The following is a 56,292-nucleotide window of genomic DNA, read 5'->3' on the forward strand; positions in this document are numbered from 1 at the left end:
GCCCGCTCTTACGCATGCCACGCCTCTCACAATCCTGAAATCTTCGGCCCTGCCCCACCGCCCCTCCCCCTCAAAATCAGCGGTCGAATGCGAAAGAAGGGGCGCCTGCGCGCCCCGCTTGAGCGGCACCGCAAGATCTTTCTCTTTTCAAGCGCCGTGGGGCAAGCAGGCAAGAACGACTCCGTCTCCAGCGCCGGAACACATCCAGACTACGCAGTCCGCCGAGGCCGGGCGGGGTGGCGGGCGATTTCTGGCGCCGGGCGCGGCGCAACCGCGCCGCACGGCGACGGCATCGCCCGACGCCCCGACCGGCCTTGGCGGACGTGTTCAAACGGACGTCAAACGGACATCTTCAAGCGAACGTGCCCAAACAGACGTCAACCGGCCGCACCCTAAACCACCACATCCCAACACGCCCCCCACCTCACCGCCTCAAATACCCCACAGCCGCCGCCACCGGTGTAGGCACCACCCCCAGTTCGGACGCGATACCGCGCGAAGCCACGTTATCGGCCTTCAGCGAATCCAGGTTGTCCCGCGTCATCAGCGGCTGGCCCGGCAGGCACTCGAAGAACAGCGCCTGCAGGCGCGCCAGCCCGTCGGGCAGGCCGAGCACCGGGCGCGGACGGCCGCTGGCCCGCGCGGCCAGCGCCACCAGTTCGCGCAGGGTCAGCACGTCCGGGCCCGCCAGTTCGTAGGTGGCGCCGGCGGCCGAGGGCAGCGTCAAGGCGTTCAGGATGGCGCGGGCCACGTCGTCCACATGCACGGGCTGCATGCGCGCGTCGGCCCCGCCCACGGGCAGCACCGGGAACCAGCGCGCCAGGCGGGCAAACAGGTTCAGGAAGTTGTCCTGCGGCCCGAACACCACGCTCGGGCGAAACAGCGTGTAGGTGCCGGGCGCCTCGCCCGCACCGGCCGCCGCCTGGTAGGCGGCCCGGATGGCGGCCTCGCCGTCGGCCTTCGAGCGCAGGTACATGCTGGGGGCGGCCGGATCGGCGCCCAGGGCGCTGACATGCAGCAGCCGCGCCACGCCGTGGCGGCACGCGGCCTGGGCCAGCTTGCGCGGCAGCTGCACATGGGCGCGTTCGAAGTCAGGGCCGTAGGGCTTGCCGGGCCGGCTGTGCAGAATGCCGACCAGGTTGATCACCGCCTGCTGGCGGGCCATGAGACGGTCGATGACGGCCTCGTCATGCACGTCGGCCTGCAGCACGGTGGCGGTGGGATACACCAGCAGGTCGCGGGCGCGCCCGTAGGCGCGGGTAGGGATCGTGACCTTGTGCCCCTGGGCGCATAGCTTGCCCGCCAGATGCTGGCCGATGAAGCCGGTACCGCCGACCACCAGGATATGCATGACTGACCTCCTGCAAGGCTAGAGCACGGCCCCGATTCTGCCTCGCGGCCCGCGCCCCCGCAAGTCGCGCGGCCGGTGCGCAGGCCCCCGGCCCGGCGGCCTAGCGGACCACGGTTTGCGGCTGGCCCGCCGGGCATTCGGCGATCTCGCCGATCAGGCTGACGGTCTCGCCCTGTTCGCGCAAGGTGGCCGCCACGGCGTCGGCCTGGTCGGCCGGCACCACGACGACCATGCCGATGCCGCAGTTAAAGACGCGGTGCATTTCCTCGTCGGCCACCCCGCCCTCCTGCTGCAGCCAGGAGAACAGCTCGGGCATGCGCCAGGCGTCGCGCTGCAGGCGCGCCTGCAAGCCGGGCTGCAGGATGCGCGGCACGTTGTCCAGCAGGCCGCCGCCGGTGATGTGGGCCAGGCCCTTGATGGCCGCGCCGTGGCGGGCCAGCGCCGCCAGCACCTGCTTGACGTAGATGCGGGTGGGCGCCATCACCGTCTCGACCAGCGGCTTGCCGTGGAAATCCTGTTCGGGACGCGCGCCGGCCCGTTCGATGATCTTGCGCAGCAGCGAATAGCCGTTCGAATGCGCGCCGCTGGAGGCCAGGCCCAGCACGGCATCGCCCGGCACGATGGACTTGCCGTCGATGATGCGCGATTTCTCGACCGCGCCCACCGCGAAGCCGGCCAGGTCGTATTCGCCTTCCGGGTACATGCCCGGCATCTCGGCGGTCTCGCCGCCGATCAGCGCGCAGCCGGCCAGCTCGCAGCCGCGGGCGATGCCGCCGACCACGGCCGCGGCCGTGTCGACCGACAGCTTGCCGCAGGCGAAGTAATCCAGGAAGAACAGGGGTTCGGCGCCCTGCACCAGGATATCGTTCACGCTCATGGCCACCAGGTCGATGCCCACCGTGTCGTGGCGGTTCCAGTCGAAGGCCAGCTTGAGCTTGGTGCCCACGCCGTCGGTACCCGAGACCAGCACGGGCTCGCGATAATGCCGGGGCACCTCGAACAGGGCGCCGAAGCCGCCGATGCCCGCCATGACCCCGGGGCGCAGGGTGCGCGCGGCCAGGGGCTTGATGCGATCGACCAGGGCGTCGCCCGCATCGATGTCCACGCCGGCGTCGCGGTAGTTCAGGGGAGCCGAGGAAGGTTTGGTCATGAGAAAAAAGCCGTGAGGTATGTGACAATCGCGGGGTTTTGGACGGACAGCACGCGTATTTTACGATGACCCCACTCATTGCCCAGCCTTACCGGCCGACGCAGCCGCCCAGGCCGGGGCTCGCGGGTCGCCCCGCCACGGTGGGCAAGCGGAGGCCGGCATGAATCGCCAGCTCCTGCTTGACGTGCTGCCCGAACCCGCGCCCTCGCTGGAGAACTTCGTCGCCGGCCCCAACGCCGCCGCCCTCGAAGGGCTGCGCGCCCTGCGCCCGGGGCGGGCGGCCTACTTCTGGGGCCCGGCCGGGTGCGGACGCAGCCACCTGCTGCGCGCCGCGGGCATGCGGGCCGGCGCCCGCTATCTCGATGCCTCTGCGGCCCCGGCCGAATTGGCCGAGGCCGCGCCCGAAACCGGCCCGGCGCCGTCGCTGGTCGCGGTCGACGACGTGCACCGGCTCGATGCCGCGCAGCAGGCCGCCCTGTTCGCCCTGTACAATCGCTGGCGCGAATCGGCGGCCTCGGACCGCGCCTTCGCGCTGGCCGTGGCCGGCGATCGCGCGCCCATGGCGCTGGCCCTGCGCGAAGACCTGCGCACCCGGCTGGGCTGGGACCTGGTGTTTCGCCTGGAACTGCTGTCCGACACGGACAAGCTGGCCGCCCTGACCCTGCAGGCCGGCCAGCGGGGCCTGCAACTGGGGCCCGAAGTCCTGAACTGGATCCTGACCCGCTACGAACGCGACATGCGGCGGCTGGCCAGCCTGCTCGACGCGCTGGACCGCTATTCGCTGGCGACCGGGCGCGCCATCACCATCCCGATGCTGCGCGCCATGCTTGCAGACCAAGAAGCCTCGACCCGACAATGACACTCCCCAACAGGCTCGCCCTTTTCGATCTGGACCACACGCTGCTGCCGCTGGACAGCGACTACCAATGGGCCGACTTCCTGGCCCGCACCGGCCGGGCCGGCGACCCCGTGGAGGCGCGCCGGCGCAACGACGAGCTGATGCTGCGCTACAACGAAGGGCGCCTGACCGCCGAGCAGGCCGCCGAGTTCATGCTGGGCCTGCTGGCCGGCCACGATCCGCAGGTGCTGCAGGCCTGGCACCAGGAATTCATGGCCGAGGTCATCGAGCCGGCCATCACCGCGCAGGCCCGCGAACTGGTCGATCGCCACCTGCAGGCCGGCGAGCTGTGCGCGCTGGTCACCGCCACCAACAGCTTCGTGACCGCGCCGATCGCCCGGGCCTTCGGCCTGCCCACCCTGATCGCCACCGATCCGGAATTCGTCGGCAACCGCTACACCGGGCGCATCGCCGGCACGCCCAGCTTCCAGGCCGGCAAGGTGATCCGCGTGCAGGCCTGGCTGCAGGGCCTGGGCGCCAGCCTGCGGGATTTCGAACAGAGCCGCTTCTATAGCGACTCGATCAACGACCTGCCCCTGCTCGAAGCCGTCAGCCATCCGGTGGCGGCCAACCCCAGCCCGGCGCTGCTCGAGATCGCGCAGGCGCGCGGATGGCCGGTATTGACGCTGTTCAGCGAACTGGAAGACTACAAGTCCTGATGATTACCGACACCATCAAGCGTTTCGTCTCGCGCCTGCTGCGCCCCGCTCCCAGCGGCCCGCAGCGCATCGGGCGCGAGCGCCACGGCATCGACCGGCGCAACGTCTCGCGCCATGCCATCAAGGTTTGCGAAGTGCTGCGCCAGCACGGCTACGACGCCTACATCGTGGGCGGCGCGGTGCGCGACCTGATCGTGGGCCTGGAGCCCAAGGACTTCGACGTGGCCACCAACGCCACGCCGGAACAGACCCGCCCGCTGTTCCGGCGCGCCCGCATCATCGGCCGGCGCTTCCAGCTGGTGCACGTGGTGTTCGGCCAGGAGATCATCGAGACCTCCACCTACCGCGCCCCGGCCGAGGCCACGCAGGAGACCGACGAGCATGGCCGCATCCTGCGCGACAACGTCTTCGGCACCCAGGAGCAGGACGCGCGCCGGCGCGACTTCACCATCAATGCCCTGTACTACGATCCGCTTTCCGAAGAAGTGATCGACTATCACGACGGCGTGCAGGACCTGAAAAACCGCGTGGTGCGCATGATCGGCGACCCGGCCACGCGCTACCGCGAAGACCCGGTGCGCATGCTGCGCGCCGTGCGCTTTGCCGCCAAGCTCAATGGCACGCTGCACCCTGACACGCGCGCGCCCATCCGGGAGCTGGCCGGGCTGATCAACAACGTGCCGGCCTCGCGCCTGTTCGACGAAATGCTCAAGCTGCTGACCTGCGGCCATGCGATGGACAGCCTGCGCCAGCTGCGCGCCGAGGGCCTGCACCAGGGGCTGCTGCCGCTGCTGGACGTGGTCCTGGAGCAGCCCGGCGGCGAACGCTTCGTCGAGCTGGCGCTCGAGCGCACCGATGCGCGCGTGCGCGGCGGCAAGAACGTCAGCCCCAGCTTCCTGTTCGCGGCCCTGCTCTGGCAACAGGTCGAACACCGCTGGAAGCAGCTGTGCGAACAAGGCGAGCACAGCATCCCCGCCTTGATGCAAGCGGCCGACTCGGTGCTCGATGAGCAGACCGTCAAGCTGGCCATCCAGCGCCGCTACGCCTCGGACATGCGCGAGATCTGGTTCATGCAGCCGCGCTTCGAGCGCCGCCAGGGCAAGGCCGCCTGGCGCATGCTCGAGCAGCCGCGTTTCCGGGCGGCCTGCGACTTCCTGCAGCTGCGCGCGGCGGCGGGCGAGTTCGACAGCGTGCTGGCCCAATGGTGGATGGACCTGGCCGACAACGACGACGCCTCGCGCGCGGCCATGATCGAGGCGCTGGCCCACGAACCGCGCGACCCGGACGCGCCGGCCCGGCGCCGCCGCAGGCCGCGCCGCCGGCCAGCGGCCCGCCCGGCCGCGGGCGAATAGGCCGCGCGCAGCCGTCCGGCGCCCCGCCCGCATGGACACCGCCGCCTACATCGGACTGGGCGCCAACCTGGGCGATGCCCGGGCCAGCCTGAAGGCCGCCCTGGCCGAGCTGGCGGCCAGCCCCGGCATCGCCGCCTGCCAGGCTTCGCACCTGTACCGCAGCGCCCCGGTCGATGCCCAGGGGCCGGACTTCATCAATGCGGTGGCGCGGCTGCATACCTGCCTGCCCCCCCTGCCGCTGCTGGACCTGCTGCAGGACATCGAGCGGCGCCACGGCCGCACCCGCCCCTACCGCAACGCGCCGCGCACGCTGGACCTGGACCTGCTGCTGTACGGGGACCGCGACATGGCGCACGAGCGCCTGGTGCTGCCGCATCCGCGCATGCACGAACGGGCTTTCGTATTGATGCCGCTGGCCGAGCTGGCGCCGGCGCTGTCCCTGCACGGACGGCCGCTGGCGCTATGGCTGGCCGAATGCGGCGAACAGCGCATCGAACGGCTGCCGGACTGAGGCGGCGGCAAACAGCTGGCCCGACAACAAAAAAAGGCGGGCCCAAGCCCGCCTTCCGCATCACCGGACATGCCGGATCAGGCCGCTGCCACGGGGATCTTGCCGATCCGGGCCTGCCACTCCCGCGGGCCGGTGCTGTGCACCGAGACGCCCTGCGCATCGACCGCCACCGTGACCGGCATGTCCTTGACCTCGAACTCGTAGATCGCTTCCATGCCCAGGTCCTCGAAGGCCAGCACCTTGGCGGTGCGGATGGCCTTGGACACCAGGTAGGCCGCGCCGCCCACGGCCATCAGGTACGCCGAGCCGTGCTTCTTGATGGCCTCGATGGCCACCGGGCCGCGCTCGGACTTGCCGATCATGGAGATCAGGCCGGTCTGGGCCAGCATCATCTCGGTGAACTTGTCCATGCGCGTGGCCGTGGTGGGGCCGGCCGGGCCGACCACCTCGTCGCGCACCGGATCCACGGGGCCGACGTAGTAGATGACGCGGTTGGTGAAATCCACCGGCAGCGGCTCGCCCTTGGCCAGCATGTCCTGGATGCGCTTGTGGGCCGCGTCGCGGCCGGTCAGCATCTTGCCCGAGAGCAGCAGGGTCTGGCCGGGCTTCCAGCTGGCCACTTCCTCGCGGGTCAGCGTGTCCAGGTTCACCTGCTTGGACTTGTTGTAGTCGGGCGCCCAGTGCACCTCGGGCCATTCGGACAGCGAGGGCGGATCCAGCCGGGCCGGGCCCGAGCCGTCCAGCACGAAATGCGCATGGCGCGTGGCGGCGCAGTTGGGGATCATAGCCACGGGCTTGGAGGCGGCATGGGTGGGGAAGGTATTGATCTTGACGTCCAGCACGGTGGTCAGGCCGCCCAGACCCTGCGCGCCGATGCCCAGCGCGTTGACCTTCTCGTACAGCTCGATGCGCAGTTCTTCGAGCTTGTTCTGCGGGCCGCGCTCGAGCAGTTCGTACATGTCGATGTCTTCCATCAGCGACTGCTTGGCCATGAGCATGGCCTTCTCGGCCGTGCCGCCCACGCCGATGCCCAGCATGCCCGGCGGGCACCAGCCCGCGCCCATGGTGGGCACGGTCTTGAGCACCCAGTCCACCAGCGAATCGCTCGGATTGAGCATGACGAACTTGGACTTGTTTTCCGAGCCGCCGCCCTTGGAAGCGATCTGCACGTCGACCGTGGCGCCGGGCACCAGTTCGACGTGCAGGATACAGGGCGTGTTGTCGCGCGTGTTCTTGCGGGCGAACAGCGGATCGTCCAGGACGGATGCGCGCAGCGGGTTGTCGGGGTTGGTGTAGCCGCGCCGCACGCCTTCGTCGCACAGCTCCTGCAGGCTGCGCCGCGTATCGAAGCGCACGTCCATGCCGATCTTCAGGAACACGTTGACGATGCCGGTGTCCTGGCACAGCGGGCGCTTGCCCTCGGCGCACATGCGCGAGTTGGTCAGGATCTGGGCCATGGCGTCGCGCGCGGCCGGGCTTTGCTCGCGCTCGTAGGCGCGCGCCAGGTGGCGGATGTAGTCCACGGGATGGTAGTAGCTGATGAACTGGACCCCATCGGCGATGGACTGGATGAGATCTTCTTCTTTGATGACGACGGACATGGTGTTGGGCAGGAAGAAAAAGGGAAAGGAAGAAAGTTTAGTTTTATTTGCCTTGCCAGACCGGCTTGCGCTTCTCGGCGAAGGCGGTGGCGCCTTCCTTGGCGTCGGCGGAAGTGAAGATATGGGCGATCAGCGGGCGCTGGCGGTCGAACATGGCGTCCTGCGGCCAGTCACCCGATTGGGAGATGATGCGCTTGGCGGTCTGCACCGCCAGCGGGCCGTTCTCGACGATGACGCGCGCCAGCGCCAGCGCGCCCTCGAGCGCCTGGCCCGGTTCGGCCAGCCGGTTGACCAGGCCCCAGGCGTGGGCGCGCTCGGCATCGAACATCTCGCCGGTCAGCACGATCTCCATGGCCACGTGGTAGGGCACCCGCCGCGGCAGGCGCAGCATGCCGCCCGATCCGGGCACCAGGCCGCGCTTGACTTCGGGCAGCCCGAAGCGGGCGTTGCGCGCGGCCACGATCAGGTCGGCGGCCAGGGCCATCTCGCAGCCGCCGGCCAGGGCGTAGCCCTCGATCGCGGCGATCAGCGGCTTGGCCGGCGGATGCTCTGCCAGGCCGGCGAAGCCGCGCCCCTGGACATAGGGCCGCTCGCCCTTCTGGGCGAAGGCCTTCAGGTCCATGCCCGCGCAGAAGGTGCCGCCCGCGCCGGTCAGGATGCCGATGCGCACGTCCGGGCTCGCGTCCATCTGCTCGAGCGCGGCGGCCAGCTGCTGCGCGGTCTGCAGGTTGATGGCGTTCTTGGCCTCGGGACGGTTGACGGTGATGATCTGGATCCCGTCGACGATATCGACCTTGATGAGTTCGGACATGCACGCTCCTTCGCAGGGCGAGCCGTGGCGGCTCGGTTTTATATAAGACTTGCTGCTGCAAGCAGGCATCATACGACCATTGCGCCGGCCGGGCCGGTTAAAATGCCCGGTTTTCCATGCCCACGCCAGACGCGCGGCCGGCCCCCGGCCTGGCCGATACGCCTAGAGGCCCTATGCTCACCTTTCAGCAAATCATCCTCACGCTCCAGGAATACTGGGACAAACAGGGCTGCGCCCTGCTGCAGCCCTACGACATGGAGGTCGGCGCGGGGACGTCGCACACCGCCACCTTCCTGCGCGCCATCGGGCCCGAGCCCTGGCGCGCGGCCTACGTGCAACCCTCGCGCCGCCCCAAGGACGGGCGCTACGGCGAGAATCCCAACCGCCTGCAGCACTACTACCAGTACCAGGTGGTGCTCAAGCCGGCCCCGCCCGACATCCTGGAGACCTACATCGGTTCGCTCAAGGCCCTGGGGATAGACCCGGCCGAGCACGACATCCGTTTCGTCGAGGACGACTGGGAAAACCCCACGCTGGGCGCCTGGGGGCTGGGCTGGGAGGTCTGGCTCAACGGCATGGAAGTGACGCAGTTCACCTATTTCCAGCAGGTGGGCGGGCTGGACTGCTCGCTGGCCACCGGCGAGATCACCTACGGCCTGGAACGCCTGGCCATGTACCTGCAAGGCGTGGAAAGCGTCTACGACCTGGTCTGGACCGACGGCGGCCCGGGCGGGCGGCGCATCCTCTACCGCGACGTGTTCCACCAGAACGAGGTGGAACAGTCGACCTACAACTTCGAACAGGCCTCGGCCCCCATGCTGTTCAGCCATTTCAACGACTACGAAGCCGAAGCGCAGCGCCTGATCGCCGTGCCGCTGGCGCTGCCGGCCTACGAGGCCACGCTCAAGGCCGCGCACACCTTCAACCTGCTGGATGCGCGCGGGGCGATCAGTGTGACCGAGCGCGCCGCCTACATCGGCCGCATCCGCAACCTGGCCCGCTCGGTGGCCCAGGCCTATTACGAATCGCGCGAGCGCCTGGGCTTTCCCATGGCCGCCGCACAGGAGGTGGCACGATGAGCGCGGTCCGCCCCCTGCTGGTCGAGCTGTTCACCGAAGAGCTGCCGCCCAAGGCGCTGAACCGCCTGGGGCAGGCCTTTGCCCAGGGGCTGCGCGACAGCCTGGCGGCCAGCGGCCTGCTGGCCGAAGGCAACGAGGTGACGCCCTTCGCCACGCCGCGCCGCCTGGCCGCGCTGCTCACGCAGGTGCGCACCCAGGCGCCCGACCAGCAATATGCCGAGAAGCTCATGCCGGTCAAGATCGGCCTGGCCGAGGACGGCAGCGCCACGCCCGCCCTGCAGAAGAAGCTGGCCGCCAAGGGGCTGGCCGGCATCGATCCGGCCTCGCTGGCACGCGAGTCCGACGGCAAGCAGGACTACCTGGTGGCCCGCGGCACCGCGCCCGGCGTGGCGCTGGCCGACGGCCTGCAGCAGGCGCTCGATGGCGCGCTGGCCGGCCTGCCCATCCCCAAGGTGATGCGCTACCAGCTTGCCGACGGCGTGACCTCGGTGCGCTTCGTGCGGCCGGCCCACGGGCTGATCGCGCTGCACGGCGATTCGGTGGTGCCGGTGACCGCCCTGGGCCTGACCGCCGGGCGCCTGCTGCACGGCCACCGCTTCCTGTCGGGCCAGCCCATCGAGCTGCGCCAGGCCCAGGACTACGAGCTGACGCTGGCCGAGCAATGCCACGTGGTGGCCGCCTTCGGCACGCGCCGCGCCACCATCGAGGCGCAGCTGCAGACGCAGGCCGCGCGCCTGGGCGCCACGCTGGGCAGCGATCCGGAGGTCGAGGCGCTGCTGGACGAGGTGACGGCGCTGGTCGAATGGCCCACCGTCTATGCCGGCCAGTTCGAGCCGCGTTTCCTTAACGTGCCGCAGGAATGCCTGATCCTGACCATGCGGCTGAACCAGAAATACTTCCCGCTGTTCGACCCGGACAGCGGCGCGCTGACGCACCGCTTCCTGATCGTCAGCAACATGAGCACGCGCGACCCGCACAACATCATCGAAGGCAACCAGCGCGTGGTGCGTCCGCGCCTGGCCGATGCGCAGTTCTTCTTCGAGACCGACCGCAAGACCCCGCTGGCCGAGCGCGTGCCGCAACTGGGCAGCATCGTCTACCACAACAAGCTGGGCACGCAGCTCGAGCGCGTCGAGCGCGTGCGCGCGGTGGCGCGCGAGGTGGCGCGCACGCTGGGCAGCGCCCAGGCCGACGCCGACCGCGCCGCGCTGCTGGCCAAGGCCGACCTGGGCACCAACATGGTGGGCGAGTTTCCCGAGCTGCAAGGCATCATCGGCGCCTACTACGCGGCGGCCGATGGCGAACCGGCCGAGGTGGTCGACGCGCTGCGCGGCCAGTACCGCATCCGCATCGAGCAGCCGGTCACCGCCGAAAGCATCACGCCGGCGGTGCTGTTCATCGCCGAGCGCGCCGAAACCCTGGTGGGCATCTGGAGCATCGGCCAGGCGCCCACCGGCGAGCGCGACCCCTTCGGCCTGCGCCGCGCCGCGCAAGGCCTGATCAGCGCCTTCGAGCAGCTGGCCGCGGGTGGCTGGCTGCGCGCCAGCGAGAACGGCCCGCTGACCCTCGAAGGCCTGCTGCAGGCCGCGGCCGACAGCTTCGGGGCGGGCCGCATCGCGCCCGCGGTGCTGCAAGAGGTGCGCGAGTTCGTGTTCGAGCGCGTGCGCAACCAGCTGGCCGGCGAATACGAGCGCAGCGCCGTCGATGCCGTGATCGCGCTGCAGCCGCCGCTGCACCAGGCCGCCGCGCGGGTGCGCGCGGTCACCGCCTTCCTGGCGATGCCCGAGGCGGCCAGCCTGGCCGCGGCCAACAAGCGCATCGGCAACCTGCTCAAGAAGGTCGAGGGCGAGCCGGGCCAGGTCGATGCCGCCAGGCTGGCCGAGCCGGCCGAACGCGCCCTGGCCGAGGCGGTGGCCACGCTGCAGCCGCAGGCCGACGCCTGCTTTGCGGCGGGCGACTTCGGCGCGGCGCTGAGCACGCTGGCCCAGGCCCGCGGCGCGGTGGACGCCTTCTTCGCCGACGTGATGGTCATGGCCGAGGATCCGGCCGTGCGCGCCAACCGCCTGGCGCTGCTGGCCGGCCTGCACCGGCTGATGAACCAGGTGGCCGACCTGTCGAGACTGGCGCAGTGAAGCTCGTCATCGTCGACCGCGACGGGGTCATCAACGAGGACCGCAGCGACTTCGTCAAGTCGCCGGACGAGTGGGTGGCCCTGCCCGGCAGCCTGCAGGCCATCGCCCGCCTGTCGCGCGCCGGCTGGAAGGTCGTGGTGGCCAGCAACCAGTCCGGGCTGGCGCGCGGCCTGTTCGACATGGCCGCGCTCAACGCCATGCACCTGAAGCTGCGGCGCGAGCTGGCGGCCGTGGGCGGGCAGCTGGACGCCATTTTCCTGTGCCCGCACGGGCCGGACGACGGCTGCGACTGCCGCAAGCCCAAGCCCGGCATGTTCCACCAGATCGCCAAGCGCTACGACATCGACCTGCGCGGGGTGCCGGCCGTGGGCGATTCGCTGCGCGACCTGCAGGCCTGCGCCCAGGCCGGCTGCCAGCCCTGGCTGGTGCTGACCGGCAACGGCCGCAAGACGCAAGGCCTGGACGGCCTACCGGCCGGCACGCAGGTCCGCCAGGACCTGGCCGCCGTGGCCGACGCCCTGCTGACTCCCGCCCGCTGACCATGCACGCCATCCGCTCCCTGCTCTACGCCGTCTTCCTGGTCGTGACGGTCATCCCCTATGCCTTCGCCTGCCTGCTGTGGGCGCCCGCGCCGCAGGACGTGCGCTATCGCCTGACGGTGGGCTGGCCGCGCCTGGCGATCTGGGGCGCCAAGGTGCTGTGCGGCATCCGCTGGCGCGTCATCGGCCAGGAAAACCTGCCCGACGGCCCGGCCATCCTGCTGTCCAAGCACCAGTCGGCCTGGGAGACGCTGTTCTTTCCCTCCCATATGCCGCGCCAGGTGTGCTTCGTCTACAAGAAGGAGCTGCACCGCGTGCCCTTCTTCGGCTGGGGGCTGGCGCTGCTGCGCATGATCCCCATCGACCGCTCGCGCGGGCGCGATGCCTTCGAGCAGGTCGTGGCCTCGGGCCTGCTGCGCCTGCAGGAAGGGCGCTGGCCCATCCTGTTCCCGGAGGGCACCCGCGTGCCGGTCGGGCAGGCCGGGCGCTACAAGCTGGGCGGGGCGCGGCTGGCCGCGCGCACCGGCGCGCCCATCATCCCCGTGGCCGTCAACGCCGGCAGCTGCTGGGCGCGCAATGCGTTCATCAAGCGGCCCGGGCTGGTCACGGTCTCCATCGGTCCGCTGATCCATCCCGAGGGACTGACGCCCGAGGAAATCAACGCCAGGGTCGAAGGCTGGATCGAAGGCGAGATGCGGCGCCTGAATCCGGAGCACTATCGGCAATGAACCAGGCGGCGCGGCAGCTGGACTTGTTCGACGCGGCCCGGGACGTGCCGCCTGCCGCCCCGCTTGCGCCCAAGCCGGCCGCGCCGCGCATTGTCACGCCCTGCCCGCCTTCGCTGCCGCCGGGCGCGCGCTGGCGCGAGACGGCCACCGAGCAGCAGCCCATCGGCTACGTGCTGCTGCGCTCGCGCCGGCGCAGCATCGGCTTTGTCATCGGCGACGACGGCTTGCGCGTAACCGCCCCGAACTGGGTCACGCTGGGACAGATCGACGAGGCGGTGCGCGAGAAATCGCGCTGGATCCTGTCCAAGCTGCGCGAGTGGCATGCCCGCCGCGAGCGCCTGGCGATGGCCCATACGCGCTGGCAGGCGGGCGGCGAACTGCCCTACCTGGGCCGGCGCATCGTCCTGCAGCCCGGCGCCCACCCCTCGGCGGCCCCGCCGGGCGCGGCCGCGGCGCGCGGCGGCCAGGCCGTCTATGCCGGCCAGGCCGATGCCCCCCGGGACGGCGACGTGCTGTGGCTGGGCCTGCCGCCCGAGGCCGACCATGCCCGCGTGCGCGACAGCGCCCAGGCCTGGCTGCAGCGCCGCGCGGCCGCCTGGTTCGACGCGCGGCTGCGCTTTTTCTGCGCGCGCAGCGGCCTGGCCGTCAAGCGCTGGCGCCTGTCCTCGGCCACCACGCGCTGGGGCTCGTGCAACAGCGACGGCAGCATCATGCTGAACTGGCGCCTGATCCACTTCGCGCCCGAGATCATCGACTATGTGATCGCCCACGAGCTGGCGCATCTGCGCGAGATGAACCACAGCCGCGACTTCTGGGCCGAGGTCGAGCAGATCCTGCCGGGTTTCCAGGACGCGCGCGATATGCTGCGCCGCCACGACCCGTCCGACGTGCCGCTGCTGTAACGCGCGCCCGGTAAAATCCCGGTTTTGCAACAAGCCAAGGAACTGACCATGCGCCTACTTCACACCATGCTGCGCGTCGGCAACCTCGAACGTTCGCTGGAGTTCTACACCCACGTGCTGGGCATGCGGCTGCTGCGCCGCAAGGACTATCCCGAAGGCAAGTTCACGCTGGCCTTTGTCGGCTACCAGGAAGAGTCCGAAGGCGCGGTGATCGAGCTGACCCACAACTGGGATACCGACAAATACGACCTGGGCAACGGCTACGGCCACATCGCCCTGGAAGTGGACGACGCCTACCAGGCCTGTGAGAAGGTCAAGGCCAAGGGCGGCAAGGTCACGCGCGAGGCCGGCCCCATGAAGCACGGCACCACCGTCATCGCCTTCGTGGAAGACCCGGACGGCTACAAGATCGAGTTCATCCAGAAGAAGTCGGGCGACGATTCGGCCGCCTGAGCAGCCGACCGGCCTGACCGGCCGCCGGGCGCCTAGCCTTGCGGCGGCGCCCGGCCGGTGAGGTCCTCGGGCGCGAAATCGTCCACCGCCACCACCGCCGCGACCGCCGCTTCGGCCTCTTGCAGCTTGGCCGCCTGCTCGTCGCTGATGGCCCCGCGCGCATGGGCCTGGCGCCAGTCACGGGTGCCCGCCTCCTTCATCCGGTCGTACAGCGGCTGCAGCGAGGACACCAGCTCGAAGGCATGCTCCAGCTTGATCACGCCGGGATGGCCGCGCTGCTGCCAGATATCGCCGACGATGCGGTCGCGCGTGGGCGAAGGCGCGAGCAGCAGCTCGGCGCAGCGCTGGGTCAGCGCATCGGAAGGCCCGCGGCGCGGGCCCAGGGGCAGCACCAGCAAGCGCAACAGCCAGGCCACGGGCCGCATGGGCAGGTTGGCCAGCACCTCGCCCAGGCTGCGCTCGATATTGGCCGCGCCCTGCGCCATGCACCAGTGCACCAGCGGCAGGTCGGCCTCGTGCCGGCCTTCGTCTTCCCAGCGCTTGAGCGTGGCCGAAAGCAGATAGAGCTCGGACAGCACGTCGCCCAGGCGCGCGGAGATCATTTCCTTGCGCTTGAGCGCACCGCCCAGGATGCCCAGCGCCGCCTCGGCCACCAGGGCGAAGGCCGAGGCGTAACGCGTGATTTGCCGGTAATGGCCGCTGACCCGCCCGGCCGCCGGCGCCGGGCCGACCAGCCCGGCGGTCCAGCTCATGGCCCAGGCGCGCAAGCCGTTGAGCGCGCTGTGCCCGGCGTGCCGCCAGAAGATGGCGTCGAAGTCCTCCAGGCCGCGCTCGGTGTCTCGATCGCCCAGCGCCAGGATTTCCTGCATCAGGAAGGGGTGGCTGCGGATGGCGCCCTGCCCGAAGATGATCAGGCAGCGCGTCAGGATATTGGCGCCCTCGACCGTGATGCTCACGGGAATGGCGCGATACAGCGCCCCCAGGTAGTTGTCTGGCCCATCGATCACCGCCTTGCCGGCATGGATGTCCATGGCGTCGTTGACGGCCGCGCGCATGCGCTCGGTGGCCTGGTATTTCATGATGGCCGAGATCACGGCCGGCTTGTGGCCCTGATCGAGCGCCGCGCAGGTCAGCCGCCGCGCGGCCTCGATCTGGTAGCTGCTGGCGGCCAGGAAGCCCAGGCGGTCCTGGATGCCCTCGAAGCGGCCGATGGGAATGCCGAACTGCTGGCGCACGCGGGCATAGGCGCCGCTGGTGTGCGCCGAGAAGGACACCGCGGCGGCCGACAGCGAAGGCAGGGAAATGCCGCGCCCGGCGGCCAGCGCGCTCATGAGCATCTGCCAGCCGTGCCCGGCGCGCTCGGGCCCGCCGATCAGCGCATCGATGGGCACGAAGACGTCCTTGCCTTCGTTCGGGCCGTTCTGGAACATCTGCATGGCCGGCAGGTGCCGCCTGCCGATGCTCACGCCCGGCGTATCGGTGGGCACCAGCGCCACCGAGATGCCGATCTCGGTGCGCTCGCCCAGCAGGTGATCGGGGTCGCTCAGCTTGAAAGCCAGGCCCAGCACGGTGGCCACCGGACCCAGGGTGATGTAGCGCTTGCGCCAGTTCAGGCGGATGCCCAGCACCTCCTGGCCGTCCACCACCTGCCTGCAGACCACGCCGGTATCGGTCATGGCGGCGGCGTCCGAGCCCGCCTCGGGGCTGGTCAGGCCGAAGCACGGCACCTCTATGCCTTCGGCCAGGCGCGGCAGCCAGTAGCGGCGCTGCTCCTCGGTGCCGAACTGCATGAGCAGCTCGCCCGGTCCCAGCGAGTTGGGCACCATCACGGTGACCGCGGCGGTGGACGAGCGCAGCGACAGGCGGCGCACGACCTCGGAGTGGGCGCTGGCCGAAAAGCCCAGCCCGCCGTATTCCTTGGGAATGATCATGCCGAAGAAGCGGTGCCGCTTGATGAAGGCCCAGGCTTCGGGCGGCAGGTCGCGCAGCTCCCATTGGATCTGCCATTCGTCGAGCATGTCGCCCAGTTGCGCGACCGGCCCGTCGATGAAGGCCTGCTCTTCGTCGGTCAGGCGCGCCGGCGGCATGGCGCGCAGGCTGGCCCAGTCGGGCTTGCCGGTGAACAGGTCGCCGTCCCACCAGACGTCGCCGGCGTCGATGGCCTCGCGCTCGGTATCGGACAAGGTGGGCAGGGACTGGCGCGCCCAACGGAACACCGGCCGCGTCAGCGTGTCGCGGCGAAAGGATTTACGAGCCATGATCCTTCTCCTTTCTGCTCAGTAACGTCGTTGAACGCGCAGGCATCGCGCGCCGCCGCCCGGCGCCGGGCAAGCCAAGGCAAAGGTACCAGAAAAGCCGCGCCTTGCGCCGCGCTGGCAGGGGCGGCGGCCATGTCGTAAAGTGCGCATTGATCTTCTGCGCGCGCATTCGATGCTCAATATCCTCTGGCTGGCCTTTTTCCTGATTGCCGCGGCGGCGGGCCTGATACGCTGGCTGGCGCTGGGCGATGCCGACGTGTTCGCGCAGATCGTGGGCAGCCTGTTCGACATGGCCCGCCTCTCGGTCGAGGTGATGGTGCTGCTGTTCGGCACGCTGACGCTGTGGCTGGGCTTTCTGCGCATCGCCGAGGCCGCCGGCCTGGTCGAGAAGCTGGCCCGGCTGCTGGGTCCGCTGTTCGCCCGCCTGATGCCCGAGGTGCCGCGCGGCCATCCTGCCATCGGCCTGATCACGCTCAATTTCGCCGCCAACGGGCTGGGCCTGGACAACGCCGCCACGCCCATCGGCCTGCGCGCCATGCGCGAGCTGCAAACGCTGAACCCGCGCCCGGACACGGCCACCAACGCGCAGATCCTGTTCCTGGCGCTGAACGCGTCCTCGCTGACCCTGCTGCCGGTGACCATCTTCATGTACCGGGCGCAGCAAGGCGCGGCCGACCCGGCGCTGGTCTTCCTGCCCATCCTGCTGGCCACCTCGGCCTCCTCGCTGGCGGCACTGCTCTCGGTGGCCTTGATGCAGCGCCTGAGGCTGCACGATCCGGTGGTGCTGGCCTGGCTGGGCGGGGCGGCGCTGCTGCTGGGCGGTTTCATGGCGGTGGCGGCGGGCCTGTCGGCCGCCGCGCTCTCGGCGCTGTCCACGCTGGCGGGCAACCTGGTGCTGTTCGGCATCGTGATCGCCTTTCTCGTCGCCGGCCTGCTCAAGCGCGTGGCGGTCTACGACGCCTTCATCGAAGGCGCCCGGCAGGGCTTTGACATCGCCAAGAGCCTGCTGCCCTACCTGGTGGCCATGCTGTGCGCCGTCGGGGTGCTGCGCGCCTCGGGCGCGCTGGATTTCGCGCTGGAAGGCCTGCGCTGGGCGGTCACGCAGGCCGGACTGGACACCCGCTTTGTCGATGCCATGCCCACCGCGCTGGTCAAGCCTTTTTCGGGCAGCGCCGCCCGCGCGATGCTGATCGAGGCCATGCAGCATTTCGGCGTGGACAGCTTCCCGGCGCTGGTGGCGGCCACCGTGCAAGGCAGCACCGAGACCACCTTCTACGTGCTGGCGGTCTATTTCGGCGCGGTCGGCATCCAGCGCGCCCGCCACGCGGTGGGCTGCGCGCTGCTGGCCGACCTGGCCGGCGTGGTCGCGGCCGTGCTGGTCTGCTATTGGTTCTTCGGCTAGGCCGCCGGCGCATTAACGCTTTACCGCACCGCGCCCGCTGTATTTGGTTACGATGGGGGTCGCACCACCGGCACCCTGCCCCTGGCTGCCACGGCTTGCCGCCCCACGGGGCAGCGCGGCCCGGGCGGCAAACCTCAAGGAGACAAACACATGGCATTGCGGCGCACGAAAATCGTGGCCACGCTGGGCCCGTCCAGCTCCAGTCCCGAGCGCATCTCGGCGCTTATCGCCGCCGGGCTGGACGTGGCCCGACTGAACTTTTCCCACGGAAACGCCGACGACCACCGGCAGCGGGCCGAGCTGGTCCGCCGCCTGGCGGCCGAGCAGGGCCGCTTCGTGGCGCTGATGGGCGACCTGCAAGGGCCCAAGATCCGCATCGCGCGCTTTGCCGACAAGCAGGTCGAGCTGCAGGCCGGACAGCGCTTTACGCTGTCCAACAGCCATCCCAACGACGCCGGCAACGACAGCGTCGTGGGCATCGACTATCCCGAGCTGGTGCACGACTGCCGTCCCGGCGACGAACTGCTGCTGGACGACGGGCGCGTCGTGCTGCAAGTGGACGAGGTGACCGACGACGCGGTGCATACCACCGTCACCGTCGGCGGGCCGCTGTCGAACAACAAGGGCATCAACCGCCGCGGCGGCGGCCTCTCGGCGCCGAGCCTGACCGACAAGGACCGGGCCGACATCAAGGTCGCGGCCGAGCTGCAGCTGGACTACGTGGCGGTATCGTTCCCGCGCTACGGCCAGGACATCGAGGAGGCCCGCGCGCTGCTGCGCGAGGCCGGCAGCGACGCCTGGATCATCGCCAAGATCGAGCGGGCCGAAGCGGTGGTCGATGACGAGGCCCTGGACAGCCTGATCCGCGTCAGCGACGGCGTGATGGTGGCACGCGGCGACCTGGGCGTGGAAGTGGGCGATGCCGAGCTGGTAGGCATCCAGAAGCGCATCATCCAGCATGCGCGCACCCTGAACAAGCTGGTGATCACGGCCACGCAGATGATGGAGTCGATGATCTCCAGCCCCCTGCCCACGCGCGCCGAGGTCTCGGACGTGGCCAACGCCGTGCTGGACTATACCGACGCCGTGATGCTCTCGGCCGAAAGCGCCTCGGGCCGCTATCCGGTCGAGGCCGTGCAGGCCATGGCCCGCGTATGCCTGGGCGCCGAGAAGCACCCCACCAGCACGCGCTCGCACCACCGGCTGGGCGAGACCTTCTCGCGCTGCGACGACACCATCGCGCTGTCGGCCATGTACGCGGCCAACCACTTCCCCGGCGTGAAGGCCATCATCAGCCTGACCGAAAGCGGCCGCACGCCGCTGATCATGTCGCGCATCCGCTCGGGCGTGCCGATTTATTGCTTCACCCCGCACACCTCGACCCAGCACCGCGCCGCCCTGTTCCGCGGCGTCTACACCATTCCCTTCGACGCCGCCGCGCTGGACCCGGCCGAAGTCAGCGACGCGGCCATCGACGAGCTCAAGAAGCGCCGTCTGATCAAGGCCGACGACTGGGTGATCCTGACCAAGGGCGACCTGACGCGCGACAGCGGCGGCACCAACGGCATGAAGATCCTGAAGGTGGCCTGATGAAGATCCTGATCGCCCCCGATTCCTTCAAGGAAAGCCTGGGCGCGGCCGAGGTCGCGCAGGCCATCGCCCGCGGCGTGGCCCAGGCCGCGCCGCGGGCGCAGATCGTGTGCGTGCCCATGGCCGACGGCGGCGAAGGCACGGTGGACGCCGTGCTGGCGGCCACCGGCGGCGAGCGGCGCAGCACCGGCGTGCGCGGCGCGCTGGGCGAGCCGCAGCAGGCCGACTGGGGCTGGCTGCCCGGGGCCACCGCCGTCATCGAGATGGCCTCGGCGGCCGGGCTCGAGCAGGTCAAGCCCGCCGAGCGCCGCCCCGGCCAGGCCTGCAGCTACGGCGTGGGCCAGCTGATGCGCGCCGCCCTGGATGCCGGCGCGCGGCGCATCATCCTGGGACTGGGCGGCTCCTCGACCACCGACGGCGGCGCCGGCATGCTGCGCGCCCTGGGCCTGAAGCTGCTGGACGAGCAAGGCAAGGACTTGCCGCCCGGCGGCGCGGCGCTGGCCCGCCTGCACCGCATCGACGCCAGCGGGCTGGATCCGCGGCTGGCCCAGGTGCAGATCGACGTCGCCTCGGACGTAAACAACCCGCTGTGCGGCCCGCATGGCGCGGCGCACGTCTTCGGACCGCAAAAAGGCGCCACGCCCGGACAAGTCGAGGAACTGGATGCGGCGCTATCGCGCTTTGCGCAACTCAGCGCCGCGCACCTGGGCCACAACGCCAGCGCGCAGCCCGGGGCGGGCGCCGCGGGCGGCCTGGGCTTTGGCGCCTATGCCTATCTGTCGGCGCGGTTCCGTCCCGGCGTGCAGATCGTGGCCGAACTGGGCGGCCTGGCGCAAGCCATGCAAGGCGCGGCCCTGGCCATCACGGGCGAAGGCCGCATGGACGCGCAGACGCTGCACGGCAAGACGCCCGCGGGCGTGGCCGCCATCGCCAAGGCGGCCGGCGTGCCCACGGTGGCGCTGGCCGGCTCGCTGGGCCAGGGCTACCAGGCGCTGTACGAGGCGGGCATCCACGCCGCCTTCAGCCTGGTGTCCGGTCCGATGACGCTGGAGCAGGCGCTGGCCGACACCGAGCGCCTGCTGGCCGAACGCAGCCGCGACATCGTGCAGCTGTGGCTGGCCGGCCGCCAGCACGTGCTCTGAACCGCCCGCTGCGGGCCGCAGCGGGCGCTCAATCAGGCAGCGGATCCAGCTCGGCGCTGTGCGGCCGCTGCGGCCCCACGTGCCCGGCCTGGGCCAGCGCATCGGCCAGGGCGATGAACTGCGCCACCGAGAGCGCCTCGGCGCGCGCGGTGGGATCGATGCCCAGGCCCGCCCAATCCACGTCGGCGGCCCAGTCGCCCAGGCTGCGGCGCAGCATCTTGCGGCGCTGCGCGAAGGCGCGCGCCACCACCTGCTCAAGCGCGGCATCGCTGCTGGCGCGCGGCCGGTCGGCCGGCAGCGGCACCATGCGCACCACCGAGGACACCACCCGCGGCGGCGGATCGAAGGCCTCGGGCGGCACGTCGAACAGCTTGCTCATGCGGTAGCGCGACTGCAGCATGACCGACAGGCGGCCGTAGTCCGACGAGCCGGGCCGCGCGACCATGCGGTCGATGACCTCGCGCTGCAGCATGAAATGCTGGTCGCACACCTGGTCGGCGCACTGCGCCAGGTGAAACAGCAAGGGGCTGGAAATGTTGTAGGGCAGGTTGCCCACGATGCGCAGGCGCTGGCCGAAACGGCCGAAGTCCACGGTCAGGGCGTCGGCCTCGACGACCTCCAGCCGGCTGGCCGGATAGGTGGCACGCAGGCGCGCGGCCAGGTCGCGGTCGATTTCCACGGCCACCAGCGTATCGGCGCGCTCGAGCAGGGGGCGCGTCAGGGCCGACAGGCCCGGCCCGATCTCGACCAGGCGATCGCCGCGCGCCGGCGCGATGGCGCGCACGATGGCCTCGATCACCGACTCGTCGGCAAGGAAATGCTGGCCGAAACGCTTGCGGGCCTGGTGCGCCATCACGCCCCCGTGCGCCGCTGGCCGGCGCGGCGGCCGCCCGGGCGCATCAAAGGTTCTGCTCCAGGCGGTCCTGGCGCTCCAGGCGGTTGTCGATGTAGGCGCGGTCGCGCAGCTGCTCGAGCCATTCTTCGAAAGCCGGGCCGGCGCGGCGCTCGAACAGGACCTGGCGCGCCTGCATGCGCTGGAACTGGTCGGCCATGTCCTGCGTGCGGCGCTCCAGCACCTGGATCAGGTGCCAGCCGAAGGGGCTCTGGATGGGCTCGCTGACGGCGCCCGGCTCCAGGGCATCCATGGCCTGCTCGAAGGCCGGCACGGTCTCGCCGGGGTTGAGCCAGCCCAGGTCGCCGCCTTGCGGGGCCGATGCGTCGTTGGAATAGCGACGCGCCAGGTCGGCGAAGGATTCGCCGCCTTGCACGATGCGCTGGCGCACCTGCTCCAGGCGGGTGCGGGCCTGCTCGTCGCTGAGCACCGCCGAGGTCCGCACCAGGATATGGCGCGCGTGGGTCTGCGTCACCGGCATGGGGCCGCCGGGCTGCTGCAGCGCCGGGCCGCCCAGTCCTTCGGCCGGGGCCGGAGCCTGGGCCTGGGGCTGCCCGCCGCTGCGCTCGAGCACCTTGATGATGTGAAAGCCGTTGCCGCTTTGCAGCACATCGGTGACCTGGCCGGGGCCCAGGCTGGCGGTGGCATCCAGGAACAGGTCGGGCCAGCCGTCGGCCGGCCGCGTGCCCAGGGCACCGCCCTGCAAGGCCTCGGGGCCGTCGGAGGCGGCCGCCGCCAGCGCGGCGAAATCCTCGCCGGCGCGCAGGCGCGCCAGGATCTCCTCGGCCCGCTTGCGCAGGGCCGCCACCGTATCGGGCGGGGAATTCTCGGGCACCCGCACCAGGATCTGGCCCAGCGTCAGCATGGCGGGCGGGCCGCCGGCCGGCGCCTGGGCGCGCGGAGCCTGGCCGCCGGCCTCGCGCCGGGCGGCCTGCTCGCGCAGGAAGGCGTCCACCTCGTTGTCGGTGATGACGATGGTGTTGTCGATGGCCCGCTGGCGCATGCGGTCGAGCATGATGTCGCGGCGCAGCACCTCGCGGTAGGCCTGCCACGACGTGCCCACGCCCTCGATCTCGTTGCGCATGTGCTCGACCGAAATGCGGTTGCGCTGGGCGATCGACTCGATGGCCTGGTCGATCTGCTCTTCGGTGACCCGGATGCCCATGCGGGCGGCCTCGGCGTCCTCCAGGCGCTCGCGGATCAGGCGCTGCAGCACCTGGCGCTGCAGCACCCCCTCGGGCGGCGGCTGGATGTTCTGCTGCGCCAGGTCGCGGCGCGCCGCCTCGGTGGCCAGGTGCAGGTCGCGAAAGGTAATGACGTCCCTGTCGACCACCGCCGCGATGCCGTCCACCGGCTGCGAGGCGGCCGGGGCGGGCGCCGGCCCGGGCTGGGCCAGGGCACCGCCGGCCATGACGGCCCACGCCGCGGCGCACCATGCCAGCTTGGCGCCAACTTGCTTCAGGAGCAAAGCACTACGCATCATTCGTACCTTTCAAATGTCGTCCCGGCCGGCAACGAAGGATTGATGGGCTCGTAGCCGGGAATGCTTCTGGACAGAAGCTGCATGGGATCGGTTCCCAGCGAGCCCAGCCCAGTCAGTTCGAGCTGGAAGAACAGCGCGGTGTTGGCATCCTGGGCCGACACCGCATAGCGCTGCAGCACGGCGCGCGCCGCCCAGCAGCAATCGCCCTTGTACTCGAGGCCGGCGATGGACTGCGTGACCCGGCTTTCCTCGAGCGAATAATCGACCCGGCCCACGCCATACCATTTCTGGCTGAAGGGCCACTGGGTATAGACGCTGACCTGTTCCTTGCCGCGCGGCAGGTAGATGGCCTCGGCCGGCGGGGTGCGCGTGTAGCGGTAGGAGACTCCGACCGAGGCCAGGCGCTGCGGGCGCCAGCGGGCGCTGATGACCGAGCGCTCCCAGCGGTCGTCGGTGGGATTGAACTGGGCTGTCACCTGGGTGCTGAGCGTGTCGGTCAGCGCGGCCTCGGCCGAGACCAGGAAATCGGAGCGCATGCCGGTGCGCCGCACCTCGCCGGGCAGGCCGACGCGCTGGTCGTCGAAGTAGATGCGCTGGGCGCCCGACAGGCTCAGGCGCTCGAAGCCCGTGCCGGCGTCCAGCCAGCGCGTGGTCAGTCCCAGCGTGACCTGGTTGGCGTTGGCGATGCGGTCCCAGCCGCCGGAATAGATGTTCTCGTCGAAGGCCTGGGCAAAGCTGAAGGTGGCCAGCGAGGTGTCGTAGATCGGCAGCGCTTCCTGGTCGCGGTAAGGCACGTACAGGTAGTAGATGCGCGGCTCCAGGGTCTGGATCGAGTCCTTGCCGAACAGCGTGGTGTCGCGCTCGAAGGTCATGCCCGAGTCCAGCGACAGGATGGGCAGCGAGCGGCTGGCCGTGCTGCGGTAGGCGCTTTGGCCGCCGGGCAGGTCGTACCAGTTGGTGCCGTACCAGTTGGTCTGGTACTGGGTCATGTGCACCCCGGCCTTGGGCGTGACATACCAGCCGGGCCGCACGATCGGATACGAGATCGTGGGATAGCTGGTAAAGCGCTGGCCTTCAGGGCCGATGCGCCGGCCCAGGTAGTCCGGGCGCTTGAACCAGATGGCCGAGTTGTCCCATTGCAGGTCCAGGCCCTTCCAGCCATAGCGCGCGCCGCGCAGGCTGAATTCGGGCAGCATGTCGTAGGGCGGCATGATGGGCGAGTCCGGATCCTGCAGCGTCTGGTAGCTGTAGGCCTGCACGTAGGCCGACCAGTAGCGGCTGTTCCAGCCCAGCCGCCCGCGACGCGGCAGGTGCGTGGTCGAGGCCTCGTTCAGGCCCACCGACGAAATGTCGCGGAAATAGTCGTCGTCCGAGGCGCCGTTGACGTCCCAGTCCAGGTAGAAGCCGCCGCCCAGCCGCTGGTAGTGCTGCATCGAATAGATCCAGCGGCTGCGGCCGGCGACGCGGTCATCGGGCAGGTAGGCGCCCGAGACCTGGCCGATGTAGCTTTGCCCCAGGTAGCGGAACTCGCCGCCCAGCTGCACGCCGCGCTTGGTGAGCAGGCGCGGCATCACCGTCAGGTCGTAGTTGGGCGCGAGGTTGAAATAGTAGGGAACGGTCAGGTCGAAGCCGCCCTTGCTGGTGGTGCCGTAGGTGGGCAGCAGAAAGCCCGACTTGCGCTCGTTCTTGACCGGAAAGGTCAGGTAGGGCGAGGCCAGGATGGGCACGTTCTTGAAGTACAGCACGCCGTTGCGCGCCACGCCTTCGTTCTCGTCGAAATCCAGGTCCACGCGCGAGGAGCGGATTTCCCAGGCCGGATCGGGGCAGGGGCAGCCGGTGTAGACCACGTTGGTCAGGCGCATGCGCGAGCGGCTGAAGATGTCGGCGTATTCGGCCCGGCCGCTGCCGCCGTTGGCGCCGATCCAGAAACTGGGCTCGTCGACGTTGCCGGTTTCCTGGTCGACGTTGTAGTGCAGGCGCGGCCCCACCACCAGGCTGCCGTCGCGCAGCAGCCGCACGCCGCCCTCGGCGTCCAGCTCGCCCGTGCCGCGCCGGTAGCGGATGCGCTCGCCCTTGAGCACGCTGTCGATGCGGCGCACCTGGGCGTTGCCCGTGAGCGTGACGTCGGTGTCCGGGTCGCCGTCCATGCGATCGCCTTCGAGGATGACCGGGATGTCGTCCTCGCCCAGGTCGCGGTGCATGCGCAGCCCCGGCGAGATGCGCAGGCCGGGCACGGATACCCCCGGCGCGGAGGCGGCCTGGGGCCCGGCCTGCGCGGGATCGGCAATGCCCTGGGCATGCGAGGCCGCGGCGCCGCAGGCAGCAAGGAGGATCAGGCAACGGACCGTGCGCACGGGTATGGGACTGCCTCTGGTAAGCGTAGATGAGCCAAGGACGCATCGAGCCCGCACGCATAGCGCGCCTGCGTGGCCCGTCGGCGACCCGGTATTATAGATAAGCCCGCTGGCCGCGGGTTCGGCAGGCGCCGGGCGCGGCCGCGCTTACTGTATCTCGCCACGGACATCTCCCTTGGATTCTCGACCCACCGATACCCGGCTTGCCTTGCTGCGCCAATGGCTGGCCGGCCTGCCCGCCGACCTGGGCCTGGACATCGACAGCCTGCGCCCGGCTTCGGCCGATGCCAGCTTCCGGCGCTATTTCCGGCTCGACTCGGCCGGCGGCACCCGCATCGTCATGGACGCGCCGCCGCCCAACGAGGACTGCCGCCCCTTCGTTCACGTCTGCGACCTGCTGCGGCAGACCGGCATCAACGTGCCGCGCATCCTGGCGCAGGACCTGCAGGCCGGCCTGCTGCTGCTGACCGACCTGGGCGAGCAGACCTACTACCAGGCCATCCAGGACGGCCTGTCCGACGCCCAGCTGCAGTCGCTCTACCGCGACGCGCTCGATACGCTGGCGGCCTTGCAGCGCGCGCCCACCACGGGCCTGCCGGCCTACGACGCCGCGCGCCTGCGCGCCGAGCTCGACCTGTTCGGGCAATGGTACGCCGAACGCCATTGCCGGATGCCGCTGGACGAGGCGGCGCGCCGCACGCTGGACCAGGCCTTCGCCACATTGGTGGCGCACAATGCCGCACAGCCCACGGTGCTGGTGCACCGCGACTTCCATTCGCCCAACCTGATGCGCAGCACCCGGCCGGCGCACGGCCCCAACCCCGGGGTGCTCGATTTCCAGGATGCGCTGGCCGGGCCGGTCAGCTACGACCTGGCCTCGCTGGTCACCGATGCGCGCACCACCTGGGAAGAGCCGCAGCAGCTGGACTGGGCGATACGCTACTGGGAACGCGCCAAGGCCGCCGGCCTGCCGGTGCCGGCCGATTTCGCAGACTTCCATCGCGACTACGAGTGGATGAGCCTGCAGCGCAACCTGCGCATCCTGGGCGTGTTCGCGCGCCTGAACCACCGCGACGGCAAGGCCGCCTACCTGCAGCACCTGCCGCGCGTGAACGCCTACGTGCGCCAGGTGGCCGGGCGCTACCGCCCTTTCCTGCCGCTGATCCGCCTGCTGGACAAGCTGGACGGCCGCGCCGCCACGGTGGGCTACACCTTCTGATGAAAGCCATGATCCTGGCCGCCGGCCGCGGCGAGCGCATGCGGCCGCTGACCGACCGCCATCCCAAGCCCCTGCTGCCGGTCGGCGGCAAGCCGCTGATCGCCTGGCACCTGGAGCGCCTGGCGCGCGCCGGCATCGGCGAAGTGGTGGTCAACAACGCTTGGCTGGGCGCGCAGATCGAGCAGGCGCTGGGCGACGGCTCGGCCTGGGGGCTGGCCATCCGCCATTCGCCCGAGGGCCAGGCGCTGGAGACCGCCGGCGGCATCCGCCAGGCGCTGCCCTGGCTGGGAGATGCGCCCTTCCTGGTGGTCAATGGCGACGTCTGGTGCGACTGGGACATCGCCCAGGCGCAAGCGGCGCTGCCCGCCATCCAGGCCGGGGCGCAGGCCTGGCTGCTGCTGGTGGACAACCCGCCTCACCATCCCCGCGGCGATTTCCGGCTGCTGGCCGACGGCACGGTGTGCGACAGGCGGGACGAGGACGGCGATGCCCTGACGTTCTCGGGCATCGGCCTGTATGCGCCTTCGCTGTTTTCCGGCCTGGCGCCGGGCCAGCCGGCCGCGCTGGCGCCGCTGCTGCGCCAGGCCATGGCGCGCGGGACGGTGCGCGGCGCGCGCCATGCCGGGCGCTGGGTGGACGTCGGCACGCCGCAGCGGCTGCACGAACTGGACGCGGCCCTGCGGGCGGACGATATGCCTTCGTGAACGAATGTGTCGCGGTGCGATCGAAAGCAACCAAGGTTTTCCCTTGAGCGGCCCGTCGCCTCGACGCGTTATTCTTCTCAGATTTTGGTTCATGGCGCAGCAGCCCGTCCGGCCTGCGCCCTCGTTGCAAGGAATCACTGCCCATGGGGATGTTCGGATCATCCAAGCGGCCTGTCTTCAAGCCCTCCGTCTATGAAACCAGCCGGCGGCGCCGGCGCATGCCGCGCTGGCTGATGCTGCTGCTGCTGGGAGTGGTGCTGGGCGCCGGCGGCCTGCTCTTCGTGCAGACCAGCTACGGCCCGCAGCGCCTGACCGTGCTGGAATCGCAGCAGCTGACCAACGAGGTCAACAGCGGCAACCTCGAACGCCAGCGCCTGCAGGCCCGGCTCGAAGAAAGCACCCACGCCATCCAGACCCTGAAGGCGCAGAACGAAAAGCTCGCCAGCGAGCTGGCGGCCGCGCAAACCGCGGTAGCCCCGCTGCAGCAGGAGCTGGCCCTGTTCGCCGATGCCATGCCGCCGGATCCGCGCGGCGGCAATATCGGCGTGAGCTCGGCCTCGTTCACGCGCGAGGGCGACCAGCTGCGCTATCACGTGCTGCTGCTGCGCGAGGAGCATGGCGGCCCCGAGTTCAAGGGCCAGATGATCTTTGCCGTGGAAGGCCGCTATCCCAACGGGCGCACCGCCACCATCGAGCTCGATCCCCTTGCGGTCTCGTTCGACCGCTACCAGCACCTGACCGGCAGCCTGCCCATGCCCGACGGCCTGTCCGCCCGCCGCGTGACGGTGCGCGTGCTCGATGCCGAGAACAACCGCCAGCAAGCCATGCGCATCCTGATCGTGCGCGGCTGAAGGAACGCCCATCCCCATGAACCCCACGCTCAAACCATCGCGGCTGGCCGGCCTGCTGTGCACGGCCGCCTTCGGCGCCGCCCAGGCCGCCGGCGCGCCGCAGTTCCCGGTCGAGGATTTCTTCGCCAATCCGCAGCAAGGCTACTTCCAGCTGGCCGACGATGGCAGCACGCTCAGCTTCATGCAGCCGGTGGGCGTGGACGGGCAGCCGCCGCGCATGAACATCCACGTGCAGGCCCTGGAAGGCAGCGAGCCGGTCGGCCCGGTGCGGCGCATCACCGCCGAAACCGCGCGCGACATCGGCGGCTATTTCTGGAAGGGCTCGGACACCGTGCTCTATGCCAAGGATTTTGGCGGCGACGAGAATTTCCACGTGCTGGCGGTCAACGTGAAGACGGGCCAGGTCACCGACCTGACGCCCTTCGAGAACGTGCGGGCGATGATCACCGACGACCTGCAGGACGACCCCGACCACGTGCTGATCAGCCACAACCAGCGCGACCCGCAGGTCTTTGACGTCTACCGCGTAAACGTGCGCAGCGGCCAGTCCCAGCGCGTGGCGCAGAACCCGGGCAACATCATCGGCTGGCAGACCGACCACCAGGGCCGCGTGTGCGTGGCGCTGGCCTCGCAAGGCCTGGAGACGGTGCTGCTCTACCGCGACAACGAGGACGAGCCGTTCCGCCCCCTGCTGACCACCGACTACAAGACCCAGGTGGCGCCGGCGCTGTTTACCTTCGACGACCGCCGCCTGTACGCGCTGAGCAACCGCGGGCGCGACAAGCTGGCGCTGGTCGAGCTGGACCCGGCCCGGCCCCAGGAAGAAAAGGTGCTTTACGAGCACCCCGAGGTCGACCTGGACGGCGTGGCCTATTCGCGGCTGCGCAAGGTGCTGACCGAGGTTTCGTTCCAGACCGACAAGCCGGGGCGCCATTTCTTCGACGAGCAGGCCCGCGCGCTGCACGGCAGGATCGCCGCCAGGCTGCCCGGCTACGAATTCAGCCTGCAAAGCCAGACACGCGCCGAGGACAAGTTCATCGTCGCCGCCTACAACGACCGCACCCCCGGGGCACGCTACCTGTACGACGCGGCCGCCGACACGCTGCACAAGCTGGCCGAGATCAATCCCAAGCTGCCCGAGGCGCAGATGGCGCACACGCGCCCGGTCTCGCTGCAAAGCCGCGACGGCCTGACGCTGCATGGCTACCTGACCCTGCCGCCCGGGCGCGAGCCGCGCCAGCTGGCCTGCGTGGTCAATCCGCACGGCGGCCCGTGGGCGCGCGACAGCTGGGGCTACAACCCCGAGGCGCAGTTCCTGGCCAACCGCGGCTTCTGCGTGCTGCAGCTGAACTTCCGCGGCTCGACCGGCTACGGCCGGGCCTTCTGGGAAGCCGGCTTCGGGCAATGGGGCCTGGCCATGCAGGACGACATCACCGACGGCGTGCATTGGCTCATCGAGCAGGGCATTGCCGACCCCAAGCGCATCGGCATCTATGGCGGCAGCTACGGCGGCTACGCCACCCTGGCCGGCATCGCCTTCACGCCCGACCTGTACGCAGCGGCCGTGGACTACGTGGGGGTGTCCAACCTATTCACCTTCATGAACACCATCCCGCCCTACTGGGCGCCCATCCTGCCCAAGTTCCACGAGATGGTCGGCCACCCCGAGCGCGACAAGGAGCGCCTGGCCGCCACTTCGCCGGCGCTGCACGTGGACCGCATCAAGACGCCGCTGTTCATCGCCCAGGGCGCGCGCGACCCGCGCGTGAACAAGGCCGAAAGCGACCAAGTGGTGCAGGCGCTGCGCGAGCGCGGCGTCCAGGTGCAATACATGGTCAAGGACAACGAAGGCCACGGCTTTCACAACGACGAGAACAAGTTCGAGTTCTACCGGGCCATGGAGCAGTTCCTGGTCGAGCACCTCAAGCCCTAAGGCCGGCCGGCGCGCGGCTGCCACCGCACCGCGGCAGTTTCCATGCGCGCCGCCACGGCCGGGTCCGGGCCGGCCCCTTACGCGCAAGCCGGCAGGACCATCACCGGAAAGCCGGTCCAGATCAATGCGAGCAAGGCCGAGCCGTGCAGCAGCAGGGTCAGGCGGCTGGCGAAACGGGCGTCGGCCTGCCCCTTGCGCTGGGCCTGCCAGCGCCGCCAGGCCCGGGCGATCAGCCAGGCCAGCCAGGCCGCGTGCGCCAGCCACAAGGCCGTCAACACCACCGACAAGGCCGGCAGGCCCAGCCAGCTGGCGTGGGCGATGGGCAGGCGGCAGCCCAGCGACAGGCCTGCGTACAGCACCACGAAGCCCAGGGCCCAGACGATCAGGCCAAGATTGCTCATGAGCAGCGCGTGGGCGCCCGCGCCGCGCCGATCGGGCCGAGGCGGCTGGCCGGGCTTCATGGCAGCATCTCCAGCGGCACGTAGGTGGCGCCCAGCACCAGCACCGCGGCCACCGCGGTATAACCGCACCACAGCGCCCAGACGCGCGGCTCCAGGCGGCGCTGCGCCGACACATAGCCGGCGCGCGCGCGCAGCGCCACGAAGGCGCCCATCAGCGCGGCGGCGAAGGTGTGCACGGCCAGGTAGGCCGCCATCACGTTGACCACCGCGCCGTACGCGTGCTCGGTGGGGTCGGGATAGGCGGTCCTGGCCAGCGCCAGCAACAGGCCGGTGGCCAGCGCCGCGCTGGCCGCGCCCGCGCCCGCCCACCCGGTGCAGGCCCGGGGCAGCCCGGCCACCGCCGGCGCGCGCGCCCGCCAGGCGGCGAACGCGGCGGCGGCGGCGGCCAGCACCGCGCACCAGGCCAGCCAGCCGCCGGACTCGATATAGGCGGGCGGCGGCCAGCCGGGCGCGATGGTCCAGAGAAAGCCATAGCCGAACAGCAGCGAGGCCAGCAGGGTGCCGTCGGCCAGCAGCGCAAAGACGGTGCCGCGCCAGCCGGGGGCGGTCGGGCTGACATGATGGGTATTGAGCACCAGTCCCATGCCCACCTCGCGCGGCGCGGGATCGTGCCGCAGACCGCTTTGCCAGGCCCATGCCCAGAACACCGCCAGCGCGGCCGCCGCGCCGGCCAGCGCAAGCGCATAGAGCTTGAACAGCACGCACAGGAAGAACACGGCGGTGGCCAGCGCCGCGCACAAGGGCAGCCAGCTGTTGCCCGGCACCACCACCACGTGGATGGGCTGGCCGCCCATCAGGCTGACCGCCAGGGTTTCGCGCTGCGTGCCGTTGGGCTCGGACAGGTAGCCGCGCCCGGCCGCCAGCTCGCCGCCCAGCCCCGGCGTATCCCAGAGCGGCTCGCGGCCATGCACGTGGGCCTGGCTGCCGAAGTTGTAGGTCGTGGCCGGGATGGGCATCGCCCACTCCAGGGTGCCCGCCCCCCAGGGGTCGCGCCCGGCGCGCCTGCCCTGGCGGGCATGCAGCAACAGGTCCATCAGCAGCAGGCCCACGCCGATGGCCATGACGAAGCCGCCCACCGAGGAAATCAGGTTCCACAGGTCCCAGCCCAGCTCGCCCGGATAGGTGTACACGCGGCGCGGCATGCCCAGCAGGCCGGTCAGGTGCATGACCAGGAAGGCGACGTTAAAGCCGATGAAGATCAGCCAGAACGCCCACTTGCCCAGCAGCTCGGACGGCATGCGGCCGGTAAAGTGCGGCATCCAGTGGTAGATCGCCGCGATCACCGGAAAGACCATGCCGCCCACCAGCACGTAGTGCAGGTGCGCCACCACGAAATGCGTATCGTGCACCTGCCAGTTGAAGGGCACGAAGGCCAGCATCACCCCGGTCAGCCCGCCGGCCACGAAGATGAACAGGAACCCTGCCAGGTACAGCATGGGCAGGCGGAACACGGGCCGGCCGGCCCACAGCGTGGCGATCCAGGCGAAGAACTGCACGCCGGTGGGCACGGCCACCAGCATGCTGGCCGCCGAAAAGAACGCCAGGGCCAGGTGCGGGATGCCCACGGTGAACATATGGTGCACCCACAGCCCGAAGCTCAAAAAGCCGATCACCACGACGCTGCCCACCAGCCATTCGTAGCCCAGCAGCGGGCGGCGGGCGAACACAGGCACCATGGTCGAGACCAGGCCGGCGGCCGGCAGGAAAATGATGTAGACCTCGGGATGGCCGAACATCCAGAACAGGTGCTGCCACAGCAGCGGATCGCCGCCCTTGGCCACTTCGAAGAAGGGCCAGCCGAAGGCGCGCTCGATCTCCAGCAGGATGCTGCCCAGGATCAGCGGCGGAAAGCCCACCAGGATCATCATCGCGGTCACCAGGATGTACCAGGCGAAGATCGGCATGCGGGCGATGCCCATGCCGGCGGTGCGCTGCGACAGGATGGTGACCACCAGCTCGACCGCGCCGCAGATGGCCGATATCTCGGCGAAGGTCACGCCGATCAGCCACACGTCCGCGTTGATGCCGGGCGTATAGGTGGCGCCCGACAGGGGCGTATACATGAACCAGCCGCTATCGGGCGCCACCCCCGCCGCCATGCCGCCCAGCAGGATCAGCCCGCCGAACAGGTAGCACCAATAGGCATACACGCCCAGGCGCGGATAGGCCAGGTCGCGCGCGCCCAGGATCTTGGGCAGCAGGTACAAGGCCAGGCCCTCCAGCATGGGGATGGCGAACAGGAACATCATCACCGTGCCGTGCATGGTGAAGACCTGGTTGTACAGGCCCGCGTCCAGGAAGGCGGCATCGGACGTGGCCAGCTGCGCGCGGATCAGCATGGCCAGCACGCCGCCCACCAGGAAGAACAGCAGCGCCGTGGCCATGAAGCGCGCGCCGATGTCGCTGTGGTTGACGTTGGACAGCCGGCGCCACCCCGGCGGGCAGCCCCAGATCTGCGCCAGCCGGCGGTGGCGCGCCAGGGCGGACAGGCGCGCGGCGCCGTGGCCGGCGCGCGCGGGCGGGGCGCTGGGCGGCACGCTCATCGGCCGCCCCCCTGCGGGGCCCGGGACAGCTGCCCCAGTTGCGCCTGCAAGGCCTGCGGCTCGTGCGCGTGCACCTGCATGCGCATCCGGGCATGGGCCAGGCCGCAGAACTCGGCGCAGATGCCTTCGTACGCGCCGGGCTGATCGGCCTGCAGCCGCACCACGTTGACGCGGCCGGGTATGGCGTCGATCTTGCCGCCCAGCCGCGGCACCCAGAAGCTGTGGATGACGTCGGCCGAGCTCACGTGCACGTCCACCGGCTGGCCCACCGGGATGTGCAGCACGTTGACCGACGCGCGCGGCGGGCCCTCGGCCTCGGCCTCGGGATAGAAGACGTCCCACTGCCACTGGCGGGCCAGCACGTCCACCCGGTAGACGGGCTGGCCGGCATGGCCCGCGGCCGGCAGCAGGCCATGCCCCATCGCCAGGCCGTAGCCCAGCAGCAGCATCAATACCGCCAGCGGAAAGACCACGCCGCCGGCCAGGATCAGGCGGCGGCCGGCCTGCTCCGGCAGCGCGCCGGACTTGCGCCACACCGCATAGGCCGCCAGCAGCGTGACGCCCAGCAGGATGACCGCCGCGCCCGCGGCCATCAGCCACCAGGCCCGCGCGATCGACTCGGCGGCCGGACCTGCCGGCTCCAGCGCCGACAGCGGTTCGCCGCCACAGGCCGCCAGCAGCAGCGCGGCCAGCGGCGCGGCGGTTTGCAACCGGAAACGGCTTGCGCGCCCCCCTGCATGGTAAGTTGGGCCGCACATCGACCCTCGCCGCCCCGCACCATGGAATCGCTTCGCCATGCCCCGCCCAAGGGCACCCACACCCAGGTCCACATCGCGCGCCATCCCATGCACCCGATGCTGGTCACCTTTCCCATCGCCTTCCTGCTCGGCGCGCTGGCCAGCGATGCCGCCTACTGGTTCCTGCAGGACGGCTTCTGGGCGCGCGCCTCGCTGTGGCTGGTGGGCGCCGGCACCGTCATGGGCATACTGGCCGGCATCGCCGGCACGGTCGAGCTGCTGGCCGTGGCCGGCATACGGCGCCGCGCGGTCAGCTGGAGCCATTTCGTGGCGGCCGTCATGCTGCTGGCCGTCGGCTTCATCAACTGGGTGCTGCGATTGCCGCACGGCGAACCCACGGTCACGCTGCTGAACCTCTACCTGTCGGCCCTGGGCGCCGGCCTGGTGGCCATCGCGGGCTGGCTGGGGGGCAAGCTGGTGTTCGAACATCAGGTCGGGATCCACGAAGAAGAAGAGGAAGAAGAACTGGTCTGAAAGGCCGCTCATGCCCCCCGCGCCGCAAGCAGGCCGAAAGCGGGCTTGGCCATCACCAGCCAGACCACCAGCGGCACCAGCACCGCCGGCACGACCAGCAAGGTCAGGCGCAGCCTGACACGCTTGAGCCGCGGCTCGTTATCGAGCCGCTCGACCAGATGGCCGCAGTACAGGTGAAACAGCACCATGGCCCCCACCGCCGTGAGCTTTAAGGCCAGCCATTCGCCGGTCACGCCGGTCATGGCCACCAGCGCCGTGCCCGAAATGATGGCCAGCACCGCGGCCGGCGAGGCGATCACCACGAAGGTCATGCGCGTCATCACATGCAGGCGCAGCGTCTCGCGGCGGCCGCGCACGTGCCGCAAGCTGGCGAACAGCCCGGGCAGGTAGAACAGCCCGGCGCTCCAGATCACCAGGGTCGCGATGTGTAGGGCTTTGAGCCAAGCCAAGGTCACTCCGATGCAGGCCAGGTGCCGGAACGGCACGGACAAGGGCAAAAAAGCGGCCGCGCCGGGCCGCCCGCGGGACACGGTCCACTATAAGGGGCCGGACCGCGCGCACATGTACCAGGCGCCTGTCGGAACGCGGGATTGTGTTACCTAAGTTTTCGGCCCGCGCACGGGCCGATCGGGCAGCGCAGGCGCCATCCAGTGACGATTGGTTGCCGCTTGATGACGCCGCCGGCCTGCGGCCTGCCCGGCGCCGCAAGCGCGCCCGCGTGCGCGGGGCGGCTTGCGGGATGCAGGCTAGCGCCGGGCCAGCGCCGCGCCCTGGGGCTCGGGCAGGGCCTGCGGCCAGCCGCCGGCCAGCGCGCGATAGACGGCCACCAGCGCGGTGGCGCGCCGGGCGGCGCTGCGCGCCAGCAAGTCCTCGGCCTCCAGGCGGGCGCGCTCGGCCGAGAGCACGTCCAGCACGCTGATCACGCCGCCGTCGAACTGCACGCGCGCGGTGCGGGCCGCGCGGCGGCTGGCCTGGGCGGCCTGCAGCAAGGAGGCGTTCTCGGTCTGCGCGCGGGCCAGGCGCTCGAGCGCGTTCTCGGTTTCTTCCATGGCGCGCAGCACGGTCTGCTCGTAGGCCGCCAGGTCGGCGGCCGCGGCCGAATTGGCCGCGGCGATGCGCGCGCGCACCCTGCCCACGTCCAGGAAAGAGCCGCCCACGCCCAGCGAGATCATGCGGGTTTCGCTATCGCGCTCGAACAGCGCGCCCAGGCCCAGGGCCTGGGTGCCGATCAGCCCGCCCAGCGTAAAGCGGGGGAACAGGTCGGCGGTGGCCACGCCGATGCGGGCGGTGGCCGCATGCAGCCGGCGCTCGGCCGCGGCGATGTCGGGACGGCGCCGCAGCAGCTCGCCGGGTGCGCCGGCATTGACCTGCGCGGCCACCTCGGGCAAGGGCGCGGCCTGGTCCAGCACCTGCGCCAGGGCCTGCGGCGTGCGGCCGGTCAGCACCGCGATGCGGTGCGCCGTGGCGGCGGCCTCGGCCTGCAGCGGTGGGATGCGCGCCTGCGTCAGCTCCCACTGGGTGCGGGCACGGTCGGCATCGAAGGCGGTGCCACGGCCGTTCTGCACCAGCGCGTCGATCAGGCGCAGCGTATCGGCCTGGTTGGCGGCGTTCTCGCGCGCCACGGCCAGCTGCGCCTGCAGGCCGCGCAGGCGGAAATAGGCATCGGCCAGTTCGGCGACGATGGCCACCTGCATGCCGGCCAGGTCGGCTTCGCTGGCCTGGACCTCGGCGCGCTGCGCCTCGACGGCGCGCCGCACCCGGCCGAAGAAGTCCAGCTCCCACACCGCCGACAGGCTGGCGCCGTGCAGCTCGGTATCGCGCTCGGCGCGCGTGGCCCCGGGCATCTGCGAGGCGCTGTTGCGCACGTCGCTGAGCTGGCCGCTGGCCGAGAGCGTCGGATAGCGATCCATGCCGGTCTCGCGCAGCAGCGCGCGGGCCTGCTCGTAGCGCGCCAGCGCGATGCGCACGTCGTGGTTGGCGCGCAGCGCGTCATCGACCAGCGATTCGAGCAGGGGATCGCCCAGCTCGCGCCAGAACTGCGCGTCGGCCTGCGGCACGGGCAAGGCCGCGGCCTGCGGGTCCTGGCGCACGTAGCGCTCGGCAGCCGGCGCGGCCGGGGCCTGGTAGTCGGGCCCCACGGCGCAGGCCGCCAGCAGCAGGGCAATCAAGGGCGCCAGCCGCCGGGCCGGCATGCGGGCAAGCAATGCATCAGACATGGGAATTCTCCAGCTGCGGCGAGGCCGGGGCCTGCGGCGCGCCGTCGCGGCTGCGCGCGCGCGTCGCCAGGCGCCGCAGCGCCACGTAGAACACGGGGGTCAGGAACAGGCCGAACAGCGTCACGCCCAGCATGCCGGCGAACACCGTCACGCCCATTACCTGGCGCACCTCGGCGCCGGCGCCCGAGCCCAGCATCAGGGGCACCACGCCGGCGATGAAGGCGATGGAGGTCATGATGATGGGGCGCAGGCGCAGCCGGCACGCCTCCAGCGCGGCTTCGATGGTGCTGCGGCCCTTGTCCTCCAGTTCGCGGGCGAACTCCACGATCAGGATGGCGTTCTTGCATGCCAGGCCCATCAGCACCACCAGCCCGATCTGCACGAAGATGTTGCTGTCGCCGCCATTGAGCCACACGCCGAACATGGCCGAGAGCATGCACATGGGCACGATCAGGATCACCGCCAGCGGCAGCGTCCAGCTTTCGTACAGGGCGGCCAGCACCAGGAAGACCAGCATCACCGCCAGCGGGAACACCACCAGCGCGGCATTGCCCTGGGTGACCTGCTGGTAGCTCAGGTCGGACCATTCCAGCTGCATGCCGTTGGGCAGCACCTGCGCGGCCGTGGCCTGCAGGATGCGCAGGGCCTCGGACGAGGAGACCTGGCGCGGGTCGGCCTCGCCGATCAGGTCGGCGGCCGGATAGCCGTTAAAGCGCACCACCGGGTCGGGCCCGTAGCTTTCCTTGAGCTGCACCATGCTGCCGATGGGCACCATCTGGCCTTCGGCATTGCGCGTGCGCAGCCTGCCCACGTCATCGACCGAGCTGCGGAACGGCGCATCGGCCTGCGCCATCACGCGGAAGGTGCGGCCAAAGGCGGTAAAGTCGTTGACGTAGGCCGAACCCAGGTAGACCTGCAGCGTCTCGAACAGGTCGGTCACCGCCACGCCCTGGGCCTTGGCCTTGACCCGGTCCACCTCGGCGTCGAACTGCGGCACGTTGGCCTGGTACGAGCTGATCGGGTACTGGAAGCCCGGCTGCTGCGAGATCGCCCCGGCCAGGGTGTTGGTGGCCGTCTGCAGGGCCCCGTAGCCCGCCCCGCTGCGGTCCTGCACGTAGAAGGAATAGCCCGAGCCGGTGCCCAGCCCCATGATGGGCGGGGGCATGATGGCAAAGGCCAGCCCATCCTGCTCCTGCGAGAAGCGGGCATTGAGCTCGGCGGCGATCTGCACGGCCGAGCGCGAACGCTCGCTGGCCGGCTCCAGGCCGAAGAACACCACCCCGCTGTTGGGCGTGTTGGTCAGCTGCAGCACGTTCAGGCCCGGGAAGGCCACCGCGTTCCTGACGCCCTCGGTTTGCAGCGCCACGTCGGTCACCCGCCGCACCAGGGCCTCGGTGCGTTCCAGCGAGGCGCCCTCGGGCAGCTTGAGCGCGCCGATCAGGTAAAGCTTGTCCTGGGTCGGGATGAAGCCACCGGGCACGGCCTTGAACAGCACGCCGGTGCCGGCCAGCAGCGCCATATACACCAGGAACACCGCGCCGCGCCGGCCCAGGATGCGCGCGATGGCGCCGCCGTAGCGTTCGCTGCTGCGCTGGAAGAAGCGGTTGAACGGCCGGAACAGCCAGCCCAGGCCGCGGTTGAGCACGCGCGTGGGCAGGTCGGGGGGGGCGCCGTGCGGGCGCAGCAGCAGCGCCGAGAGCGCCGGCGAGAGCGTCAGCGAATTGATGGCCGAGATCACCGTCGAGATGGCGATGGTCACGGCGAACTGCTTGTAGAACTGGCCGGTCACGCCCGAGAGGAAGGCCATGGGCACGAACACCGAGCACAGCACCAGCGCGATGGCGATGATGGGCCCGCTGACCTCGCGCATGGCCTGGTGCGCCGCGGCCAGCGGCGCCAGGCCTTCCTCGATGTTGCGCTCGACGTTCTCGACCACCACGATGGCGTCGTCCACCACGATGCCGATGGCCAGCACCAGCCCGAACAGCGTCAGGGTGTTGATGGAAAAGCCCAGCGCCAGCAGCACGGCGAAGGTGCCCACGATGGAGACGGGCACGGCCAGCAGCGGAATGATCGAGGCGCGCCAGGTCTGCAGGAACAGCACGACCACCAGCACCACCAGCAGCACGGCTTCCAGCAGCGTGGTGACCACCGCCTTGATGGAGTCGCGCACGAAGATGGTCGGGTCGTACTCCACCGACCACTGCACCCCCTCGGGGAAGCGCTGGGCCAACTCCTGCATCTTGGCGCGCACCTGGTTCGAGACCTCGATGGCGTTGGCGCCGGGCGCCTCGAAGATCGGGATGGCCACCGCCTGCTCGTTGTTCAGCAGCGCGCGCAGCGAATAGTCCGAGGCGCCCAGCTCCACCCTGGCCACGTCGCGCAGGCGCGTGACCTGGCCCTGCGGACCGGACTTGATGACGATCTCGCCGAACTCCTCCTCGGTGGCCAGCCGGCCCTTGGCGTTGATCGAGAGCAGGAAATCGCTGCCGGCCGGATTGGGCGGCGCGCCCAGCTGGCCCGCCGACACCTGCACGTTCTGCTCGCGCACGGCCGCCAGCACCTCGCCGGCGGTCATGCCCAGGGCGGCGATCTTGTCCGGATCGAGCCACAGTCGCATCGAGTAGTCGCCCGAGCCGAACAGCTGCGCATCGCCCACCCCGGGGATGCGGGCCAGCTCGTCGCGCACGTGCAGCACCGCATAGTTGCGCAGGTACAGCGCGTCGTAGCGGCCGTCGGGCGAGCGCAGCTGCACCACCAGCGTGATGTTGGGCGACTGCTTGGCCGTGGTCACGCCCTGGCGGCGCACCGCTTCGGGCAGGCGCGGCTCGGCCTGGGCGACGCGGTTCTGCACCTTGACGGCCGCCTCGTCCGGATCGGTGCCCGGCCGGAAGGTGACGGTCAGCACCAGCACGCCGTCGCTGCCGGCCACCGATTTCATGTAGAGCATGTCCTCGACGCCGGTGATGGACTGCTCGAGCGGCGCGGCCACCGTCTCGGCGATCTCGCGCGGGTTGGCGCCGGGATAGGTGGCGCGCACCTGCACGCTGGGCGGCACCACCTCGGGATACTCGCTGACCGGAAGCAAGGGAATGGAGATCAGGCCGACGACGAAGATGATGATGGAGAGCACGGCCGCAAAGATGGGCCGGTCCACGAAGAAGCGGGCGAAGTTCACGATGCCTCCGCAATGCGCGCGCCCGCGTCGGGCTGGGCGGCCATGCGCGGGGCTTGCTGCGGCGCCATCTCGACGATCTGCGCCTGCACCGGCATGCCGGGGAAGAACACCTTCTGGGTGCCGTTGACGATGACCTGCTCGCCCGGCGCCAGGCCCTGCTCGACGATGCGCAGGCCCTCGGCCTTGCGGCCCAGCGTCACGTCGCGGCGCTGCGCCCGGCCCTGCTCATCGACCACGTAGACGTACTTGCGGTCCTGGTCGGTCATCACCGCCCGGTCCTCGATCAAGAGCGCCTTGAAGCGGCCGCTGCCCTGCAGCCGCACGCGCGCATACAGCCCGGGCGTGAGCAGCCCGTCGGGATTGGCCAGCGTGGCGCGCGCGCGGATGGTGCCGGTGGCCGGATCGACGCGGTTGTCGATGAAGTCCACCCGGCCCGGGTGCGGATAGCCCTCCTCGCCGACCAGGCCCACGGCCACGGGCACCCCGCCATTGCGCTCGTCGGGCCGCTCGCCCCGGCGCGACATGGCCGCATAGCGCAGGTAGCTGAGTTCGTCGGCGTCGAAATGCACGTGGATGGGATCGATGGAGACCAGCGTGGTCAGCACGCTGGCCTGGCCGTCGGCCGTCACCAGGTTGCCCTCGGTGACCAACGCGCGGCCGGCCCGCCCGGTGATGGGCGCGCGCACCTGGGTAAAGCCCAGGTCCAGCTTGGCGCTGTCCACGGCGGCCTGGGCGAACAGCACGTCGGCCTGCGCCTGCTCGACGGCGGCGCGGCGCTGCTCCAGCTCCTCGGTGGAGATGGCCTGCAGCGAAGCCAGCTTGGCCGCGCGGGCCGCCTCGCTGCGGGCCAGGGCCGCACGGGTGCGCGCGCGCGCCAGGTCGGCCTGGGCCCGCGCCAGCGCGGCGCGATAGCTGCGCGCGTCGATCTCGAACAGCACATCGCCTTCGCGCACCAGCTGGCCTTCGCGGTAGTTGACCTTCTCGATGTAGCCGCTGACGCGCGGGCGCAGGGCCACGCTTTGCACGGCCTCGATGCGGCCATGGAAATCGTCCCACTGGACGATCTCGCGTTCGATCACGGCGGCGGCGCTGACCTGCGGCGCGGGCGGCGGCCCGGCATCATCGGCCGCCTCGCTGCGGCAGCCGGCGGCGGTCAGTACCGCCGCGGCCAGCAGCAGCGGGACGATGCCGCGGCGCAACATGGCCTGGGTACGGGAAGAGAAAGCAATCTGCATGGCTTGACTCGCTGGAAAACGGGAAACCCGGCGGGGCGCCGCCGCCGCAGGCGGCAGCCCGTCGCCCCGGGCCGGGCTACAGGACTCGCTTGATTTTCATAGCAAACGCTATGAATATGGGCGAACTGTAAACTCCATTGAAAGCGCAGGTCAAGCAATTTAATATTGTCCATTATGAAAACAACGGAAAGCAAGCCCACCCGCCCCCGCGGGCGCCCGCTGTCCTTTGATCGGGAGACGGTCCTGGAGCGCGCCATGCACGTTTTCTGGCGCCAGGGCTACGAGACCACCACCGTGCAGGACCTCACCGCCGCCATGGGCATCACCGCCCCGAGCCTGTACGCCGCCTTCGGCGACAAGGAGGGCCTGTACATGGCGGCCGTGGCGTACTACCGCGCGCGCTATGGCGAACACGGCAGGCAGATCCTCGATTCGGTCCCGCAGGCCCGCGCCGCCGTGCGCGCCCTGCTCGAGTACATGGCCTACAACATGTGCGATCCCGAGCTGCCCTCGGGCTGCATGGTGATCAACTCGGCCGTCAATTGCACCGCCGCTTCCTCGCACGTGCAGGAAGCCGTCGCCGACTGCCGCGCCGAAGGCGTGGCCTGGCTGCAGGCGCGCATCGAGCGCGGCGTGCGGGAAGGCGACGTGCCGGCCGGCACCGATTGCGCGGCGCTGGCGGCCTTCTATTTCGCCGTGGCCAGCGGCATGTCGCTGCAGGCGCGCGACGGCGCCGACTGCGCCACCATGCACGCCATCATCGAATCGGCCATGGCGGCCTGGCCCGCCGCGCCTGGCAAGCCTAGGCCCGGCCCGGCGCGCGAATCTCCCTGAGCACCTCAACGAAGGCGCGCAGCGCCGGGGGCACGTGACGATGGCCCGGGTAGTACAGGTACAGGCCGGCAATCTCCGGGCACCACGGCTGCAGCAATAGCTGCAACTCGCCGCGGTCCAGGTGCGCCTGCGCGGCCGGCTGCGGCACATAGGCGATGCCCAGGCCGCGCACGGCCGCCTCGACCATCAGCTCCACCTGGTCCAGCACCAGGGGGCCGTCCACCTGGATGTTGGCTTCCTGCCCGCGCCGCGCGAACTCCCAATGGCGGTACGGCTTGCCGCTGGGAAAGCGGATGCGGATGCACTCGTGCGCCAGCAGGTCCTGCGGCACGCGGGGAGGCTTGCGCCGCGCCAGGTAGGCGGGCGCGGCCACCGCCACGAAACGTATCGGCCCGCCCACGGGCACCGCGATCATGTCCTGCTGCAGGGCCTCGCCCAGGCGCACGCCGGCGTCGAACCCCTCGGCCACGATATCCACCAGTCGCCCGTCGGTGTACAGGTCCACCGTCACCTCCGGATAACGTTCGCGAAACCGCGGCACTGCCTCGGCCAGCAGCATGCGGCAGGCCGTCTGGCTGCCGTTGATGCGCAGCGTGCCGCCGGGCCGCCCACCCAGTTCGTCCAGCTCGCCCAGCGCCGCATCCAGCTCGCACAGCACGGGTCCGAGCCGATCGAGCAGCCGCCGGCCGGCCTCGGTCAGCGCGACGCTGCGCGTGGTGCGATGCAGCAGCCGCACGCCCAGCCCGGCTTCCAGCGTGCGCATTTGGTGGCTGAGCGTGGACGGGGAAAGCCCCAGCTCGTCGGCGGCCTTGCGAAAACTGCGGTGCGCGGCGATGGCGCAAAAGGCCTGCAGATCGGGCAGGCTGGGCCGGCTATTCATGGTGTATTCTCACTGATCCATGCAAGATTTGTGGAATAGTAGCAGCGATCAAGGCGGCTTAAGCTGGACACATCGCGCTGTTCGAACGGCGCAGTACATGGAGATCCATCATGAGCAAGACCTGGTTCGTTACCGGCGCCTCCTCGGGCATCGGCCTGCATTTGACCGAGCAACTGCTGGCGCGCGGCGAGCGCGTGGCGGCCACGCGGCGCAAGCCGGGCGCGCTGGATGCGCTGGCGCGCCAATATGGGCAGCAGCTCTGGCTGGCCACGCTGGACATCACCGACACGCAGGCCCTGCGTCAGGTCGTGGACCGTGCCTTCGCCGAACTGGGCCGCATCGACGTGGTGGTCAGCAATGCGGCCTACGGGCTGTTCGGCGCGGCCGAGGAACTACAGGACGTCCAGATCCGCCAGCAGATCGACACCAACCTGATCGGCGCGATCCAGCTCATCCGGGCGGTGCTGCCGCACCTGCGCGCGCAGGGCGGCGGAAGAATCCAGCAGGTGTCCTCCGAGGGCGGGCAGATCGCCTATCCCAATTTCAGCCTTTACCATGCCAGCAAATGGGCGGTCGAGGGCTTCGTGGAATCGGTGGCGCAGGAGGTCGCGCCCTTCGGCATCGAATTCACGCTGGTCGAGCCCGGGCCCTCGGCCACCGGCTTCAAGGATGCGCTGGTCAGTCCGCCGCCCATGGCCGTGTACGACGACACCCCGGCTGGGGCGGTGCGCCGCGCCGTCGCATCCGGGGAATTCGCCGTGACGGGCGATGTGCGCAAGATCGCCCGCGCCATGATCGAGTCGGCCGGCAGCCAGCCCGCGCCGCGCCGCCTGCTGTTGGGCGCGGGCGCCTACGAACGGGTCCGCGCGGCGCTGCAGGAGCGCCTGCACGCCTTGCAGGCGCAGCGCGAGGTGGCCTGCTCGACCGAGCTGGACTGAGCCGCTCAGTCCAGGCCCGGCTTGCGCGCGCCGTCAACGGTACAGCACCGTCGGCAGCCACATGCCCACGCCCGGGAACATGTAGAGCACGAAGATCGCGATCACCTGTATGGCCATGAACGGCAGCATGCCCAGGAATATCTGGTTCAGCGTGACGTGCGGCGGCGAGACGCCCTTCAGGTAGAAGGCCGACATGGCCACCGGCGGCGACAGGAAGGCGGTCTGCAGGTTCAGCGCCACCAGCAGGCCGAAGAACAGCGGATCGATGCCGAAGTTGGCCAGCAGCGGCACGAAGATGGGCATGAAGATCACGATGATCTCGGTCCACTCCAGCGGCCAGCCCAGCAGGAAGATGATGATCTGCGCCAGCAGCATGAACTCCACCGGCGTCAGGCCCAGGGACAGCACCCACTCTTCGATGATCTGCTGCCCGCCCAGCAGCGCGAAGGCCGCCGAGAAGATCGACGAGCCCACGAACAGCCAGCACACCATGGCGCTGGTCTTGGCCGTCAGGAACACCGACTCCTTGAGCACCGGCATGTTCAGCCGGCGGTATAGCGCGGCCAGCAGCGCCCCGCCCAGCGCCCCCATGGCGGCCGCCTCGCTGGGCGTGGCCAGGCCCAGCACGATCGAGCCCAGCACCGCCAGGATCAGCACCGCCAGCGGGAAGAACGAGGCCATCAGCATCTTGAAGATCTCCAGCCGCTGCCAGGTCAGCAGCAGGTAGAAGACCGCCAGCAGCGCCGCGCATACCCAGAACGCGATCCAGTAGCCGGTCGGCACCGGCAGGCGCTCGGCGCCGGCCTGGGCCGCGGCCTCGGCCTGCATCGCCTCGGCGGCCGCCTCGCCCGGCATCTCTGGCGCGGGCGGAGCCGCGCCGGGCGGTTCGGCCAGGCCCTGGGCGCCGGGCGGCTCCTGCAAGCCGCCTTCCATCGGGGGCTCGGCCAGCCCGCCTTCCATGGGCGGCTCCTGCAGGCCGCCCTGCATCGGCGGCTCGGCCAGCCCGCCGCCATAGCCGCCGCCGGAAAACCCCAGCTGCAGTTCTTCGGGGATCTCGTATTCGGTGGGCGGCTCGGTCAGCATCCGGTGCGTGACCCCCATGACCAGCACGAAACCGAGCAGCGGCACCAGCACCACCAGCAGGTTGCGCAACAGATAGCCCGTGGGCACGGCGCGGTTGCGCCGGCCCTTGAACAGCCCGGCCAGCAGGCCCACCATGGCCCGCGTCGTGCCGCCCTCGGCCAGCCGGCTCGCATGCTCGGGCAGGGGCAGCACGCGTTCGGAGGCGGGCAGGGGCGGGGCCGCCGAGGGCCACAGCTTGGCCACCAGGATCACGTACAGCACGTACATGCCCGCCAGCATCAGGCCCGGAAAGATCGCGCCGGCATACAGCTGCACCACCGAGACGCCGGCCGTGGCGCCATAGACGATCAGCAGCACCGAAGGCGGCAGCAGGATGCCCAGGCAGCCGCCGGCGGTGATGGCGCCGGCGGTCATGCGCACGCTGTAGCCGGCCTTGAGCATGGTGGGCATGGCCAGCAGGCCCATCAGCGTCACCACCGCCCCCACGATGCCGGTGGCCGTGGCGAAGATCGCGCAGGTGGCCAGCGTGGCCACGCCCAGCGAGCCCGGGATGCGCGCCAGCGCAAGGTGCATGGACTTGAACAGTTTTTCGATGAGGTTGGCGCGCTCGACCAGGTAGCCCATGAACACGAACAGCGGAATCGAGATCAGCGCGTCGTTGGTCATGGTCGCGTAGGTGCGCTGGACCATCAGCGTAAGCGTCTGCTCGATGGCCCGCATGGGCGTGCCCTGCCCCTGCATGAAATAGGCCAGGAAGGAAAAGATCACCCCCATGCCCATCAGCGTGAAGGCCGTGGGAAAGCCCAGCATGATGCACACCACCACCAGCGCCAGCATGATCAGGCCGATGTGGCCGGTGGTCAGCGCCGTCCAGGGCGTGAGCACGATCACGGCCAGCACCACCATCGCCATGATGGACAGCCCGAACCAGATAGCCTTGTTCTGCTTCATCATCGATTCTCCGGGCTGACGTAGCGGTCCAGCTTCGCGATGTCCTCGTCCTTGACGTGGACCATCTCCTTGAGCTTGTCGACATCGACCTCCTCGACGTCGTCTTCGCGGCGCGGCCAGGCGCCGTGGCGCAGGCACAGGAGACAGCGACCCACCTCGCTCAGGCCCTGCAGCAGCAGCAAGGCGCCGGCCACGGGGATGACGGTCTTGAAGGGATAGATGGGCGGACCGTTGGCCATCAGCGAGGAGTGCTCGCGGATGGCGATGGATTCGCCCGCGTAGATCCAGCCGGCCCAGACCAGCGCCACCACGCCGGGAAAGAAGAACAGCAGGTACAGCACCAGGTCCAGCGTGGCCTGCGTGCGCGGCGAGAAAAAGCCGTACAGGATGTCGCCGCGCACGTGGCCGCCCTTGGCCAGCGTATAGGCCCCGGCCATCATGAACAGCGTGCCGTACATCATCATCTGCGTGTCGAAGGCCCAGGCGCTGGGGCTGCTGAAGAAATAGCGCGCGACCACCTCCCACACGATCGAGACGGTCAGCGCCACGATGAGCCAGGCAAACAGCTTGCCGGCCCACGTGGACAGCCGGTCCAGGAAGAAAAGGATTTTCAGCATCGGAACACCTTGTGGCGCGCGGCGGCGCGGCCCGGCGGGACCGCGGCCGCGCCGTATGCGGCCGGGCAGGCATGCGCCTGCGCTTGCGCGCAGGCGCGCACGGCCCGCCGAACGGATGTGCCGGCCGCCAGCCCGGGCCGGCGGCCGGCGCGGCCTCAGGCCGCGGGCTTGGCGCTGCGCGAGAAGTAGTGGTTGTAGGCCATGCGGTAATCGACCAGAGTATCGCCCTGCCAACGCCCGCAACGCTGCGCGAACGCCCGCTGCGACTCGAGCACTTTCTTGAACAGCGGGTTCTCGGCCGAGCGCTTCTCGATCATCTGGTCCCAGATCTTGAGCTGCTGCTGCAAGATGGCGTCGGGGGTCTTGTAGAACTTGACCCCCTGCTTCTGCAGCTCGATGTAGTCCTGCGAGTAGCGGTCGATGGCCTTCCAGGACATGTCCGCGCTGGCCGCCTGCGTGGCGTAGCGGATCACCGCCTTCAGGTCGTTGGGCAGCGCCTCGTACTTGGCGGTGTTGAACATGATCTCGAACTGCTCGGCGCTCTGGTGAAAGCTTTGCAGCATGCAGATCTTGGAGACGTCGGGAAAGCCCAGCGAGCGGTCGGACGAGGCGTTGTTGAACTCGGCCCCGTCAAGCAGGCCGCGGTCGAGCGCCGGTACGATTTCGCCGCCGGGCAGCGCGTTGACCGCCGCGCCCATGGCGCTGAACATGTCGATGGCCAAGCCCACCGTGCGGAACTTCAGGCCCTTGAAGTCCTCCGCGCGGGTGATGGGTTTCTTGAACCAGCCCAGGGCCTGCGTGGGCATGGGGCCATACATGAACGAGGTCACGTTCACGCCCATGGCCTTCTGCACTTCCTTGAGCAGTTCGGCGCCGCCGCCATACTCGTGCCAGGCCATCAGCATGTTCGGATCCATGCCGAAGGCCGGCCCCGAGCCCCACAGCGCGACCGCGGTGTTCTTGCCGTACCAATAGGCGACCACGCCGTGGCCGCCGTCGAGCGTGCCCGAGGACACGGCATCGAGCAGGTCGAAGGCGCGCACCACCGCGCCGGCCGGCAGCACTTCGATGCGCAGCCGGCCTTCGGACATCTCGTTCACCTTCTTGGCGAAGTCCAGGGCGTATTCATGGAAGATGTCGTTGGCCGGCCAGGTGCTCTGGAAACGCAGCGTCGTGACGGATTGGGCTTTCACGACGGCCGGCGCTGCCATGGCGGCAGTGGCGGCCGCGCCGGCCATGAAGGTGCGGCGGGTTGCTTTCATCTCGGTTGTCTCCTCAAACGGGGGGAAGTTCTCGTTCTACTTTTGAATCTTCTTTCCACAGTCCCGCGGATCCTGCCAGCCCTACCTTCTTTCCGGTGACTGCAGCAGGCATAACATATCCCCCGGCGGGCGTGCCTGGCATCGGCGAAAACCCCAGGGTTGTAAGCGCCGCGTCAGGTGAGGCCGGCCGCGGCCTGGCCGCAATCGCTGTACCATCGCCGCTACATCCTCCGTCATATCCGCGCCGGCCTTGCCCGCGCCGCTTCCCGGAACGCCATGCTCGTTGCCATCGCCCTAGTCCTGAGCCTGCAGCTGGCAGGCGAACTGATCGTCCAGGCCCTGGGCCTGCCCGCCCCCGGCTCGCTGCTGGGCCTGGGCCTGCTGTTCGCGCTGCTGCTGGCGCTCGGACGCGTGCCGCGCGGCCTGCAGCGCCTGGCGCAGCTCATGCTGCGCCATCTGATGCTGCTGCTCATGCCGGCCGTGGCCGGCATCGCCGTGCATTATTCGCTGCTGGCGCGCGACTGGCTCGCCTTCCTGCTGGCCTGCGTGCTGGGCACGCTGCTGACGCTGCTGGTCACGGCATGGACGTTCCGGCTCATGATGCGGCGCCAGGGCGCCGGCGCGCGCTGACATGAAACCCATCTCCGAAACGCTGCAAGCGGCCGCCTGAATGAACGCACCTGCAATGGGGGCCTGGCTGCTCTCCGTTCCCCATGCCTGGCTGGCCGTCACCGTGCTGGTGTACGCCTTCGCCTGGAAGCTGTATCGCCGGCTGGGCAACAATCCCTGGGCGCTGCCCGTGCTGACCGGCAGCGCGGTGCTGGTGGCCGCCATGCTGGCTACCGGCACCGCGTATGCCGACTACTATGCGCAGGCGCGGCCGCTGCATTACCTGGCCGGGGCGGCCATCGTGCTGCTGGCCGTGCCGCTGTACGCGCAGGTCCGGCGCCTGCGCAGCCTCTGGCGGCCGGTGGCGGTGGCGCTGCTGGCCGGTTCGGTCACGGCCATCGCCTCGGCCATGGCGATCGCCTGGTGCTTCGGCGCCGACATGCAGACCCTCTGGTCGGTGGCGCCCAAGTCCTCGACCATGCCCATCGGCATGGCGCTGGCCGAGCAAAGCGGCGGCATCGCCGCGCTGACCGCGCTGGCCACGGCCCTGACCGGCATCTTCGGCGCGATCGCCATGCCGTGGATCATGCGCCTGCTCGAACGCGCCGGCGCGCGCGGCGATGCGCCGGCCGGCGAGCGCGAAATCACCGAAGGCTTCGCGCTGGGCCTGGTGGCCCATGCCATCGGCACCGCGCGCGCCCTGCAGACCAGCGAAACAGCCGGCGCCTTCGCCGCGCTGGCCATGATCCTGAACGGCCTGGCCACCGCCGCGCTGATCCTGCTGCTGCTGCCCTGGTTCTAGCGCCGCGCGAACCAGGCCACGGTCGACGGCGCCAGCTGCGCCATCGGCCAGGCGGCGTGGTGCACCGACCCGTCCTTGCCCTCGACCGTCAGCCATAGCTCGGCGTCCGGCCGCATGGCCGAAGGCAGCTGGATCTCCACCGAGCGGTCCCAGCGGTTGCCGGAAAAAGCCAGTCCGGCGCCGCGCAGCGAGCGGGGCTTGTTCACCTTCAGGTAGGCGCTGCGGATCTCGGCGTCGCAGGCCTGGCAGAACCGCAGCTGGAATGCCTTCATCGGAATGCCCATGGCCATGAGCCGGGGCGGCGCATGGTCCATCTCGGCAAGCCGGTAGGTCCAGGGACCGACCTGGCCCTGCACCGCGTCGGCGCGCATCACCGGCTTGACCGGCACGCTGTACACGGCCGCCGCGAAGGCCAGCGGCAGCGCCGCCAGCAGGTCATAGCCGGCCACGCGCGCCGCACGGCGCTGCAGGACACGGCCCGGGTCCGAGGCGACCAAACGCACGGCCGCACCCGGCCCGCCCGCCCGGGGCCACTTGTGCAGATGGAACACGAGCACGGCCGCCAGCACGCCGAACCAGCCGGCCCAGGCGACCGCGCCGATGCCGGGGCCCCAGCGCAGCCGCCCCCAGGCCAGGGCCGCGGCCAGCAGCAGCGCGCCGGCCAGCGCGCCCGCGCGCCGCAGCGCCGCCGTCGGCTCCCGGCCCAGCAGCAGCTCGCCCTGGCGCTCGTTGGCCAGCGCCAGGCACAGCAGGCTGGCCAGGCAAAGCAAGGCCAGCATGGCGTTCTGGATCATCATGCGCCCCCCATCGCCAGCACGCACATCGCGCCCAACGCAAGGGACGCGCCGGCCATGCCCAGCCAGGCGCGCGCCGCGCTGCGCACGCTGAACACCCAGATCACGGCCGCCGCATACCAGACAAAGGCCAGCATGGTCGAGGCCAGCACCGCATGCGCCGGCGGCAGCGGCCAAAGCAGCGCCAGCAGCGCGGTGGCGGCCGATGCGGCGGCATAGCCGCCCAGGCCGGCGGCCAGCACGCGGGAAAAGACCTGCCAGCGATAGGCCGCGCCGCTTGCGGATGGGCGTGCGGCGCTCACGGGATGGCCTGCACCGCGGCATCGGGCGCCCGCGCAGGGCCGCGGCCCGCCGGCGCAGCGGCCGGCCGCGCCAGCCAGCGCCGCCGGATCTTGTGCGCCATCCAGGCAAAGGCCGCGCCCAAGCCCAGCATGGTCAGGTCAAAGCCGGCCAGGCCCCAGTCGCCATGCGCCAGCGTCACGCCCAGGTGCCTGTCGGTGGTCAGGGCATTGAGCACGGGCACCAGCGCGTAGGCCGCCGCCGTCAGCCAGGCCAGCTCCAGCCAGGCCCGCTTGATCGGCCGCACCGATCCATAGAGCAAGGCCCAGCCCCAGGCCAGGAACAGCGCATGGATTTCCCAGGCCGCCCGTTCGGCCATGCCCAGCGGCAACAGCCGGTTGGCCCAGAAATAGACCGCCACGCCCAGGGGCAGGCCCAGCAGCGTGCCCACGTTCAGCGCCTCGACCAGCTTCAGGCCCTGCGCATCGAAGCGCGATGCCTGCCTGCCGTTGTGGCGCCCGCGGCGCTTGACGGTCCACAGCACCAGCCCCGTGCCGATCACGCCGCAGCCCATCAGGCCGCTGATGAAATACAGCCAGCGCAGCCACCAGTCGGCAAACTGCCCTTCGTGCAGGCTGAACAGCACCGTCTGCGTGGTACGGGCGCCGCTGCGCCCGCGCGGATCCGGCGGCAGGGGATCGCCATTGTCGGCATGGAAACGCAGCAGCTCGGGCTCGTAGGCATCGAGCACCCTGCCCGGCACGCGGCCCAGCTCGACGATGGGCGCGCCGCCCTCGGGCCGGGCCATCCTGACCGTGGCCACCTCGCCCGCGCCCCATTGCGCCTGGGCGCGGCGAATCATGTCCGGCACCGAGGCGGCCGGTGCGGACATGGGCAGATGCGGGTCGCGGAAGCGGCGGTACAGCTCGTCGTACATGGGCTGCTGCGCCAGCGGGCTGCTGCCGAACACCGCGTTGCGCGCGGCCGGCATGTAGTCGAAGGCAAAGAACAGCAGCCCCGTATAGGTGATCATCAGGAAAAAGGGCAGCGACATCACGCTCAGCACGTTGTGCGCATCGAGCCAGGAACGCTGCCCCTTGCCGGGCCGGAACGTAAAGAAATCCTTGAATATCTTCTTGTGCGTGATCACGCCCGTGACCACCGCCAGCAGCATCAGCATGGTGCAGGCGCCCACCAGCAGGATGGCGGTCTTGTAGGGCATGTAGTGCAGCGCGTAATGCATCACGTACAGGCTGCGTCCGCCGCCCGTGTCGCGCGCCTCGGGCTCGTGACGCGGCTGGCCGGTCCGCGGATCGAGCTTCTCGCTGCCGCGCCGTCCGCGGTCGTGCGCCTGCGCGGGCATGTCCTCCCAGGAAATCTCCAGGCCCTTGTGCTCGCGCACGCGCAGGCTTTGGTGCGGCAGCGTCACCTGCCATTGCCGCGCGCCCGGGGCGACCTCCTGCAGCCGCGCCATGCCCAGGGCCAGCAGCGCGTCGCGGTCGGCCTGCGCCGGCGCGCCGGCCAGCGGCAGCTCGGGCTGCATCCAGCGCGTGATCTCGTCATCGACATAGCCGGCCGTTCCCGTGACGAACACGAAGAACAGCACCCACCCCACGACCAGCCCCGTCCAGGTATGCAACCATGCCATGGACTGGCGAAATCCCTCTTTCACGGATCGGACCCTCGGTACGCCCCCGCGCGATAGTCCTGGGGCGCGGGCATCTTTATGGAATGTTAATACGAAATATTATCATTCATTTATTGCCCGGAGCGAGCGCGCCGACGCGGGCCGGCCCGCGGCCCGTTCAGGTGTCGCCGTAGTATTTTTTTTCCCAGGCCTCGTAGTTGGCCTTGCCGCGCCGCAACTCGCCCGTATAGGGCGCCAGCGCCAGCACCAGCCGGTTGATCCAGCGCATGGGCGCTCGGCAGGGCCGCTCGAAATCCACGAACAGCACCACGCGCACGCCACCCGTGTCGTTATGCACCTGGTGCGGATACAGGTCGTCGAACACCACCGCCTTGCCCTCTTCCCACACATAGCGCTGGCCGCCCACCTCGATCCAGCAGCGCTCGCGCGGCTCGGGCACGACCAGCGCCAGGTGCAGGCGCAGCACGCCGTTGTACGGCCCTTCGTGCAGCGGGATGCGCTTGCCCGGCTCCAGGATGGAAAAGAAGGCGGTGCGCAGCCCCGGGATTGCCGACAAGGCCTTCATGGTCTCGGGACAGCGCGCGATGTTGCGTTGCGAGCGCAGGCCATAGGCCAGAAAGACAAAGGTCTTCCATTGGTCGTCGCGCGTGATCGTGCCCACCTCGGGCGAGAGCTCGTGAAAGGCCGGCAGGCGCTGGCGGTCTTCGAGCAGGGACATCAGCTCCTGGCGGATGGCGGGCGTGGCGCGCTCGAGCTCGTCGATCCAGGGAAAAGCCGCGTTCTCGAAGATGGGCTTGTCGCCCACCAGCGAGGCGCGTGCGATGTGGCGCTGCAGGAAATCGGAGATGCGGAACAGGACCCGGGTGGCCAGGCCGTGAACGTGGTTTCTGTCGGGAAGATCCAGGGGGGCGCCCATGACGCTGCTTGCCTCCTTCGCCAGTGCATATCGTTGGCGTCAAGGATAGGAGCAAAGCCCCGGCCGGACAACACGAGTTCGTATCGGATTGTGCGAACCGGCATCGCGCCTTGCCGTGCCCCGTCCGGCCCGCGGCGGCGGCGCCGTCATGCGGGCGCCGCGTCCTCGCCATGGGCCTGGCGCCACTGCCTGGGCGCCAGGCCGCCTTGCGCCTTGAAGGCCCGCGACAAGGCCGCCTCGCTGCCGTAGCCCATCTCGGCGGCGATCAGCTTGAGCGCGCGCCCGCGCCGCAGCGCCTGGCGCGCCAGCCCCAGCCGCCATGACTGCAGGTAGGCGGCGGGCGTGCAGCCCACGGTGGCGCGAAACACGTTGGCGAACACGCTGCGCGACATCCCGGCCTGGCTGGCCATGGCCTGCAGCGTCCAGGGCCGTGCCGGGTCCTGGTGCAGCGCGACCAGGGCGTGCCGCAGGCGCGGATGGGCCATGCCCGCCAGCATGCCGCCCTGCACCGCGCCGCCCTCCATCAGGTGGCGCAGCAGCTGGATGAGCACCACCTCGAACAGGCGGTCCAGCATGGCTCGCCGGCCGCAGCGGTGGCTGGCGGCCTCCTCGAACAGCAGGGCCAGCACGCCCGGGGCGCCGTCGATCTCGCGCAAGGGCACGCAACAGAATTCGGGCAAGGCGGCCGCGATGGGATTGGCCGCGCCATCCTCGAAACGCAGGTAGGCGCAGGCCAGATCGGCGCCGTGCCGGGCGTCGGTCACGAAGCGGTGCGGCATGCCGGCCGGATAGAGCAGCAGGCTGGGCTCGTCGATGCGCCGCAGCACGCCATCGCCGTGCGCCACCTCCAGCGTGCCCGCGCGCAGCAAGTGCAGATGGCCGCTGCCCGGCGCCGCGGGCACCTCGTTGGCGCCGCACAGTGCGCCGGTATGGAACACCTGCGCGCTGACGCTGTAGCGATCCAGCAGCGCCTCGAGTCTGTCGCTCATGATTAATACGATAAGTTAAGTTTTCAGGACGATAAACAACCAGCAGTATCGGCAATCCCCGTACAGTACGTCCATCGGCAGGTCACCGCAAGCCCGCCGCCTTCGAACCCACCCTAAAGGAACCATCATGTCGATCGAAAAAGTGCTGTACACCGCCCAAGCCACCGCCACCGGCGGGCGCGAAGGGCGCGCCGTCTCCTCCGACCAGGCCCTGGACGTGCGCCTGTCCACCCCACGCGAACTGGGCGGCGCCGGCGGCCCGGGCACCAACCCCGAGCAGCTCTTTGCCGCGGGCTACAGCGCCTGCTTCCTGGGCGCGATGAAGTTCGTGGCCAGCCAGTCCAAGCAGGCGCTGCCCGCCGACACGCAGATCACCGGCCGGGTCGGCATCGGCCAGATCCCCGGCGGCTTCGGCATCGAAGTGGAACTGACGATCTCGGTGCCCGGACTGCCCCGGGAAGACGTCCAGGCTATCGTGGACAAGGCGCACCAGGTGTGCCCGTACTCGAACGCCACGCGCGGCAACATCGATGTGAGGCTGGTGGTGGCTTGATCGAGCGGGCCTGCCGGCTCCAAAGGCTGGCGGGCCCGCGCCACTACAATGAGGCCCCCCTCATGAGGCGCCTGGGCCGCCGACAAAAGACAAAACGGACATGACACAAAAAGCCATGACGCACAAGATGATCGAAGCGTTCAGGGCTGCGATCGTTCATGGCGGCATCAGCGCCGGCGCCGACGCGCTGGGCATATCGCAACCATCGATGAGCCGCCTGATGGCGGACTTGCAAAAGGCCGTCGGTTTCCCGCTGTTCGTCAAGCAGGGCCGCAGCGTCAAGCCGACCAGCGAGGCGCTGGCCCTCATGACCAAGGTGCAGCAGTCCTTCCTGGGGCTGGAAGAGATCACGCGGTTCTCGGATCAACTGCGCAAGCAGAAGCTGGGGCGGCTTGCGATCTGCACGATTCCGTCGGTCGGGCATTCGATCATGCCGCAAATCGTCGAAGGCCTTCGCCGCCGGCATCCCGACGTCATGCTCAGCCTGACGGTCGCTTCGTATATCGAGGTCGCCCGCAGCGTGCGGACCCGCCAGGCCGACATCGGCCTGACCGCCGACACGCTTTCGATCGGCGGGCTGGAAACCATCGCGGAATTCTCCTCCGACTGCGTATGCATCGGCACCTCCCGCTGGCTGCCCGGCTCGGCAAGCGCGATGACGATGCAAGACCTGGCCGGCAAGCCCTTCGTCGGCTTTACCGGCACGTTCCAGAAACGCCTGGAGGCGTGGCTGTCCATGACCGGGCAGCAACTTGACGTCATGGTCGAGGCGTCGCTGTTTCACTCCGTCAGCGACCTTGTGCTGCAAGGCATGGGCATCTCGATCGTGGATCCGCTCACCGGCGAGCTCCATCGCCAGCGCGGCGGCATCACGCTGCCGCTGCGCCCGAGCCTGCGCTATACGGTATACGCGACGGCGCTGAGCGACACACGGCTGAGCCCGCCCGCCCGGGACCTGCTGCAGCAGCTCGGCGCGGCGTTCCGCAAGGCGGATACACATAGCATGGACGAATAAATAGGCCGTCTCCCCGGCATGGATCGGGGTCAGGAAACTCCATACCATTTCCTGACCAACCATTCATCAAGGGGAAAACATTGAAGCCGACTTTCTTTGGCACCCGCAGGCTGGCCGCCTGCCTGTCCCTTTCTCTCATGGCCGCCATGCCGGCCGCCCATGCCCAGTACCCGGAAAAGCCGATACGGTTCATCGTCAACGCCGCGCCCGGCGGCGCGGCCGACTCCACCGCGCGAATACTGACGGCGGAACTGTCCAAGCGGCTGGGCCAGCCCATTGTCATCGAGAACAAGCCGGGCGCCTCGGGCGCCATCGGACTGGATGCGATCGCCAAGGCCGCGCCCGACGGCTACACGATAGGCGGGGCGAACCTGGCTACCTACGTGGTCGCGGCGCTGGCCGCCAGGAGGCTTCCCTACAAGCCGTTCCAGGACTTCACGCCGATCGCCAAGCAATGGACGCAACCGAACCTCATGGGCATCACCCCCAGCCTGCCGGTCCATACCGTCGGCGAACTGGTGGCCTATGCCAAGGCCAACCCCAAGGCCATCTTCTACGGCTCGACCGGCAACGGCACGGCGCTGCACGTGGTGACCGAACTGTTCCGCAGCAGCGCGGGCATAGAGATGGAGCACGTCCCGTACAAAAGCGCCCCGGCCGCCGAATCGGACCTGGCCGCGGGCAACATCCAGCTGATGGTAAGCAACTTCACCTCGATGGAGCCCCAAGTGCAGGCCGGACGCATCCGCGCCCTGGCGATTACCGGCCCCAGGCGCTCGCCCTTGCTGCCGGATGTGCCCACGATCGCCGAAGCGGGCTACCCCACGGTGGAAATGGAAACCTGGGGCGGCGTGGTGGGACCGGCCAACCTGCCGTCCGACATCGTCGAGAAGCTCAATACCGAGATCAATGCCGTGCTGTCCGATCCGCGCGTGATCGAGCAGCATCGCAAGCTGGGCGCGGCCGTGGCCCCCGGATCGGCGGCGCAGTTCGGCGAGCAGATCGCGGCTGACGCAGCCAGATGGGGCGCGGTGATCCGGGAAAACAACATTTCGACCGACTGAACGCACGGCCGGCAAAGAGAAGCAATGCACAAGCAAGCAGTCATCGTAGTGGGCGGGGGAGTCGTCGGTGCGGCCATTGCCTTTGGCATGGCCCGCGCCGGCGTGCCGGTCACCCTGCTCGATCAGGGCGACATCGCCCATCGCGCCTCGCGAGGCAACT

General features: G+C 70.0%; 50 protein-coding genes (1 of these 50 only partly in view). 26 read left to right on the forward strand and 24 right to left on the reverse strand.

The features are described from left to right. Positions 1-424: 424 nt before the first annotated feature. Positions 425-1,351 (reverse strand): complex I NDUFA9 subunit family protein, encoded by a 927-nt coding sequence (locus tag V8Z80_RS11560; RefSeq protein WP_336062066.1) that lies wholly within the window; start codon positions 1,349-1,351, stop codon positions 425-427. A 100-nt stretch (positions 1,352-1,451) separates the two neighbouring features. After that, complete coding sequence (gene purM, locus V8Z80_RS11565; protein ID WP_336062067.1) at positions 1,452-2,501, reverse strand: phosphoribosylformylglycinamidine cyclo-ligase; 1,050 nt, start codon at positions 2,499-2,501, stop codon at positions 1,452-1,454. 160 nt (positions 2,502-2,661) lie between these two features. On the opposite strand from purM, the gene hda reads away from it, so the two are divergent. The 4 genes from hda to V8Z80_RS11585 are packed head-to-tail and all read left to right on the forward strand — an operon-like array spanning position 2,662 to position 5,921. Next, complete coding sequence (gene hda, locus V8Z80_RS11570) at positions 2,662-3,360, forward strand: DnaA regulatory inactivator Hda (protein ID WP_155193030.1); 699 nt, start codon at positions 2,662-2,664, stop codon at positions 3,358-3,360. Next, positions 3,357-4,058 carry an HAD family hydrolase gene (locus V8Z80_RS11575; RefSeq protein ID WP_155193032.1) on the forward strand — a complete coding sequence of 234 codons (702 nt, stop codon included), beginning with the start codon at positions 3,357-3,359 and terminating at the stop codon, positions 4,056-4,058. Before hda ends, V8Z80_RS11575 begins: the two co-directional genes overlap by 4 nt. Further along, a complete protein-coding gene (gene pcnB, locus V8Z80_RS11580) occupies positions 4,058-5,410 on the forward strand; it encodes a polynucleotide adenylyltransferase PcnB (RefSeq protein ID WP_155193034.1) in 1,353 nt (450 codons plus the stop codon). The genes V8Z80_RS11575 and pcnB overlap by 1 nt, the downstream gene beginning before the upstream one ends. 31 nt (positions 5,411-5,441) lie before the next feature. Beyond that, a complete protein-coding gene (locus V8Z80_RS11585; RefSeq protein ID WP_336062068.1) occupies positions 5,442-5,921 on the forward strand; it encodes a 2-amino-4-hydroxy-6-hydroxymethyldihydropteridine diphosphokinase in 480 nt (159 codons plus the stop codon). Positions 5,922-5,998: 77 nt separating this feature from the next. Here V8Z80_RS11585 and V8Z80_RS11590 read toward each other — a convergent pair whose 3' ends face one another. Both V8Z80_RS11590 and V8Z80_RS11595 read right to left on the reverse strand, forming a co-directional pair. Continuing rightward, positions 5,999-7,522 (reverse strand): fumarate hydratase, encoded by a 1,524-nt coding sequence (locus tag V8Z80_RS11590; protein WP_336062069.1) that lies wholly within the window; start codon positions 7,520-7,522, stop codon positions 5,999-6,001. A gap of 43 nt (positions 7,523-7,565) precedes the next feature. Next, positions 7,566-8,333: a crotonase/enoyl-CoA hydratase family protein gene (locus V8Z80_RS11595; protein ID WP_155193039.1), complete on the reverse strand. Its 768-nt coding sequence runs from the start codon at positions 8,331-8,333 to the stop codon at positions 7,566-7,568. A 173-nt stretch (positions 8,334-8,506) separates the two neighbouring features. Between V8Z80_RS11595 and glyQ the strand changes: the two genes are divergently transcribed. From glyQ to gloA, 6 genes are read left to right on the forward strand one after another with little or no spacing between them, the layout of a single operon-like run. Then, complete coding sequence (gene glyQ / locus V8Z80_RS11600; protein ID WP_155193041.1) at positions 8,507-9,412, forward strand: glycine--tRNA ligase subunit alpha; 906 nt, start codon at positions 8,507-8,509, stop codon at positions 9,410-9,412. Then, entirely contained in the window at positions 9,409-11,544 is a 2,136-nt protein-coding gene (glyS, locus tag V8Z80_RS11605) for a glycine--tRNA ligase subunit beta (protein WP_336062070.1), read from the forward strand. The genes glyQ and glyS overlap by 4 nt, the downstream gene beginning before the upstream one ends. Further along, entirely contained in the window at positions 11,541-12,083 is a 543-nt protein-coding gene (gene gmhB / locus V8Z80_RS11610; protein WP_336062071.1) for a D-glycero-beta-D-manno-heptose 1,7-bisphosphate 7-phosphatase, read from the forward strand. Before glyS ends, gmhB begins: the two co-directional genes overlap by 4 nt. 2 nt (positions 12,084-12,085) lie before the next feature. Beyond that, positions 12,086-12,811, forward strand: a complete 726-nt coding sequence (locus tag V8Z80_RS11615; protein ID WP_336062072.1) for a lysophospholipid acyltransferase family protein — start codon at positions 12,086-12,088, stop codon at positions 12,809-12,811. After that, positions 12,808-13,713: a M48 family metallopeptidase gene (locus tag V8Z80_RS11620; protein ID WP_155193046.1), complete on the forward strand. Its 906-nt coding sequence runs from the start codon at positions 12,808-12,810 to the stop codon at positions 13,711-13,713. The genes V8Z80_RS11615 and V8Z80_RS11620 overlap by 4 nt, the downstream gene beginning before the upstream one ends. Positions 13,714-13,761: 48 nt before the next feature. After that, positions 13,762-14,166, forward strand: coding sequence for a lactoylglutathione lyase (gloA, locus tag V8Z80_RS11625; RefSeq protein ID WP_155193047.1), 405 nt, complete (start codon positions 13,762-13,764; stop codon positions 14,164-14,166). A 32-nt stretch (positions 14,167-14,198) separates the two neighbouring features. Here gloA and V8Z80_RS11630 read toward each other — a convergent pair whose 3' ends face one another. Beyond that, the gene (locus tag V8Z80_RS11630) at positions 14,199-16,424 is read right to left on the reverse strand and encodes an acyl-CoA dehydrogenase (protein ID WP_155193049.1); all 2,226 of its coding nucleotides are present in this window, start codon (positions 16,422-16,424) and stop codon (positions 14,199-14,201) included. Between the two features lie 172 nt (positions 16,425-16,596). Here V8Z80_RS11630 and V8Z80_RS11635 point away from each other — a divergent pair, with 172 nt between their 5' ends. From V8Z80_RS11635 to V8Z80_RS11645, 3 genes are all read left to right on the forward strand, one after another. After that, positions 16,597-17,826, forward strand: coding sequence for a nucleoside recognition domain-containing protein (locus tag V8Z80_RS11635; protein WP_155193196.1), 1,230 nt, complete (start codon positions 16,597-16,599; stop codon positions 17,824-17,826). Positions 17,827-17,976: 150 nt separating this feature from the next. Next, positions 17,977-19,416, forward strand: a complete 1,440-nt coding sequence (pyk, locus tag V8Z80_RS11640) for a pyruvate kinase (RefSeq protein WP_155193050.1) — start codon at positions 17,977-17,979, stop codon at positions 19,414-19,416. Further along, a complete protein-coding gene (locus tag V8Z80_RS11645) occupies positions 19,416-20,558 on the forward strand; it encodes a glycerate kinase (RefSeq protein WP_336062073.1) in 1,143 nt (380 codons plus the stop codon). Before pyk ends, V8Z80_RS11645 begins: the two co-directional genes overlap by 1 nt. A 28-nt stretch (positions 20,559-20,586) precedes the next feature. Here V8Z80_RS11645 and rsmA read toward each other — a convergent pair whose 3' ends face one another. From rsmA to V8Z80_RS11660, 3 genes are read right to left on the reverse strand one after another with little or no spacing between them, the layout of a single operon-like run. Further along, the gene (gene rsmA, locus V8Z80_RS11650; RefSeq protein ID WP_336062074.1) at positions 20,587-21,414 is read right to left on the reverse strand and encodes a 16S rRNA (adenine(1518)-N(6)/adenine(1519)-N(6))-dimethyltransferase RsmA; all 828 of its coding nucleotides are present in this window, start codon (positions 21,412-21,414) and stop codon (positions 20,587-20,589) included. A gap of 43 nt (positions 21,415-21,457) precedes the next feature. Further along, positions 21,458-22,933 carry a peptidylprolyl isomerase gene (locus tag V8Z80_RS11655; protein WP_155193056.1) on the reverse strand — a complete coding sequence of 492 codons (1,476 nt, stop codon included), beginning with the start codon at positions 22,931-22,933 and terminating at the stop codon, positions 21,458-21,460. Then, positions 22,930-25,287: an LPS-assembly protein LptD gene (locus tag V8Z80_RS11660; RefSeq protein WP_336062075.1), complete on the reverse strand. Its 2,358-nt coding sequence runs from the start codon at positions 25,285-25,287 to the stop codon at positions 22,930-22,932. Before V8Z80_RS11660 ends, V8Z80_RS11655 begins: the two co-directional genes overlap by 4 nt. A 175-nt stretch (positions 25,288-25,462) precedes the next feature. Here V8Z80_RS11660 and V8Z80_RS11665 point away from each other — a divergent pair, with 175 nt between their 5' ends. From V8Z80_RS11665 to V8Z80_RS11680, 4 genes are all read left to right on the forward strand, one after another. After that, positions 25,463-26,506: an aminoglycoside phosphotransferase family protein gene (locus V8Z80_RS11665; RefSeq protein WP_155193058.1), complete on the forward strand. Its 1,044-nt coding sequence runs from the start codon at positions 25,463-25,465 to the stop codon at positions 26,504-26,506. Further along, positions 26,506-27,210 carry an N-acetylmuramate alpha-1-phosphate uridylyltransferase MurU gene (gene murU / locus V8Z80_RS11670; protein WP_155193060.1) on the forward strand — a complete coding sequence of 235 codons (705 nt, stop codon included), beginning with the start codon at positions 26,506-26,508 and terminating at the stop codon, positions 27,208-27,210. Before V8Z80_RS11665 ends, murU begins: the two co-directional genes overlap by 1 nt. 149 nt (positions 27,211-27,359) lie before the next feature. Further along, entirely contained in the window at positions 27,360-28,061 is a 702-nt protein-coding gene (locus V8Z80_RS11675) for a DUF6776 family protein (RefSeq protein WP_155193199.1), read from the forward strand. A gap of 16 nt (positions 28,062-28,077) precedes the next feature. Continuing rightward, positions 28,078-29,994 (forward strand): alpha/beta hydrolase family protein, encoded by a 1,917-nt coding sequence (locus tag V8Z80_RS11680; RefSeq protein WP_336062076.1) that lies wholly within the window; start codon positions 28,078-28,080, stop codon positions 29,992-29,994. Between the two features lie 77 nt (positions 29,995-30,071). Here the strand turns inward: V8Z80_RS11680 and V8Z80_RS11685 are convergent, their stop codons facing one another. Genes V8Z80_RS11685 through coxB form a run of 3 tightly spaced genes read right to left on the reverse strand, consistent with a single transcriptional unit; the run spans position 30,072 to position 33,708 of the window. Next, entirely contained in the window at positions 30,072-30,455 is a 384-nt protein-coding gene (locus V8Z80_RS11685; protein WP_155193070.1) for a hypothetical protein, read from the reverse strand. Then, positions 30,452-32,998: a cytochrome c oxidase subunit I gene (ctaD, locus tag V8Z80_RS11690; RefSeq protein WP_155193072.1), complete on the reverse strand. Its 2,547-nt coding sequence runs from the start codon at positions 32,996-32,998 to the stop codon at positions 30,452-30,454. The genes V8Z80_RS11685 and ctaD overlap by 4 nt, the downstream gene beginning before the upstream one ends. Next, positions 32,995-33,708, reverse strand: coding sequence for a cytochrome c oxidase subunit II (gene coxB, locus V8Z80_RS11695; RefSeq protein WP_336062077.1), 714 nt, complete (start codon positions 33,706-33,708; stop codon positions 32,995-32,997). The genes ctaD and coxB overlap by 4 nt, the downstream gene beginning before the upstream one ends. A 69-nt stretch (positions 33,709-33,777) precedes the next feature. On the opposite strand from coxB, the gene V8Z80_RS11700 reads away from it, so the two are divergent. Next, positions 33,778-34,269 (forward strand): DUF2231 domain-containing protein, encoded by a 492-nt coding sequence (locus V8Z80_RS11700; RefSeq protein ID WP_155193075.1) that lies wholly within the window; start codon positions 33,778-33,780, stop codon positions 34,267-34,269. 8 nt (positions 34,270-34,277) lie between these two features. On the opposite strand, the gene V8Z80_RS11705 is transcribed toward V8Z80_RS11700, so the two are convergent. From V8Z80_RS11705 to V8Z80_RS11720, 4 genes are all read right to left on the reverse strand, one after another. Continuing rightward, positions 34,278-34,718 carry a CopD family protein gene (locus V8Z80_RS11705; RefSeq protein WP_336062078.1) on the reverse strand — a complete coding sequence of 147 codons (441 nt, stop codon included), beginning with the start codon at positions 34,716-34,718 and terminating at the stop codon, positions 34,278-34,280. 297 nt (positions 34,719-35,015) lie between these two features. After that, positions 35,016-36,485: an efflux transporter outer membrane subunit gene (locus V8Z80_RS11710; protein ID WP_336062079.1), complete on the reverse strand. Its 1,470-nt coding sequence runs from the start codon at positions 36,483-36,485 to the stop codon at positions 35,016-35,018. Next, positions 36,478-39,663 (reverse strand): efflux RND transporter permease subunit, encoded by a 3,186-nt coding sequence (locus tag V8Z80_RS11715; protein ID WP_336062080.1) that lies wholly within the window; start codon positions 39,661-39,663, stop codon positions 36,478-36,480. The genes V8Z80_RS11710 and V8Z80_RS11715 overlap by 8 nt, the downstream gene beginning before the upstream one ends. Then, positions 39,660-40,865, reverse strand: a complete 1,206-nt coding sequence (locus tag V8Z80_RS11720; RefSeq protein ID WP_442951970.1) for an efflux RND transporter periplasmic adaptor subunit — start codon at positions 40,863-40,865, stop codon at positions 39,660-39,662. Before V8Z80_RS11720 ends, V8Z80_RS11715 begins: the two co-directional genes overlap by 4 nt. Positions 40,866-41,153: 288 nt before the next feature. On the opposite strand from V8Z80_RS11720, the gene V8Z80_RS11725 reads away from it, so the two are divergent. Further along, on the forward strand, positions 41,154-41,732 hold the full coding sequence (locus V8Z80_RS11725; RefSeq protein ID WP_336062082.1) for a TetR/AcrR family transcriptional regulator: 579 nt from the start codon (positions 41,154-41,156) through the stop codon (positions 41,730-41,732). Here the strand turns inward: V8Z80_RS11725 and V8Z80_RS11730 are convergent. Then, positions 41,701-42,612: a LysR family transcriptional regulator gene (locus V8Z80_RS11730; RefSeq protein WP_336062083.1), complete on the reverse strand. Its 912-nt coding sequence runs from the start codon at positions 42,610-42,612 to the stop codon at positions 41,701-41,703. The two genes, V8Z80_RS11725 and V8Z80_RS11730, sit on opposite strands and share 32 nt — an antisense overlap. A gap of 110 nt (positions 42,613-42,722) precedes the next feature. Here V8Z80_RS11730 and V8Z80_RS11735 point away from each other — a divergent pair, with 110 nt between their 5' ends. Continuing rightward, positions 42,723-43,550 carry an SDR family oxidoreductase gene (locus V8Z80_RS11735; protein WP_336062084.1) on the forward strand — a complete coding sequence of 276 codons (828 nt, stop codon included), beginning with the start codon at positions 42,723-42,725 and terminating at the stop codon, positions 43,548-43,550. 33 nt (positions 43,551-43,583) lie between these two features. On the opposite strand, the gene V8Z80_RS11740 is transcribed toward V8Z80_RS11735, so the two are convergent. The 3 genes from V8Z80_RS11740 to V8Z80_RS11750 form a co-directional block, all read right to left on the reverse strand. Further along, positions 43,584-45,584 (reverse strand): TRAP transporter large permease, encoded by a 2,001-nt coding sequence (locus V8Z80_RS11740; protein ID WP_336062131.1) that lies wholly within the window; start codon positions 45,582-45,584, stop codon positions 43,584-43,586. After that, positions 45,584-46,201, reverse strand: coding sequence for a TRAP transporter small permease subunit (locus tag V8Z80_RS11745; protein ID WP_155193081.1), 618 nt, complete (start codon positions 46,199-46,201; stop codon positions 45,584-45,586). The genes V8Z80_RS11740 and V8Z80_RS11745 overlap by 1 nt, the downstream gene beginning before the upstream one ends. Positions 46,202-46,356: 155 nt before the next feature. Continuing rightward, entirely contained in the window at positions 46,357-47,463 is a 1,107-nt protein-coding gene (locus V8Z80_RS11750) for a TRAP transporter substrate-binding protein (protein ID WP_336062085.1), read from the reverse strand. 276 nt (positions 47,464-47,739) lie between these two features. Here V8Z80_RS11750 and V8Z80_RS11755 point away from each other — a divergent pair, with 276 nt between their 5' ends. Both V8Z80_RS11755 and V8Z80_RS11760 read left to right on the forward strand, forming a co-directional pair. Beyond that, a complete protein-coding gene (locus V8Z80_RS11755) occupies positions 47,740-48,093 on the forward strand; it encodes a CidA/LrgA family protein (RefSeq protein WP_336062086.1) in 354 nt (117 codons plus the stop codon). A gap of 40 nt (positions 48,094-48,133) precedes the next feature. Further along, the gene (locus V8Z80_RS11760; RefSeq protein WP_155193086.1) at positions 48,134-48,874 is read left to right on the forward strand and encodes an LrgB family protein; all 741 of its coding nucleotides are present in this window, start codon (positions 48,134-48,136) and stop codon (positions 48,872-48,874) included. On the opposite strand, the gene V8Z80_RS11765 is transcribed toward V8Z80_RS11760, so the two are convergent. From V8Z80_RS11765 to V8Z80_RS11785, 5 genes are all read right to left on the reverse strand, one after another. After that, entirely contained in the window at positions 48,871-49,671 is an 801-nt protein-coding gene (locus V8Z80_RS11765) for a DUF3325 family protein (protein WP_336062087.1), read from the reverse strand. The genes V8Z80_RS11760 and V8Z80_RS11765 overlap by 4 nt on opposite strands. Beyond that, positions 49,668-49,970, reverse strand: coding sequence for a DUF3649 domain-containing protein (locus V8Z80_RS11770; protein ID WP_336062088.1), 303 nt, complete (start codon positions 49,968-49,970; stop codon positions 49,668-49,670). Before V8Z80_RS11770 ends, V8Z80_RS11765 begins: the two co-directional genes overlap by 4 nt. Continuing rightward, a complete protein-coding gene (locus V8Z80_RS11775; protein WP_336062089.1) occupies positions 49,967-51,595 on the reverse strand; it encodes a PepSY-associated TM helix domain-containing protein in 1,629 nt (542 codons plus the stop codon). The genes V8Z80_RS11770 and V8Z80_RS11775 overlap by 4 nt, the downstream gene beginning before the upstream one ends. A gap of 157 nt (positions 51,596-51,752) precedes the next feature. Next, entirely contained in the window at positions 51,753-52,511 is a 759-nt protein-coding gene (locus V8Z80_RS11780; RefSeq protein WP_336062090.1) for an aspartyl/asparaginyl beta-hydroxylase domain-containing protein, read from the reverse strand. A gap of 146 nt (positions 52,512-52,657) precedes the next feature. Further along, complete coding sequence (locus tag V8Z80_RS11785; RefSeq protein WP_336062091.1) at positions 52,658-53,500, reverse strand: AraC family transcriptional regulator; 843 nt, start codon at positions 53,498-53,500, stop codon at positions 52,658-52,660. Between the two features lie 127 nt (positions 53,501-53,627). Here V8Z80_RS11785 and V8Z80_RS11790 point away from each other — a divergent pair, with 127 nt between their 5' ends. The 4 genes from V8Z80_RS11790 to V8Z80_RS11805 form a co-directional block, all read left to right on the forward strand. Continuing rightward, positions 53,628-54,053 carry an organic hydroperoxide resistance protein gene (locus tag V8Z80_RS11790; protein WP_155193097.1) on the forward strand — a complete coding sequence of 142 codons (426 nt, stop codon included), beginning with the start codon at positions 53,628-53,630 and terminating at the stop codon, positions 54,051-54,053. 115 nt (positions 54,054-54,168) lie between these two features. Then, positions 54,169-55,068 (forward strand): LysR family transcriptional regulator, encoded by a 900-nt coding sequence (locus V8Z80_RS11795; protein WP_336062092.1) that lies wholly within the window; start codon positions 54,169-54,171, stop codon positions 55,066-55,068. 80 nt (positions 55,069-55,148) lie between these two features. Further along, the gene (locus V8Z80_RS11800) at positions 55,149-56,132 is read left to right on the forward strand and encodes a Bug family tripartite tricarboxylate transporter substrate binding protein (protein WP_336062093.1); all 984 of its coding nucleotides are present in this window, start codon (positions 55,149-55,151) and stop codon (positions 56,130-56,132) included. Between the two features lie 24 nt (positions 56,133-56,156). Then, positions 56,157-56,292, forward strand: the 5' portion of a protein-coding gene (locus tag V8Z80_RS11805) for an NAD(P)/FAD-dependent oxidoreductase (RefSeq protein ID WP_336062094.1). It continues 998 nt past the right edge of the window; only the first 136 of its 1,134 coding nucleotides appear in the window; its start codon is at positions 56,157-56,159; its stop codon lies off the right edge, out of view.

It is taken from the genome of Orrella sp. JC864, assembly GCF_037026685.1.
In the GTDB taxonomy this organism is placed as follows: domain Bacteria; phylum Pseudomonadota; class Gammaproteobacteria; order Burkholderiales; family Burkholderiaceae_B; genus Orrella.

Bases quoted from the DNA above. Each gene is read 5' to 3' on its own strand.
- V8Z80_RS11560 (WP_336062066.1), bottom strand. From the start codon at position 1,351: ATGCATATCCTGGTGGTCGGCGGTACCGGCTTCATCGGCCAGCATCTG.
- purM (WP_336062067.1), bottom strand. From the start codon at position 2,501: ATGACCAAACCTTCCTCGGCTCCCCTGAACTACCGCGACGCCGGCGTG.
- hda (WP_155193030.1), top strand. From the start codon at position 2,662: ATGAATCGCCAGCTCCTGCTTGACGTGCTGCCCGAACCCGCGCCCTCG.
- V8Z80_RS11575 (WP_155193032.1), top strand. From the start codon at position 3,357: ATGACACTCCCCAACAGGCTCGCCCTTTTCGATCTGGACCACACGCTG.
- pcnB (WP_155193034.1), top strand. From the start codon at position 4,058: ATGATTACCGACACCATCAAGCGTTTCGTCTCGCGCCTGCTGCGCCCC.
- V8Z80_RS11585 (WP_336062068.1), top strand. From the start codon at position 5,442: ATGGACACCGCCGCCTACATCGGACTGGGCGCCAACCTGGGCGATGCC.
- V8Z80_RS11590 (WP_336062069.1), bottom strand. From the start codon at position 7,522: ATGTCCGTCGTCATCAAAGAAGAAGATCTCATCCAGTCCATCGCCGAT.
- V8Z80_RS11595 (WP_155193039.1), bottom strand. From the start codon at position 8,333: ATGTCCGAACTCATCAAGGTCGATATCGTCGACGGGATCCAGATCATC.
- glyQ (WP_155193041.1), top strand. From the start codon at position 8,507: ATGCTCACCTTTCAGCAAATCATCCTCACGCTCCAGGAATACTGGGAC.
- glyS (WP_336062070.1), top strand. From the start codon at position 9,409: ATGAGCGCGGTCCGCCCCCTGCTGGTCGAGCTGTTCACCGAAGAGCTG.
- V8Z80_RS11615 (WP_336062072.1), top strand. From the start codon at position 12,086: ATGCACGCCATCCGCTCCCTGCTCTACGCCGTCTTCCTGGTCGTGACG.
- V8Z80_RS11620 (WP_155193046.1), top strand. From the start codon at position 12,808: ATGAACCAGGCGGCGCGGCAGCTGGACTTGTTCGACGCGGCCCGGGAC.
- gloA (WP_155193047.1), top strand. From the start codon at position 13,762: ATGCGCCTACTTCACACCATGCTGCGCGTCGGCAACCTCGAACGTTCG.
- V8Z80_RS11630 (WP_155193049.1), bottom strand. From the start codon at position 16,424: ATGGCTCGTAAATCCTTTCGCCGCGACACGCTGACGCGGCCGGTGTTC.
- V8Z80_RS11635 (WP_155193196.1), top strand. From the start codon at position 16,597: ATGCTCAATATCCTCTGGCTGGCCTTTTTCCTGATTGCCGCGGCGGCG.
- pyk (WP_155193050.1), top strand. From the start codon at position 17,977: ATGGCATTGCGGCGCACGAAAATCGTGGCCACGCTGGGCCCGTCCAGC.
- V8Z80_RS11645 (WP_336062073.1), top strand. From the start codon at position 19,416: ATGAAGATCCTGATCGCCCCCGATTCCTTCAAGGAAAGCCTGGGCGCG.
- V8Z80_RS11655 (WP_155193056.1), bottom strand. From the start codon at position 22,933: ATGATGCGTAGTGCTTTGCTCCTGAAGCAAGTTGGCGCCAAGCTGGCA.
- murU (WP_155193060.1), top strand. From the start codon at position 26,506: ATGAAAGCCATGATCCTGGCCGCCGGCCGCGGCGAGCGCATGCGGCCG.
- V8Z80_RS11675 (WP_155193199.1), top strand. From the start codon at position 27,360: ATGTTCGGATCATCCAAGCGGCCTGTCTTCAAGCCCTCCGTCTATGAA.
- V8Z80_RS11680 (WP_336062076.1), top strand. From the start codon at position 28,078: ATGAACCCCACGCTCAAACCATCGCGGCTGGCCGGCCTGCTGTGCACG.
- V8Z80_RS11685 (WP_155193070.1), bottom strand. From the start codon at position 30,455: ATGAAGCCCGGCCAGCCGCCTCGGCCCGATCGGCGCGGCGCGGGCGCC.
- ctaD (WP_155193072.1), bottom strand. From the start codon at position 32,998: ATGAGCGTGCCGCCCAGCGCCCCGCCCGCGCGCGCCGGCCACGGCGCC.
- V8Z80_RS11700 (WP_155193075.1), top strand. From the start codon at position 33,778: ATGGAATCGCTTCGCCATGCCCCGCCCAAGGGCACCCACACCCAGGTC.
- V8Z80_RS11710 (WP_336062079.1), bottom strand. From the start codon at position 36,485: ATGTCTGATGCATTGCTTGCCCGCATGCCGGCCCGGCGGCTGGCGCCC.
- V8Z80_RS11720 (WP_442951970.1), bottom strand. From the start codon at position 40,865: ATGTTGCGCCGCGGCATCGTCCCGCTGCTGCTGGCCGCGGCGGTACTG.
- V8Z80_RS11725 (WP_336062082.1), top strand. From the start codon at position 41,154: ATGCACGTTTTCTGGCGCCAGGGCTACGAGACCACCACCGTGCAGGAC.
- V8Z80_RS11730 (WP_336062083.1), bottom strand. From the start codon at position 42,612: ATGAATAGCCGGCCCAGCCTGCCCGATCTGCAGGCCTTTTGCGCCATC.
- V8Z80_RS11735 (WP_336062084.1), top strand. From the start codon at position 42,723: ATGAGCAAGACCTGGTTCGTTACCGGCGCCTCCTCGGGCATCGGCCTG.
- V8Z80_RS11740 (WP_336062131.1), bottom strand. From the start codon at position 45,584: ATGAAGCAGAACAAGGCTATCTGGTTCGGGCTGTCCATCATGGCGATG.
- V8Z80_RS11745 (WP_155193081.1), bottom strand. From the start codon at position 46,201: ATGCTGAAAATCCTTTTCTTCCTGGACCGGCTGTCCACGTGGGCCGGC.
- V8Z80_RS11750 (WP_336062085.1), bottom strand. From the start codon at position 47,463: ATGAAAGCAACCCGCCGCACCTTCATGGCCGGCGCGGCCGCCACTGCC.
- V8Z80_RS11755 (WP_336062086.1), top strand. From the start codon at position 47,740: ATGCTCGTTGCCATCGCCCTAGTCCTGAGCCTGCAGCTGGCAGGCGAA.
- V8Z80_RS11760 (WP_155193086.1), top strand. From the start codon at position 48,134: ATGAACGCACCTGCAATGGGGGCCTGGCTGCTCTCCGTTCCCCATGCC.
- V8Z80_RS11765 (WP_336062087.1), bottom strand. From the start codon at position 49,671: ATGATGATCCAGAACGCCATGCTGGCCTTGCTTTGCCTGGCCAGCCTG.
- V8Z80_RS11775 (WP_336062089.1), bottom strand. From the start codon at position 51,595: ATGGCATGGTTGCATACCTGGACGGGGCTGGTCGTGGGGTGGGTGCTG.
- V8Z80_RS11780 (WP_336062090.1), bottom strand. From the start codon at position 52,511: ATGGGCGCCCCCCTGGATCTTCCCGACAGAAACCACGTTCACGGCCTG.
- V8Z80_RS11785 (WP_336062091.1), bottom strand. From the start codon at position 53,500: ATGAGCGACAGACTCGAGGCGCTGCTGGATCGCTACAGCGTCAGCGCG.
- V8Z80_RS11790 (WP_155193097.1), top strand. From the start codon at position 53,628: ATGTCGATCGAAAAAGTGCTGTACACCGCCCAAGCCACCGCCACCGGC.
- V8Z80_RS11795 (WP_336062092.1), top strand. From the start codon at position 54,169: ATGACGCACAAGATGATCGAAGCGTTCAGGGCTGCGATCGTTCATGGC.